The 57,671-nt window shown below is 52.4% G+C and carries 44 protein-coding genes (2 of these 44 running past the window's edge); 24 read left to right on the forward strand and 20 right to left on the reverse strand.

What is annotated here, in order from left to right; translation table 11 throughout:
* Positions 1-1,134: the 3' portion of a cyclopropane fatty acyl phospholipid synthase gene (cfa, locus tag CODIS_RS07750; protein ID WP_069123460.1), read on the forward strand. The gene continues 36 nt to the left of window position 1, outside the view; only the last 1,134 of its 1,170 coding nucleotides appear in the window; the start codon falls outside the window, past its left edge; it ends in the stop codon at positions 1,132-1,134.
* A gap of 102 nt (positions 1,135-1,236) precedes the next feature.
* On the opposite strand, the gene CODIS_RS07755 is transcribed toward cfa, so the two are convergent.
* From CODIS_RS07755 to CODIS_RS07835, 17 genes are all read right to left on the reverse strand, one after another.
* Complete coding sequence (locus tag CODIS_RS07755) at positions 1,237-2,523, reverse strand: NAD(P)/FAD-dependent oxidoreductase (RefSeq protein ID WP_069123467.1); 1,287 nt, start codon at positions 2,521-2,523, stop codon at positions 1,237-1,239.
* 11 nt (positions 2,524-2,534) lie between these two features.
* Complete coding sequence (locus CODIS_RS07760; protein ID WP_083220617.1) at positions 2,535-3,203, reverse strand: c-type cytochrome; 669 nt, start codon at positions 3,201-3,203, stop codon at positions 2,535-2,537.
* Positions 3,204-3,229: 26 nt separating this feature from the next.
* Positions 3,230-3,673, reverse strand: coding sequence for a tetratricopeptide repeat protein (locus CODIS_RS07765; RefSeq protein ID WP_069123471.1), 444 nt, complete (start codon positions 3,671-3,673; stop codon positions 3,230-3,232).
* An 81-nt stretch (positions 3,674-3,754) separates the two neighbouring features.
* Positions 3,755-5,248: a multiheme c-type cytochrome gene (locus CODIS_RS07770; RefSeq protein ID WP_069123475.1), complete on the reverse strand. Its 1,494-nt coding sequence runs from the start codon at positions 5,246-5,248 to the stop codon at positions 3,755-3,757.
* Positions 5,249-5,837: 589 nt separating this feature from the next.
* The gene (gene fusA, locus CODIS_RS07775) at positions 5,838-7,874 is read right to left on the reverse strand and encodes an elongation factor G (RefSeq protein ID WP_069123478.1); all 2,037 of its coding nucleotides are present in this window, start codon (positions 7,872-7,874) and stop codon (positions 5,838-5,840) included.
* A 307-nt stretch (positions 7,875-8,181) separates the two neighbouring features.
* The gene (ccmI, locus tag CODIS_RS07780) at positions 8,182-9,468 is read right to left on the reverse strand and encodes a c-type cytochrome biogenesis protein CcmI (RefSeq protein ID WP_069123481.1); all 1,287 of its coding nucleotides are present in this window, start codon (positions 9,466-9,468) and stop codon (positions 8,182-8,184) included.
* Positions 9,465-9,944, reverse strand: coding sequence for a cytochrome c-type biogenesis protein (locus CODIS_RS07785; RefSeq protein ID WP_069123484.1), 480 nt, complete (start codon positions 9,942-9,944; stop codon positions 9,465-9,467). Before CODIS_RS07785 ends, ccmI begins: the two co-directional genes overlap by 4 nt.
* 4 nt (positions 9,945-9,948) lie before the next feature.
* Complete coding sequence (locus CODIS_RS07790; protein ID WP_069123487.1) at positions 9,949-10,488, reverse strand: DsbE family thiol:disulfide interchange protein; 540 nt, start codon at positions 10,486-10,488, stop codon at positions 9,949-9,951.
* Between the two features lie 8 nt (positions 10,489-10,496).
* Entirely contained in the window at positions 10,497-12,494 is a 1,998-nt protein-coding gene (locus CODIS_RS07795; RefSeq protein ID WP_069123490.1) for a heme lyase CcmF/NrfE family subunit, read from the reverse strand.
* Positions 12,491-12,952: a cytochrome c maturation protein CcmE gene (ccmE, locus tag CODIS_RS07800; protein WP_069123492.1), complete on the reverse strand. Its 462-nt coding sequence runs from the start codon at positions 12,950-12,952 to the stop codon at positions 12,491-12,493. The genes CODIS_RS07795 and ccmE overlap by 4 nt, the downstream gene beginning before the upstream one ends.
* Entirely contained in the window at positions 12,949-13,116 is a 168-nt protein-coding gene (gene ccmD / locus CODIS_RS07805) for a heme exporter protein CcmD (RefSeq protein WP_069123495.1), read from the reverse strand. Before ccmD ends, ccmE begins: the two co-directional genes overlap by 4 nt.
* On the reverse strand, positions 13,113-13,859 hold the full coding sequence (locus tag CODIS_RS07810; RefSeq protein ID WP_069123498.1) for a heme ABC transporter permease: 747 nt from the start codon (positions 13,857-13,859) through the stop codon (positions 13,113-13,115). Before CODIS_RS07810 ends, ccmD begins: the two co-directional genes overlap by 4 nt.
* Before the next feature lies 1 nt (position 13,860).
* Complete coding sequence (gene ccmB / locus CODIS_RS07815) at positions 13,861-14,544, reverse strand: heme exporter protein CcmB (RefSeq protein WP_069123502.1); 684 nt, start codon at positions 14,542-14,544, stop codon at positions 13,861-13,863.
* Positions 14,541-15,191, reverse strand: a complete 651-nt coding sequence (gene ccmA / locus CODIS_RS07820) for a cytochrome c biogenesis heme-transporting ATPase CcmA (protein WP_083220618.1) — start codon at positions 15,189-15,191, stop codon at positions 14,541-14,543. The genes ccmB and ccmA overlap by 4 nt, the downstream gene beginning before the upstream one ends.
* 650 nt (positions 15,192-15,841) lie before the next feature.
* Positions 15,842-16,153, reverse strand: a complete 312-nt coding sequence (locus tag CODIS_RS07825; protein WP_083220627.1) for a non-heme iron oxygenase ferredoxin subunit — start codon at positions 16,151-16,153, stop codon at positions 15,842-15,844.
* Between the two features lie 8 nt (positions 16,154-16,161).
* A complete protein-coding gene (locus tag CODIS_RS07830; protein ID WP_069123506.1) occupies positions 16,162-17,268 on the reverse strand; it encodes an anthranilate phosphoribosyltransferase in 1,107 nt (368 codons plus the stop codon).
* A 372-nt stretch (positions 17,269-17,640) separates the two neighbouring features.
* Complete coding sequence (locus tag CODIS_RS07835; protein ID WP_069123509.1) at positions 17,641-17,931, reverse strand: hypothetical protein; 291 nt, start codon at positions 17,929-17,931, stop codon at positions 17,641-17,643.
* Positions 17,932-18,207: 276 nt separating this feature from the next.
* On the opposite strand from CODIS_RS07835, the gene CODIS_RS07840 reads away from it, so the two are divergent.
* Positions 18,208-19,455 (forward strand): lipoprotein-releasing ABC transporter permease subunit, encoded by a 1,248-nt coding sequence (locus CODIS_RS07840; protein WP_069123513.1) that lies wholly within the window; start codon positions 18,208-18,210, stop codon positions 19,453-19,455.
* A complete protein-coding gene (lolD, locus tag CODIS_RS07845; RefSeq protein WP_069123516.1) occupies positions 19,448-20,149 on the forward strand; it encodes a lipoprotein-releasing ABC transporter ATP-binding protein LolD in 702 nt (233 codons plus the stop codon). The genes CODIS_RS07840 and lolD overlap by 8 nt, the downstream gene beginning before the upstream one ends.
* 65 nt (positions 20,150-20,214) lie before the next feature.
* Here lolD and CODIS_RS07850 read toward each other — a convergent pair whose 3' ends face one another.
* Positions 20,215-20,754 (reverse strand): DUF2062 domain-containing protein, encoded by a 540-nt coding sequence (locus CODIS_RS07850; protein ID WP_069123519.1) that lies wholly within the window; start codon positions 20,752-20,754, stop codon positions 20,215-20,217.
* A gap of 152 nt (positions 20,755-20,906) precedes the next feature.
* On the opposite strand from CODIS_RS07850, the gene CODIS_RS07855 reads away from it, so the two are divergent.
* The 7 genes from CODIS_RS07855 (at position 20,907) to CODIS_RS07885 (ending at position 27,542) form a co-directional block, all read left to right on the forward strand.
* On the forward strand, positions 20,907-23,189 hold the full coding sequence (locus CODIS_RS07855; RefSeq protein WP_069123522.1) for a DNA internalization-related competence protein ComEC/Rec2: 2,283 nt from the start codon (positions 20,907-20,909) through the stop codon (positions 23,187-23,189).
* 146 nt (positions 23,190-23,335) lie between these two features.
* A complete protein-coding gene (locus CODIS_RS07860) occupies positions 23,336-23,950 on the forward strand; it encodes a MotA/TolQ/ExbB proton channel family protein (RefSeq protein WP_069123525.1) in 615 nt (204 codons plus the stop codon).
* Positions 23,947-24,366 (forward strand): ExbD/TolR family protein, encoded by a 420-nt coding sequence (locus CODIS_RS07865; protein WP_069123528.1) that lies wholly within the window; start codon positions 23,947-23,949, stop codon positions 24,364-24,366. The genes CODIS_RS07860 and CODIS_RS07865 overlap by 4 nt, the downstream gene beginning before the upstream one ends.
* A 13-nt stretch (positions 24,367-24,379) precedes the next feature.
* Positions 24,380-25,375 (forward strand): tetraacyldisaccharide 4'-kinase, encoded by a 996-nt coding sequence (gene lpxK, locus CODIS_RS07870; RefSeq protein ID WP_235615154.1) that lies wholly within the window; start codon positions 24,380-24,382, stop codon positions 25,373-25,375.
* Positions 25,356-25,553 (forward strand): Trm112 family protein, encoded by a 198-nt coding sequence (locus tag CODIS_RS07875; RefSeq protein WP_069123533.1) that lies wholly within the window; start codon positions 25,356-25,358, stop codon positions 25,551-25,553. The genes lpxK and CODIS_RS07875 overlap by 20 nt, the downstream gene beginning before the upstream one ends.
* Positions 25,553-26,308: a 3-deoxy-manno-octulosonate cytidylyltransferase gene (kdsB, locus tag CODIS_RS07880; RefSeq protein ID WP_069123536.1), complete on the forward strand. Its 756-nt coding sequence runs from the start codon at positions 25,553-25,555 to the stop codon at positions 26,306-26,308. The genes CODIS_RS07875 and kdsB overlap by 1 nt, the downstream gene beginning before the upstream one ends.
* A gap of 502 nt (positions 26,309-26,810) precedes the next feature.
* Positions 26,811-27,542 carry a sensor histidine kinase gene (locus CODIS_RS07885; RefSeq protein ID WP_162420170.1) on the forward strand — a complete coding sequence of 244 codons (732 nt, stop codon included), beginning with the start codon at positions 26,811-26,813 and terminating at the stop codon, positions 27,540-27,542.
* Here CODIS_RS07885 and CODIS_RS07890 read toward each other — a convergent pair.
* A complete protein-coding gene (locus tag CODIS_RS07890) occupies positions 27,532-28,194 on the reverse strand; it encodes a response regulator (RefSeq protein WP_069123542.1) in 663 nt (220 codons plus the stop codon). The two genes, CODIS_RS07885 and CODIS_RS07890, sit on opposite strands and share 11 nt — an antisense overlap.
* Before the next feature lie 601 nt (positions 28,195-28,795).
* Here CODIS_RS07890 and CODIS_RS07895 point away from each other — a divergent pair.
* From CODIS_RS07895 to CODIS_RS07940, 10 genes are all read left to right on the forward strand, one after another.
* Positions 28,796-29,797 (forward strand): hypothetical protein, encoded by a 1,002-nt coding sequence (locus CODIS_RS07895; RefSeq protein WP_069123545.1) that lies wholly within the window; start codon positions 28,796-28,798, stop codon positions 29,795-29,797.
* Between the two features lie 7 nt (positions 29,798-29,804).
* Positions 29,805-34,769 carry a right-handed parallel beta-helix repeat-containing protein gene (locus CODIS_RS07900; protein WP_154723056.1) on the forward strand — a complete coding sequence of 1,655 codons (4,965 nt, stop codon included), beginning with the start codon at positions 29,805-29,807 and terminating at the stop codon, positions 34,767-34,769.
* 139 nt (positions 34,770-34,908) lie between these two features.
* Positions 34,909-36,264, forward strand: a complete 1,356-nt coding sequence (locus tag CODIS_RS07905; RefSeq protein WP_069123551.1) for a multicopper oxidase domain-containing protein — start codon at positions 34,909-34,911, stop codon at positions 36,262-36,264.
* A 27-nt stretch (positions 36,265-36,291) separates the two neighbouring features.
* Entirely contained in the window at positions 36,292-37,761 is a 1,470-nt protein-coding gene (locus tag CODIS_RS07910; protein ID WP_069123555.1) for a multicopper oxidase domain-containing protein, read from the forward strand.
* Between the two features lie 18 nt (positions 37,762-37,779).
* On the forward strand, positions 37,780-41,100 hold the full coding sequence (locus CODIS_RS07915; RefSeq protein WP_069123557.1) for an Ig-like domain-containing protein: 3,321 nt from the start codon (positions 37,780-37,782) through the stop codon (positions 41,098-41,100).
* A gap of 74 nt (positions 41,101-41,174) precedes the next feature.
* A complete protein-coding gene (locus CODIS_RS07920; RefSeq protein WP_069123560.1) occupies positions 41,175-41,771 on the forward strand; it encodes a hypothetical protein in 597 nt (198 codons plus the stop codon).
* Between the two features lie 20 nt (positions 41,772-41,791).
* Positions 41,792-44,971 carry a Calx-beta domain-containing protein gene (locus CODIS_RS07925; protein ID WP_069123564.1) on the forward strand — a complete coding sequence of 1,060 codons (3,180 nt, stop codon included), beginning with the start codon at positions 41,792-41,794 and terminating at the stop codon, positions 44,969-44,971.
* A gap of 37 nt (positions 44,972-45,008) precedes the next feature.
* Positions 45,009-45,800: an SCO family protein gene (locus CODIS_RS07930; RefSeq protein ID WP_069123567.1), complete on the forward strand. Its 792-nt coding sequence runs from the start codon at positions 45,009-45,011 to the stop codon at positions 45,798-45,800.
* Positions 45,800-47,434 carry an ABC transporter substrate-binding protein gene (locus CODIS_RS07935; protein ID WP_069123570.1) on the forward strand — a complete coding sequence of 545 codons (1,635 nt, stop codon included), beginning with the start codon at positions 45,800-45,802 and terminating at the stop codon, positions 47,432-47,434. Before CODIS_RS07930 ends, CODIS_RS07935 begins: the two co-directional genes overlap by 1 nt.
* Positions 47,435-47,473: 39 nt before the next feature.
* On the forward strand, positions 47,474-48,874 hold the full coding sequence (locus CODIS_RS07940) for a sensor histidine kinase (protein WP_069123572.1): 1,401 nt from the start codon (positions 47,474-47,476) through the stop codon (positions 48,872-48,874).
* A gap of 21 nt (positions 48,875-48,895) precedes the next feature.
* On the opposite strand, the gene CODIS_RS07945 is transcribed toward CODIS_RS07940, so the two are convergent.
* A complete protein-coding gene (locus CODIS_RS07945; protein WP_069123573.1) occupies positions 48,896-51,829 on the reverse strand; it encodes a Calx-beta domain-containing protein in 2,934 nt (977 codons plus the stop codon).
* Positions 51,830-52,335: 506 nt separating this feature from the next.
* On the opposite strand from CODIS_RS07945, the gene gspD reads away from it, so the two are divergent.
* From gspD to CODIS_RS07965, 4 genes are all read left to right on the forward strand, one after another.
* Positions 52,336-54,561, forward strand: coding sequence for a type II secretion system secretin GspD (gene gspD, locus CODIS_RS07950; protein ID WP_162420172.1), 2,226 nt, complete (start codon positions 52,336-52,338; stop codon positions 54,559-54,561).
* Positions 54,562-54,665: 104 nt separating this feature from the next.
* On the forward strand, positions 54,666-56,411 hold the full coding sequence (gene gspE / locus CODIS_RS07955) for a type II secretion system ATPase GspE (protein WP_069123574.1): 1,746 nt from the start codon (positions 54,666-54,668) through the stop codon (positions 56,409-56,411).
* 2 nt (positions 56,412-56,413) lie between these two features.
* On the forward strand, positions 56,414-57,634 hold the full coding sequence (locus CODIS_RS07960) for a type II secretion system F family protein (RefSeq protein ID WP_069123577.1): 1,221 nt from the start codon (positions 56,414-56,416) through the stop codon (positions 57,632-57,634).
* A 7-nt stretch (positions 57,635-57,641) separates the two neighbouring features.
* Positions 57,642-57,671: the start of a prepilin-type N-terminal cleavage/methylation domain-containing protein gene (locus CODIS_RS07965; RefSeq protein ID WP_069123581.1), read on the forward strand. Its footprint extends 477 nt past the window's final position; the window shows 30 of its 507 coding nt (coding positions 1-30); the start codon lies at positions 57,642-57,644; its stop codon lies off the right edge, out of view.

The raw sequence follows: 57,671 nt of genomic DNA on the forward strand, positions 1-57,671 counted from the left end.
GAACCTCACGGTGAGCTTAAGCCTCCCCAGGTATTGGTCGATCTTCTGGAGCAGGCTGATGTTCAGTTTAACGGCAATCGACCGTGGGACATACAAGTACATGACAAAGAACTGTATCGACGTGTTCTGACCCGGGGTTCACTCGGTTTTGGTGAATCTTTTATGGATGGTCACTGGATGTGTGATGCAATGGATGTACTGTTTTCTCGCTTGATGACAGTTGGTATTGATCACCAGATTGCTGGTTGGTTCAAGTTTCGCATGCTCGTCGAGTTGATTCGCAACTATCTGTTCAACTTTCAGTCTATTACTCGAGCCTTTCAAGTGGGTGAACGGCATTATGATGTGGGTAATGACATATTCGAAGCTATGCTCGACTCGACCATGAGCTACTCTTGCGGTTATTGGAAGTCCGCGGAAAATTTGGAACAGGCACAACACGACAAACTGGATATCATCTGTCGCAAACTGCAATTGCAACCCGGTGAGAGACTGCTTGATATAGGTTGTGGCTGGGGTGCCTTGATGCAGTACGCTGCCGAACATTACGATGTTAGTGTGACTGGAATTACCGTGTCAAAAGCACAGCAAATATTAGCCCGGGAACGCTGTAAGGATCTTCCTGTCACGGTTGAACTCAAGGACTACAGAGAAATTACAGGCAGCTATGACAAAGTAGTATCCGTAGGCATGTTCGAGCATGTTGGTCACAAGAACTATCCCACCTATTTCCATACCGTAAACAGACTGCTCAAGGATAACGGTCTGTTCCTGCTGCACACGATCGGCCTTTACAAAACAGCGAAGACATTAGATCCCTGGATAGATAAATATATTTTCCCCAATGGTAAACTGCCTTCTGCACAGGAGATAACGCAATCCGTGGAATCTGTATTTCTGATACAGGATTGGCACAATTTCGGACCGGACTATGACCGAACATTAATGGCCTGGTGGCATAATTTTGACCATGCCTGGCCTGAGCTGCGTAAGCACTATGACGAACGTTTTTATCGCATGTGGAAATACTATCTGCACTCATGTGCCGGTTTTTTTCGCAGTCGCCAGGGACAGCTTTGGCAACTAGTACTGAATAAACGCCAGTGTGAGGGTGTTTACCGCTCGGTGCGTTGACAATAATTGGATAGATATGGGTGAGCAGCAGATAAAAAAAGCGCCACAATGTGGCGCTTGAATAGCCTGTTTTTAGCTTTTCTACAAAGTGGTTTTTTGTTATCAGGTGAACATGTCTGAGGTGATATTCTTGAACCAGCTGCGCGCGTACTGCGCCTCGATGGCTCTTGTCTCAGCGGATGCATCCATTGGCGAAAGACCTCCGGCACCTTTGACACCGACGATCTTTCCGTTAACCAATTGGTAGACTGCAGCTACCGAGATGCCCCAATCAGGTGTGATGATGCTGTAACAGGTGTTCACATAGGAGGGTTCGCCCGGTGGCTCACCGTTAAGCGCAGCGACAATGACGGCGGCGCATACTTTACCCTGGGAGTTGGCGGCATAGCCTGACTTGGGCATCTTGCCGGCAATGCTGGCGTCACCGATGACGTGCACATCCTTATGGATCTTTGATTCGAATGTGCCCTGATTGACCGGACACCAGCCGGAGTCATCGGTCAGTCCGGCGACTTGTGCGATCTTACCCGCTTTCTGTGCCGGGATAACGTTGAGGACATCACCCTTGTACTCGTCTACCTGTCCGACCAGCGTCATGTTGTCTGGATCGACCGCTTCGATGATCCCGCCGTCGGCGCCACTGACCCATTCGATGGTATCGCCATAGAACTTCTTATAGCCCTGCATGAAAAGGCCCTGTTTGGAGAACTTATCCTTGGCGTCCAGGATAATGACCTTCGACTTGGGTTTGTGATGCTTGAAGTAGTGGGCGATCTGTGCGGCACGCTCATAGGGGCCCGGTGGACAGCGGAAGGGATTGGGTGGCGCCGCGATATAGCAGACACCGCCATCCTTCATAGCCATGAGCTGTTTATGCAGGGTAGTGGTTTGCGGACCCGCCTTCCAGGCGTGGGGAATCTTCTCCGCCACCGCCGCACTGTGGCCCTCGATCTTCTCAAAACGGAAGTCGATGCCTGGGGAGACCACCAGTTTGTCGTACTGGTACTGGTTACCGCCGGCACCCTTGACGGTATGGTTGGCCGCATCGATCTCCACCACTTCGTCGTGCACCACTTTGACATTGTGGTTCTGATTCATGGCCTTGTAGTTGAAAGTGATGCTGCCGATATCCCGTTCACCACCCAGCACCTCGTTGCTGAGGGGACAGGAGACATATTGGGTATTCTTCTCGATCAGCATGACATCGATCGAGGGATCGGCCTTTTTAATATATTTAGCGGCGATAGCGCCACCGTAGCCGCCACCGATCACGATCACCCGCCCTTTGGCACCTTTACCGAATGATACCGGGCTGAATGAGGCGACGGTACCCAGTGCGGCACAAGCACCGGTAGCTTTGATAAATTTTCTTCGTGTTAGTCTGGCCATTGCTCTCCCCCTCATTTCTCGCTCAGATAGTATTGAGCCATGGCTTGCAACTCTTTCTGAGAGAGTTCGGCGACTCGTTTACCCATTTTTCTCGGCAGGCAGCGCCGGCCTTTCTTGTGGCAATCCTTCAGGTAGATCATGGTGTAATCCGGCCACTGCCCAGCCAGCCGGGGAGCATCGTCCTCCTGAACTCTACCGCCATCTTCATGGCATGTTTTGCACCGCTTTTCATGTATCTTCTTGCCTATAGCCGCCAGCTTTTTGTCGGCTTTGGTGGGACTGGAGACCCAGGGCTGGCTGGCGATATAGGAAGCGATCGCCTTCAACTCATTGTCAGAGTAACCTTTGGCAATCCGGCCCATGATGGTCGAGTCCCGCTCGCCACTCTTGAACTCGGCCAGTACCAGCTGCATATACTCCTTCTCCATACCGCCGATGATCGGCATAGCATCGCCGGCGCTGGCACCGTCGGTTCCATGACAGCCGGCACATGTATTGGCAAGCATGCTGGGGGAACGGATACCTGGTGGCTCGGCGGGGGCCATCTCAGCCGCAGCTTTGGCTGCAGTTTTGGCACTCTCTTTTTTCATTGCGCTGTCGGTGGTGCTGCAGCTCGATGCCAGCCAGCCAAACATCACGCCAGCGATGAGTGCTGTTGACAGTTTTCTGTTTATTTTCATGAATATCTCCTCAGGTGGACTGTGGCTCAGTGTCCGGATTGTCCGGATCTTTGATCGAGCCAGGCCAGTACTTTATCGATATCTTGCTGTTTCGACGGACCCAGCTGCTCCGCTTCTTTCAATGCCTCTCTGGCCAGCGTGTAGCGGCCCAGATGCAGGTAGGCGACAGCCAGGCCGACGAAGGCATCCGCATTGTTGCGATCTAGCATGATCGCTTGTTGAAAACGCTTGATGCCGGACTTGTAGTCGCGTTGCAGCAGTTCCACGCCACCGAGCCGTGTATGGGCATGTGAAGATTGAGGATCTGTCTCAACCGCTTTCACCAGTATAGCGTGCGCATCCTCAAGACTACCCGATTCGGACAATGCCTGTGCATCCGCAATCAACTGTTCGACACTCTCTTGTGCGATGGCGGTCGAGAAGCCCATGCTGAACAAGAGCGTCAGTAGATAGATGAATTGTCTCCCCATGAATGACCTCAAATACAGGAGGATGAAAAAAAGACCCCCTCAGGCTGTGGAGCCTGAAGGGGTATGCAGCGTTTAAGGAATCTACTTGAGTGCACCTTTACCGTAGCGCTCTTCGAACCCTTTACGGACCTTGTCGATGGCCTCCTTGCTCATGCCTTCGAAGTACCAGGTATGACCGTCGATCGGCCTGAAGTACTTGTCCAGCATCTTGTTGGCGAAGTCTTCGTTACCGTCCTTCTTCATCGCCACTTCCTTGAGTTCAGGAATCCACTTGAAGTAGGTGTGCTTGGCCACGTCGTAGATACCGTGCCACCAGGTGTAGTCCGGACCGTTCATGGAGGCGCCATGACGGGCACGCCGGCCTTCGTGATGCCAGATCTCCCACCAGGTCCATTCGATCTTATCGTCAAAAGGCGACTTGGTGATGTAGCCGTTCTTCTTCAACTCGCCCATGACGGCTGCGATCGGTTTGGCGAACTTCTCGTTATAGAGTTCCACCACATTGTCGAACTGGTTGTAGTGACCGGTGATGACGCTGTCGCTGTGGCACGCCTTACAGACCTCCTGCATTTTCTTACGACGCTCTTTCCAGGTCACGACCTCGACCACGGTGGAGCCCTTGGCCTTGTCGCCCACGCTGGGAATTTCCTTGCCCTCTTTAACGTCAAACTCCTGACCGTTCTGCAGGCGAACCAGATTGATCTTCTGAGAGATCGGCGGACGTAGAGTCCAGGAGATACGATCGCCCACGTTGTGGGTCTTACCTTCCTTGCCGCCGGCACTCATATGGCAGGAGGCACAGGTTGGGGCGGCCGAGTAGTCCACACCGGCGACCCACTTGTCGGACTCAAGGTTCATCTCATCGACTTTGGCACGGTAGATGATGCCGTGCTTGGATTCGTTGTAGACCTCGATTTGCGGATGGTCGGGACCGACATGGCATTTACCGCAGGTATCAGGGGTACGTGCCTGGGCCTTGGAGAAGCGGTGACGGCCATGGCAAGCGGTACAGGAACCGGCGGATCCATCCGGATTGATCCTGCCAATGCCGGTATTCGGCCAGGTGGTCGGTACTGGTTTGCCGTCATCACCGATCTCAATCACTGAACCGTGACATTGGCGGCAGCCTGCATTTACCGCTGCGGGACCACCCACCACTTCGCCGAGCAGATTGTCCAGGGAGGCGAGTATCTGGCCACCCTTGGAGTGGTGAGAACCATCCATCTCTTCGAATTCAGTGGAGTGGCATTTGGAGCAATCCTTCGGTGTTACTATGATGGAGATACGGGATCCCTCATGTTCGAAACCATCCTTGTCTTCAGGTTTGGCCTCGTGGCAGTCGAGACAGTTGACGCCGCTCTGTCCATGCTGACTGTTGTTCCACTCCATAGTGAGTCCGGGATCTTCCATCCAGTGACACTCGACACATTCGTGGCCTTTCGGGTTTCCCCAATCTTTACCAATTTCACCAGACGGTCTAGCGGCATCCGCTGTAGAGATTTGCAGCAGCAGCGTGATTCCCGCTGCAATACTCCCCAATATTGCGGTGAATCGACCATTACCGAAGCGTTTCATAGCTCCCTCCTTAATGGGTTGACAGTAAGGAAGAGTTGCATAGGCAACGCCCGGCGACTCAACATCTGCAGCAGTACAGATGAAGTACGAGCGAAGCGAATGAGTTCTCCCAATTGGTGCGGCAAGCCAATATACAAGAAAGGATGGTTACGACTTTTCCCCCAACCCCAAATTATTATTGATATGGGGACTGCATGATTTCACTTTTATTCTTATCAGTAAAATCTTGTACTTATTATGCTTACACAGACCTATCAAAACGATTCGGGGATATAACCGCATTGATCTAAATCAAGCATGTACAGTGTATAATTATTTTGCAATATACAATGTTTGATAAGAAGACCGGAAAACGATGAATTCTTTCTATTCCCAGGTAAGTTTTACGTTTATTCTCTACTGTCATTGTTTGTTTATTTTAATTTTGTACTTTCATCATCGCGTGAATTTTTGACGACCAAACACTCAAAAAAACCGCTCTGATTTTTATAAAAAACCAGAGCGGACCATATTTACCCATTTATTTTTTACAAAGCTACCTATAAATAGGCATTTGCGTGTCTATGACCATATCATCATGCCAAGTGAGTTATCCTTGTTTTGCTGACTTGAGCTGTTGCTGGACGTTGGGAGGTACCGCCTCGTAGTGGCTGAACTCGATCGTATAGTTGCCTTCGCCACCGGTAATCGCTTTAAGCTGTGTGGCGTATCCCTCGAGTTCAGACAGAGGTGCTTGACCTTTAATGACCAACATATTGTTGTGTCCCGTCTCAGTGCCGCTGATCTGACCACGGCGCCCCGCTAGGTCACCGGTCAGGTCACCCATAAATGTGTCTGGTGTGGTAATCGAGATATTGACGATCGGTTCCAATATGACCGGTCCTGCCTTCTCGACCGCCTCCAGAAAGGCCTTCTTTCCTGCAGTGACAAAGGCAATCTCTTTGGAGTCCACTGAATGGTACTTTCCATCAAAGATAATCACGCGAATATCCTGCATGGCAAAACCGCCCAGCGCACCTTCCTCCATGGCCTGTTTCACCCCTTTTTCAACAGCGGGGATGAATTGACCCGGGATCGCTCCACCAACGATTTGGTTGACAAACTCAAAGCCCTCACCCCGTCCAAGGGGCTCTATGCGAAGATGCACCTCACCGAATTGACCAGCACCACCGGTCTGTTTTTTGTGCCGGTAATCTGCCTCTGCCTTACGGGTAATGGTCTCGTGATAGGCGATGCTGGGCGGGTGGGTCTCCACCTCGACACCATATTTTTTCTTGATTTGTTGCAGCAGCACTTCAAGATGCAACTCACCGAGGCCTCGCATCACTGTTTCATTCATACTGACGTTGTGCTCGACGTGGAAACAGGGGTCCTCATCCTCCAGTTTGTGTAGTGCATCGCTCAGCTTCTGTTCATCACCCCGTTTGGCGGTATTGATGGCAAGGCCGAACAGAGGCAGGGGGCATTCGATGGATCGCAAGTGGTGGTGGTCCTCATCGTGGGAATCATGCAGAACCGCATCGAAGTGAATGTCTTCAATCCTAGCCACCGCACAGATATCCCCCGGAACGGCCTGACTCATCTCGTCCTGCTCTTTTCCATGGAGTCTGAGCAGATGATTGACCTTGAAGGGCTTGCGTGCATCGCCAATAAAGAGTTGAGCATTGGTTTCCAGGGTTCCCTGGTGTATGCGAAAGATCCCCAGTTTTCCCCGATAAGGGTCATTGAGGACCTTGAAAACGTGCCCGATGACGTGTTTGTCCGGATCGGGTGAGACCTCTACAGGCAGCATATCCGTCCCTTCGCCCTTCATGAAGGGGGGTGGGTTTCCTTCTGTCGGATCAGGCATCAGGCGCGCGAACAGTGTCAGCAGCTCATCAAGCCCGGCACTGTTCTCGACGGAGGTAAAGCAGACAGGGATCAGATGACCTTCTCGCAGGGCCTTTTCAAAGGGGTCATGCAGCTGATCGGGTTGCAGTGCTTCGCCTTGTTCCAGATAGACTTCCATCAACTCCTCGTCCACTTCGACCACCTGGTCGATCATATTGTCGTGGGCACGAGAGACTGAGGAGAAAATCGTTTCATCACCACCGGGCTGAAAAAAACAATCAATGACCCGCTGCCCGTTGTCCGCGGGTAGATTGATAGGAAGACACTCTTTGCCGAAGCTCTCCCGCAGGCTATTCATCAGTGCTTCGTAATCTATACCCTCAGAATCGATTTTATTCACAATGATAAATCGGCACAGATTTCTGCGCTTGGCGGCTTCCATCATGCGGATGGTGACGGGTTCGATACCGGTGGCGGCATTAACCACGATAGCGGCTGTCTCTACAGCTGGAAGGATGCTGATGCCCCGTCCCAGGAAATCGGCGTATCCGGGTGTATCGATGATATTTACCTGTTTACCTTCATGGCTGAGATGGGTGATCGCGATATCGAGAGAGTGTTGTAATTCTTTCTCCATATCGTCGTAATCGCAGACGGTGTCACCTCTCACGATACTGCCAGCACTATGAATCATGCCGCTTTTTTGCAGTAACGATTCGATCAGACTGGTCTTGCCAGCTCCTGCATGCCCAACGAGGGCGATATTACGAATGTCGTGGGTCGAATAACTGGCCATATTGACTCCTATCAGCGGAAACGCGGCTCTATCCAAGAGGATTGATGGAAGATAACAGCAAAAGGATATTAGTTTTCTTCTGGTTAGGCCAGTATATCAATCCGGACGCTGGAGTAATTGAGCCTGAACAGGAAAATGTCAGAAATCAGTTGGCATATTCAACTACCCACTTGATTGGATTGACATCTACGCATGTCTGGTGGAGTGCGGTAATTAACGAATCAGCGCGAACAGTCCCAGCCCATGATGCGTTCGCACAAGGCAGACAGGCAGCTGCGGCCATTTCACTGGTCGTTATATTTGATTGTTATGGGTGGACAGAATTTATTACAACTTTCACGATTCCCGGCTGACCGGGACTGACTGCGGTTATTTCGCCCTCGAGATCACCGCTTTGAGCGGTGGGGCTGCCCGACAGGGATATACGCGCACCCACAGCCACTTCCGGAAATTGGGAGAGTTTCATCTGCGGCATCATTGCCATGCTGTCATCCAGGTTGATAGACAGAGGCAGGTCACTGACCCGTTTTCGTACCGCTGCCAGCGGCATGGGGGGGCCGCTCATCGCCTTGGCATAGATAAACAGCAGATCATCCGGATTTGCCTTGTCCCGCATGTCCGGGGATAGGGAGATCTCGACTTGAATCGATTTATCTCCAGCGGCAGCAGGCTCTGCCGGAACCTGCTTCTTGGCCTGAACGATGCTGGGCAGTTCAGGTTCTTCAGCAGGCAGTCCCAATTTGGAGCGGGCATCATCCAGGGCCTCATTGACGGATTCGAGTTCCGCGCTCTGCGGTTTCAACAGCCCCCTCAGTTTGGACCAGCGGTCAACGGCATCCTGGTAATCGGTCCGCTGGTAGGCGACTATACCGGCGATCCAGAGCACATTGGGATTGTCGGGCTCCAGTTGAAATGCCTTTTCGACCATCGGTGCCGCCCGTCCGGTGAAGTCATTACCAGCGTTCGAGGCTATGGCCTCGGCATATGCGAGCAGCAGACCCACGTTTTTATCACTGATCTCCATGGCGCGATCGAAGGCATTGATGGCAGCTGACGGATCGTTCATCGCCATATAGCTGCGCCCCAGCATAATCCAGCCCTCCTGGTTATCCGGCTGTTCCTGCATTTTGGCGGCGAGTCGTTTGACAAGTTCCTCCATCGGCGGCAGGTTCTGGGTTGAGCGGCCTTGGGATTGCGCTGAAGCCGTGTGCGTGGCTGCAGGTTGATTGGCCAAACGCGATATAATCTCCGGGGAGCCTATAAACTGGTATAACAGCAGCGCTGCCAGTGGTATCACCAGGGCTGACAATGCCATTTTATGTCCGGTTCCTCCGGATTCCGCCGGTCGAGATTGATCGGATACATCAGACAGCAGTTCTTTTTCCAGATCCCTGCGCGCTGCGTCATAACGTGTCTGGTCCAGCGCACCTGATTTCAGGTCGCTGTCCAATTCAGCAAGCTGCTGTTTAAAGACAGCCAGGTTGAGTTCATCGGAAGTGATGCCACTGGTAACCTGCTTACGCATCAATGGCAATGCGACAAATCCCATGGCCAGGAGTGAGAACCCGGCGATAATAATCCAGAATAGGGTCATTGATCAGCGTCTCTGTGGTCGTTCGACTGGTTTAACAAGCGATTGAGTCGTTGTTCCTCTTCTGCAGAAAGCTCTGTCTCCCGGGCAACGCTTTTACGCTTTAGAATACGGAATAGAACCACCCCGCCGACAAGAAAAACGATAAGGGGGCCAAACCATATCGGATAGGTCGTGGGTTTGAGGGGTGGACTGTAGAGCACGAAATCCCCGTAGCGGGCAACCATGAAATTGATGATATCCTCTTTCTCCTGGCCACTCTTCATCATCTCATAGATCTCGTTACGCAGATCGATAGCGAGTTCGGCGTTGGATCCGGCCAGGGATTCGTTCTGACATACCAGGCATCGCATCTCTTCGATAATATCGCGGAAGTCCTCTGCCTTTCCCGGCTCATCGAAGCTGTAGTCAGCCAGTGTCGCGGCCTGTACGGCGGGCGGGGCGAACAACAGGGTGAAAATCAATACAAACAGGCGCACGTCGCTATCCTTTAGGCTTTAAATCTTCAATCAGGGGCAGTAATGTCTCATTGAACAGTTGCATGGTCATCGGCCCTGCATGTTTGTAGTGGATAATGCCTTTACTGTCCACCAAAAACGTCTCCGGAGCGCCATACACCCCAAGATCGATCGCGGTGCGTCCCTTCTTGTCGAATATGTTGATGCTGTAGGGATCACCGAGCTGGCGCAGCCATACCTGTGCCTTATCCCGTTCGTCTTTCCAGTTTAAGCCGACGATATCCACTTTGCCGGAGCGGGAGAGTTGCACCAGGGTCTCATGCTCGGCACGGCATGAGACACACCAGGTGGCCCATACATTGAGCAGATAGACCTTACCCTGCAGATCACTCGTTTTTACGATCGTGTCGGGACTTTCCACGGTAGGGAGAGCAAACTCAGGTACCGATTTGCCAATCAAAGGGGATGGAATCTCGCGTGGATTCATACCCAAACCTTTGAACAGGAAGGCAGCGATCACTGCAAAAACGATGAGGGGTATGGAATAGCGTAGATATCGATTCATGGTTGATTTTAACTCCCTGACGATGCCGGTGCGGCATCGGCAGTGTTGACCTGCTGAGAGGATCTTACTTTGGCGGTACGATAACGCCGGTCAGTGACGGCAAGAATGCCCCCCAGCCCCATCAACAGTCCGCCCAACCATATCCAACGCACGTAGGGTTTGTAGTAGAGGCGGAGGCTCCAGTCACCAGCGCCAAGGGGCTCACCCAGCGATACATAGAGGTCTCGGGTCAGTCCCCAATCGATTGCAGCCTCGGTCATCGGCTTGGTCTGGACGAAGTAGGTACGCTTTTCCGGTTCCAGGGTGGTCATGTGTTCACCGTCTTTTGAGACCTGGAAGCTGCCGCGATGGGCATTGTAGTTCGGGCCTGGTGTGCGTTTCACGCCTTCGAACTTGAAGCTGTAACCGGCAATGTCACTCACATCGCCAGGACTCATGCGAACATCAGACTCGATGCCGTAGTTGCTGACCATGGTCACGCCGACGATGAACATCGCCACCCCCAGGTGGGCGAGGATCATACCGTAATAACTGCGTCCACCGGTTTTCAGATCGAGCCAAAAGCCGGAAAAACCCTGCTTGTGCTTCAGCCGGTCCCTGAGATTGACCACATGGGAGGTCGCAATCCACATTGCCAATCCCATGCCGAGTCCAACCAGCCAGTTCCCTCCTGAAAACATGGGCAGGAGGCTGAGCAGACCGAACGCCAGGCTGACAATGAAGGCGGCTCTCAGCTGCTTGACCAGCTGAGACGGTTCGGCATGTTTCCAGCGTGCCAGTGTTCCCATTCCCATGAGCAGTGCGAGAAATGGGGTTGTCAGCAGGAACATCTTGTTAAACCAGGGAAAGCCCACCGAGATCTTGCCCATGTCGAGGGCGTCATAGATCAGGGGTGCCAGCGTGCCAATCAGAACCAAAGCGGCGAATACCGAGAACAAAAGGTTATTGCCCAAGAGGAATGTCTCCCGGGATACCAGATCGAACCGACCACCCCCCGATATATAGGGTGCGCGCCAGGTATAGAGCAGCAGTGATCCGCCAATGACAATCAGCAGAAAAATCAGGATGAAGACGCCGCGTGCCGGATCCGAGGCGAAGGAGTGTACCGAGGTCAGTACGCCGGAGCGTACTAAAAAGGTGCCCAACAGACTCAGGGAGAAGGCTGAAATGGCGAGCAATACAGTCCAGCTTTTGAATGCACCGCGCTTTTCGGTAACCGCCAGGGAGTGGATCAATGCAGTCCCTACCAGCCACGGCATGAAGGAAGCGTTTTCCACCGGATCCCAGAACCACCAGCCGCCCCAACCCAGTTCATAGTAGGCCCACCAGCTTCCCAGGGCGATGCCCAGCGTGAGAAAGACCCAGGCGATGGTTGTCCAGGGACGGGACCAGCGTGCCCAGGAGGCATCGAGCCGTCCACCGAGAAGGGCGGCGATAGCGAAAGCGAAGGCAACGGAAAACCCCACGTACCCCATATAGAGCATGGGAGGATGGATCGCCAGGCCGGGATCCTGAAGCATGGGATTCAGCTCTCCGCCCTCCATGGGGGCTGGGAAGGTTCTGGCAAACGGATTTGACGTCAATAGCATAAAGAGCAGAAAGCCGATGCTGATCATACCCATTACGGAGAGTACCCGGGAAACCATCTCGAGGTGCAGGTTGCGGCTGAAAACGGCAATTGCAACACTCCAACTTGCGAGGAAAAAGGCCCAAAGCAGCAGAGAACCCTCATGGCCCCCCCAAACCGCTGATATTTTATAGATGTCGGGCAGCTTGGTATTGCCATGCTGGGCAACGTAGATCACAGAGAAATCGTTACTCAAGAATGCATTGGTAAGAATGATCAGGGAAATACCCAAAAAAACGAACTGACCCCAGGCGAGAGAGCGTGATGCAGCCATCCACGAGGACGTGCGGGTATAGGATCCGACCAGGGGCACCACCGCCTGAGTGATGGCCAGACAGAGCGCGAGGATGAGTGCGAAATGGCCGAGTTCAGGAATCATTGGACTTTCGACTGCATGTTGCTGACCCCCTCGTCATGAGCGGTCTTCAGTGAAGCCGCGACTTCGGGCGGCATATAGTTCTCGTCATGCTTGGCGAGCACCTCGCTGGCGATGAAGATGCCCGATTCGTTCAGCTGTCCCATGGCAACGATACCCTGTCCCTCGCGGAACAGATCGGGCAGGATGCCTGTGTACTCCACGGTGACGGCCTCGGCATTATCGGTGACCGAGAATGCGGTAGTCAGCCCATCGGGTTTACGCTTTACACTATTGGCTTCGACCAGACCGCCGATGCGAAACGGATGGGCGGTCGGTGCTTTACCCTCGGCCACTTCCGAAGGGGAAAAGAAGAACATCAGGTTTTCGTCAAAGGCGTTGAGGGCCAACCAAGTGGCCACGCCAATTCCGGCAACCATCAGGCCTATCAGGGTCAGTCGTTTCTTGCGTATCGGATTCATCTCTGTTCTTTCCTGGCCCGACGGAGTTTTCGGGCAATATCTTTCAAAACTCGTTTGCGTTGTTGCATCGGTGCAACCACGTTGGCGACAAGGACAATCAGCGCCAGCAAAAAGGAGGGCCAAACGTAGACGGCATACCCGCCCATGGCGAAGAACTCTCTCATACCGCCTCCTGCTCGACCATTTCCTGCACCCAGCGTGAATTGCGCTCACGCTCGACAATTTCCGCGCGCGCGCGCATTAAGACCACAGCGCCATAGTAAAGTTTAAATGAGATGGCCATGGTGAGCAGCGGAATCAACATACTCATATCCATTGATGGTTTGTCGAATTTTGTCACCGATGCTGGCTGATGCAGCGTGTTCCACCATTCAACCGAATAGTGAATGATGGGGATGTTGACCACGCCAACCAGGGCCAGAATCGAAACTGCGCGGGCAGCCACGCGTTTGTCCTCGATAGCACTGTGCAGGGCGATAATGCCGAGGTAGAGAAACAGCAACAGAAGCTCAGACGTCAGTCGCGCATCCCAAACCCACCAGGTCCCCCACATCGGTTTGCCCCACAGAGAGCCGGTGGCAAGGGCTAAGAACGTAAACGAGGCCCCCACAGCGGCACTGCTGATGACGATGATTTCCGTCATTTTGATACGCCATACCAGACTGATCAGGCCGGAGACAGCCATCACCACATAGATAAACATCGACATCCATGCGGCGGGTACGTGGATATACATGATGCGATAGCTTTCTCCCTGCTGGTAATCAGTGGGGGCGATGAAAAGGCCATTGTAGAGACCCCATACCAGGGTGATCAGAAAGCTGACCATGAACCAGGGGATTAATTTTCCGGCCACATTATAGAAGTAGCGTGGCGAACCCATTTGATGAAAGAAGCGAATGATCATATCAACTCAGACTGATTCTCAATGATGCGGCAGTAGCCATTGGGGCCAGTACCAGTGAACCCACCAGCATGGCGGACAAAATGGACAGTTGCGCTGTCGTCGGTATGCCGACAATAGCAGTTTTGACAGCATCCGTGGCAAAGATCAATACCGGCACGTACAGAGGCAGCACCAGGAGTGAAAGTATCATACCCCCCCGGCGAAGGCCTACCGTCAGGGCCACACCCACGGACCCGATCAGGCTCAGCACCGGGGTCCCCAGTAGCAGGGTCAGCATCAGGGTGGGAACGGCGGAACTCGGGATGTGCAGCAATACTGCCAGCAAGGGTGCGATGATGAAAAGCGGGAGTCCGGTTACCAGCCAGTGAGCCAATATCTTCGCCAGGACGAGGATCGATACCGGATGGGCACTCAACATGAACTGTTCCAATGAACCGTCATCGTAATCGGAGCGGAACATGCTGTCCAGAGAGAGCAGGGCGGCGAGCAGGGCAGCTACCCAGATCACCCCGGGACCGACCGCTTCTATGAGTTTGGGATCGTTGCCGATCCCCAATGGAAACATGGCTGTGACCAGAATGAAGAAGAGCATCGGATTGGCCAGTTCCGCCCGACGGCGATAGGCCAGCACCAGGTCCCTTTTAAGGAGCAGGCTGAAAGCGCTTGAGAGGGAGAGGGTACTCATCGATCAGACAGATTTACACGTATCAGCTGGATTTCATCCTTGAAGCCAATCCGGTGATGGGTGGTCATGGCTGCCATGCCTCCTCGGTGTAGGTGTGCCTCGAACAGGCGCTCCATATGCTCGATACCTTTGCGATCGAGGGAGGTGAAGGGTTCATCCAGTATCCAGAGTTTCGCATCGGTGACCAAAAGTCTTGCTATCGCCAGACGACGCTGTTGGCCTGCCGAGAGGTTACGTGTCGGTATATCCTCGAAGCCGTATAAACCGACCTGATCCAACGCATCATCCAGATCAATTCCCGCTTGTGCCTTGCCGAGTCCACGGGCGATGCGGAGATTTTCCAAAGGTGTCAGATCGAGCTTGGAACCATCCTTGTGACCCAAATAGGCGATATGCTCATGGAATTCGGGCCCTAGTCGAAAAATATCTTTCCCCTCCCACAACAGAGCGCCCGATTCCGGCAGGCGTATGCCGCAGAGAATGCGAAGCAGTGAGGTCTTTCCACTACCGTTGCGACCTTCCAGTACCAGCGCCTGACCTGGGTTGATACTGAAGCTCAGGTCTTCGAACAGTACCCTGTCGTCTCGTATGCAGAGCAGCGAGCGTGCTTCGTAGGTGATGGGGGAGGATGTGCTTGATGCTGTCACAAGTTCACTGTCGTTTTATCGTTATCACGCTGTTCATGGCGTGGAGAACAAAGCCCTGGCAAAGTTGGCAAAGTGGACAACCTTACCCGATCTCACTCCATAGCCTCAACAAAAATCGAACGCTATCGAATATGGGAACGATCTCCTTATAAAATAATGGGAATTATTTCCCGTCAATAGCCATTAGACACTATTATTGATGCCCATTCAGCAAACTGATTCCCATTTGTAATCAGCACGCTGTCACGAAATCGTCTGGTTGAGATAGCACTCTGCGGATTCTTAAGATTTGCTTAAGAATGCAATTGGAAAGTGTCCGACTTAGATGAGTCTAAAGGGTATGTCTTTAGCTGTCAGGTGGCCTGCGGTTTTTTTATAATAACCTGTTCCTGCTCAAAACTTTGCAGATTGGGGGTACGTTCAGCAATATTGGATGTTTGCCATGCCAGGGTCAAACAGAAAGCGATAACCAATACGAAAATATATTTCACCGGACATGTCCCCCGGAAATTAACTTGGTGGTGAAATTGTGGCGCCCTTGTGAGCAGTTATTTTTTTAAAGGGTGGAATATATAGGAATTACCCTAGGTTCGCTAGTCCAGGAATGAGTGTATTTTTGATCTAGATCACCTAAACACCTCCTGCCAGGGCTATTCTACATGCAGATAGATAAGATCAGAACTGATTTTAGTCGGATAGGTTTTAATAGGTTCTGTTGCAGGTTCGTCCAATGGCTCACCGCTTTTCAGGCTGAAACGACTGCCGTGCAGTGAGCATTTTATGCTATCCCCTTCGATACAGCCCAGATAGAGAGAGACCTCTTCGTGACTGCAGAGGTCATCGACGGCATAGATCCGGCCGTCGGCGTTCACTATCAGATAGCGCCGGCCGTCAATATCGACGCGCTTCATCCTGCCTGGCTGCAGCTCATCACAACGTGCTACTTGTACCCAATCATTCACCGTCGCCACTACCTGATTCGTTGATGGGCACGGCCCGAGTCGAGAACCTGACGAACCTGGTCGGCAGCGGATACGATTGTGCTGCAAACCCCGGCATGCCAGAGAATCAGGGCGCAGCTATAGACCAGTGAATCGTAGGCCGGGCCTTGCTCGCCATGGAGAGCTCGCATGCCTGTTTCGGCGGCGGCTGAAGCTGCACCGCCGATATCCTTAATGCGGGCGACTTCATCCCCACCGATTCTGATGGCATCGTCCTCAGGAAGTGGAACGGCTCGGAGGGTCTGGTTGATTCCGAGGCTCTCCGGTGTGATCTCGACAGGTTGCTCATCACCCAGGTCATCATAACGGTAGACCATTCCCTGTTGTCTCAGGGAGGGGATAACGCCTCCTTCGATACCACGCACCAGCAAACAACCCTCAAAACCGGCGAAACGGGCCAGTGAAGCATATTTTGCGGGATAAGGCTTATGCACATATCCGGTTACCAGGTGGGTCTTGCTTCGGGCGACAAGAGGCTTAGCCAGTACCTCGACTGTGGTCAGGACCTGTCGCTTGATTATCTTTTGTCTCAAATCGGTCAAATTGTGCAGGCCCGGGCAAAAAGTACGCTGATCCACATAGGCCCATCCCAACTCCGGATCCTCCAACCGAGAAGCGGCGCTATCGAGGTCAAGATCCACACCGATACCGGCAGCCTGCAGTACATGGCGGTGAGTGACACCGAATTTCGGACCCACGGTATCGAGGCCATGACTTACGCAGGGCAGGCCGCAGGCAGCCAATACAGCGGGTATAAAAGGTGATACGGGAAGATTTCGGTTGACACCGTCATAGGGGTCAGCCAGGGAGATCAACTGGTCAATCTCGACCTGACGACTTTGTGAGATGTTAAGGATTGCCTCCAGTGCGCCTTTGTTTTCGTCATCAGTCTCTCGTTTCATACGAAGCGCAATAAGGAAAATTGCCGCCTGTACCTCGTCGATTTCGCCTCTCAGAATGGCCGCCATACCTTTGCTGGCCTCCTCAAGGGAGATGTCCTTGCTCAGTTCCGGTCCGGTGGCTATGCGCTGAATGATCGAATGCATCAACGCTTGAGAGGTCATAGTGTCAGTCATGAAATACTACCTGATTGAGTGACTTGATGGAGCGCAGTATAAATAACATAGTAAAAATGTCAAGAATTACCCGGTAAGTGCGAAGTTTAATATACAAATTCAATTTTTGATGGCCAGTAATCTGACACGATGCAGCAGATTAGCCTGGTAAGGCTGGACCCCATCCTACGTAATGTGTGTGCTGCCAAGGGTGGTCTAAGGGGGGTAAGGCGGTATTAACTATGGAACAACAATATATGACGCTGCAGCGGATATGGTGTGATAGGCAGCATCTCCAGCTATGCACCCCGGTCGCTTACCGAGGCACATTTGCCCTTCAGTTTTAGTGAAGTTTGACCAGTCCGGATAGAAGGCGCTTGTGTCGCCTGGCCCTCAGCGATGCAAGACGGATGTCAGAACTAAATCGTGTTCAAAGAACACAGAATAGCTGCTGTAGTCCCATCGGGTGATCGGTGGCTCGCCGACACTGGGATGAGCGGCCAATGGCTGGCCGTATCGCTGGCTGACCTGATCCATAGACATGCTGCGCGTCGGACGGGGGATACCCTCCTCACTGTTGATGGGTGCCGAATGGATTGATTCGATCAATAGCACATCGGCGGAGACCGGCAGTGAGAGCATGCAGATTAGTGTGGCGGATAGGGTGGTGATACGAAAAGTCATCTGGGTAACTCCGAATTTATCTCTTCAGGAATGAATATAGCACTCTTATCTAAGTATAGAAATTAAAAAGTTTTTCTTTAATCCTGTCAGTTGCTTTTCACGGCTCTGATGTATAGTGGCGGTGGATGGTTGGATGATCTTTCCGGAATTGGAAAAATATGGCCGCTATTCCCGCCTATTTTTGTTAGGCTATCCGATTCGAGGAGCAACCCCCAGCGACGCTAAAAAATTCCGCAGGTTTGGGTGCTAACAAAACAGGATTTATTCGCCAGAAAAATGTTCAAACCGATCGAATTTTATATCGGCCTGCGCTATACACGCGCCAAGCGGCGTAATCACTTTATCTCCTTCATATCGCTGATCTCGATGTTGGGAATCATGTTGGGTGTGGTGGCGTTAATCGTCGTCTTATCAGTTATGAACGGGTTTCACAAAGAAGTCCGTGAACGAATTCTCGGTATGACATCACATGCCACGATTTCCGGTGTCAATGGAGAACTGGAGAATTGGCCTGAGGTACAGGCCGAGGCCGCAACGTTTCCGCACGTGATAGGAGAGGCGCCCTATGTGGAGGGGCAGGGGATGTTGATCAGCGGGCAGAAGGTCAGCGGTGTATTGTTGCGGGGCATATTGCCGGACCAGGAAGGCAAGGTATCCGAAGTGATTTCAGCCATCACGAATGGCTCCATCGAGGCCCTCCAGCCGGGTGAATACGGTCTGATTCTCGGACGAGAACTGGCCTTGGTATTAGGGGTCGGGGTTGGTGATCGTGTCACCCTGGTGACACCCCAGGTCAATGTTACGCCCGCCGGTATCATGCCGCGCCTGAAACGCTTTACCGTGGCAGCGATATTCCAGGTGGGAATGGGGGAGTACGACAGAGGGGTTGCCATCATGCATATGGAGGATGCGGCCAAATTGATGCGCCTCGAGTCGGGGGCGAGCGGGATCCGCCTGAAGCTGGACGACCTCTATTTGGCCCCACAGATATCGAGAGAGCTGGCGCTGAAGATGGGTGGTTACTATCGCATCAGTGATTGGACCATGCAGCATCGCAATTTTTTTGCCGCGTTGCAGACGGAAAAACGCATGATGAGCATCATTCTTTCTCTGATCGTGGCCGTAGCGGCCTTCAATATCGTTTCCACCATGGTGATGGTGGTGACCGATAAACAGTCGGATATCGCTATTCTTCGCACCCTGGGGGCATCACCAAGCTCCATAATGGGCATCTTCATGGTGCAGGGCGCCACCATCGGTATCGTCGGCAACATACTCGGCATGATCGGCGGGGTGTTGCTGGCGATCAACGTGGAGGAGATTGTCAGTTGGATCGAGTCGGTTTTCGAGATCGATTTCTTGGATCCCAGTATCTACTACATCACCAAGTTGCCTTCCGAACCGCATCTCTCCGATGTATTGCTGATAGGGTTTACCGCTTTCATCATCACCCTTGCTGCAACCCTCTATCCCGCCTGGAAGGCATCACGTACCCAGCCCGCCGAGGCATTGCGCTATGAGTGATACCGGGATTGTCCTGCAGGCGAACAACCTGGTGAGATCTTTCACCCAGGGCGATCTTCATGTGGAAGTGTTGCAAGGGGTCGATCTATCCATAAAAAAAGGCGAACGAGTGGCGATCATCGGTGCATCGGGCTCAGGTAAAAGCACACTGCTGCACTGTCTGGGTGGATTGGACCAGCCAGATTCGGGGGAGGTGATGCTGCATGGCAATGACCTGCTGATCATGAATGAACGGGATAAGGGTCTGCTCAGAAATCGGCATATGGGTTTTGTCTACCAGTTTCACCATCTGTTGCCTGAATTCACGGCACTGGAAAATGTTGCGATGCCGCTGTTGATCGGTGGTGAATCGGCAACCGACGCAAGGGCGGCGGCCAAGGCGATGTTACAGCAGGTTGGTTTGGAAGCGCGGGTCGAGCACAAGCCGAATGAACTCTCGGGCGGAGAAAGGCAAAGGGCTGCACTGGCGAGGGCAATGGTCCACCAGCCGGATTGTGTATTGGCGGATGAGCCGACAGGAAACCTCGACAGAAGAAGTGCTGAACAGGTCTATGAATTGATGCTGCAATTCAACCGGGAGAGCAACACCAGCTTTGTGGTGGTTACCCATGACCATGAACTGGCGGCAAGAATGGATCATACATGGCAGTTGGTGGATGGAAAGCTGTCAAGGCCTGAGCCGCTGACGGGATAGCTGCTTATTTCAGATTGATTTCAGGGGATGAATAGTCAGACTGATGTGGATGTTGATAATCAGGTCTAGGGTGTGGTGGGTGAACGGCGGGTTTTCTTTCGCAGGCGACGGGCCTTCCATTTCTCCACCGCATGCCAGCGCCATATCCATAAAATCAGGCTGTAACCCAGTATGGATGAGACCGTGGCACAGAACAAGCTGCCGATGAGCAATGGGACCCAGATCTCGACCCCAACATTCTGTACCCATTCCCAACTGAAATGGAAAGGCCCCAATGTGGCTGTTTCGCCGGTGATCAATGTTCCCACCCAATAAGCGAATAAAAACATGGGAGGAATGGTGATCGGATTGGTGATCCAGACCAGGACTACCGACAGAGGGAGATTAACACGAAAAAAGATGGCTGCCGCTGCAGCGAGCACCATTTGAAACGGGATCGGAATGAAGGCCATAAAAAGGCCTACCGCAAATGCACCTGAGACGGAGTGCCTGTTGAGATGCCACAGATTTGCGTCATGCATCAGCGTGCCGAAAATCCTCAAATGCTTATGGTTACGTACCGTGTCGTGGTGGGGTAACAGGCTTTTAATAAATCTCTTGGGCATGAGTCATTGAAATTATCTGCACAAGCCGCTGATGACGTTCATATTGAGGGTATACCTGAATCGACACCAATACTGAAGCATGTTAAAGCATAGTACAACTTAGATTAATGGAAGAGACAATTACACAATAGAGATAAGAGACAGGGAATGTCGTGAATTTAGTTCTGATCGCATTTGTGGTCGGTGCAACACTATTTCATCAGCTTCAGATCCTGCCTGAAATATGGTGGATGGCTGCACTCGCACCACTGGCCTTTTTCTGGCGTGTCCGTAGTCTGCGGCCATGGATTGCATTTCTGCTCGGGGGAGGGTGGACGCTGCTTTTCGCTCTCAATCACCTGCAGCACAGGCTTCCAGCCGAATTGGAAGGCCGGGATATGGTGGTGGAGGCTGTTATTGCATCCCTGCCAAAGCGTCAGGGCCGATTGACACGATTTCAAGCAGATGTGAACCAGCTGTTTGACAGTCATGGCAATGTGGTGCCACTGACCCGTCTGCAACTCAGTTGGTATGGCCTACGCGATACACTTCGTGTCGGTGAAACCTGGCGCTTGAAGGTCAGGTTGAAACGACCAAGAGGCATGCAAAACCCGGCAGGGGCGGACCTCGAACGGTGGATGTTCAGCCGGGGAGTGCAGGCCAAGGGATATGTCAGAAAGTGGCACGGCAACCGGATCCTGGAAAGCGGGACGCACCATGCGTGGATAGACAGGTTGCGCCAGACCATAGCGCTGCAGCTGGATCAACGGGTTCGACAGCCTGACGCGGTGTCCCTTTTAAAGGCCTTGGCGATAGGGGACAAGCGGGGTATCGGAACCGAACAATGGCGTGTATTCAGTACCACCGGCACCAACCACCTAGTGGCCATATCAGGACTCCACATAGGCATAGTTGCCGGATGGTTGCTGTTCGTCAGCCAGTGGCTGTGGCGCCGTAGCGAGCGCCTGACTCTCAGAATCCCCGCCATCAAGGCAGGATCGGTCGTCGCATTGGCCGGGGCATTCATCTATGCCGCACTGGCTGGGTTTTCACTCCCCACTCAACGTGCCCTGCTGATGCTGTTCACGACCCTTGGCAGCGTCATACTCGGACAGAGGGTTCAGCCGGGCAGAAGTCTTGTACTGGCCATGTTCATGGTGGTGTTACTGGATCCCATGGCGACCCTGTCGGCTGGATTTTGGCTCTCCTTCGGCGCAGTCGCTGTGATTATCATGAGTGTTGGCGGACGCATCGATTGCTGGACAGGGTGGCGGCAGATGATACGGGTGCAGTGGTTCGTTACCTTGGGATTGGTGCCTGTTCTATTGCTGTTTTTCGACCAGGCGTCATTGATATCGCTGATCGTGAATTTGGTTATGGTGCCCTGGTTTACCCTGATCCTGGTACCCATGGTATTGTTCGGTCTGCCACTGCTGACGGTACCGTTTATGGCCGGTTGGTGGTTTGACCTGCTTGGATGGCTGGCTGCCCATACCTATCAGTTACTGGTCTGGTTCTCCACGCTCCCCTATGCAATGTTCACCCTGCCTGATGCTGCTGTTTGGTGCTGGATCGTGGCAATTATCGGTTTTCTGCTGCTCCTGATCCCCGCAGGAATACCGGCACGCGGATTGGCGATCTGGTTGATCGCCCCCTTGATTCTCGTTAAGCCGGTTCGCCCTGCCCATGGAGAGCTTTGGTTTACACTGTTGGATGTTGGACAGGGTCTGGCCTGTGTCATTGAAACAGAGCGTCATGTTATGGTCTACGATACGGGGCCCGCGTACGCAACAGGATTCAATACAGCGGAATCGGTGCTTATTCCGTATTTAAGATCACGAGGATACGCTAGGGTCGACCGGCTGGTGCTGAGTAATGGTGATCGTGACCATGCCGGAGGCTATAGCGCACTGAAACAGGCAGTGGAGGTTGCTGACAGCCTGGCGGGAGAACCCGAACGTATAGCGCAGGTACGGGAGTGCCAGGCAGGTGAGAAGTGGCATTGGGATGGTGTGTCATTCACTGTGCTGCATCCGGACCGGAGTGAAAGATTCAATCTTGCAAACGATCGCTCCTGTGTGGTGCAGGTAGCTGTAGGTGATTGGCGTATATTGCTGCCGGGTGATATCGAGGAGCGGGGCGAAGGGGCATTGTTGAGACACCATGCCGGGGATCTGGCGTCAGATATTGTGGTTGCGCCTCATCATGGCTCGGCGACATCCTCAACACTGCCGTTTGTGAATGCTGTGGCGCCTGACTGGGTGCTTGTCTCAAGTGGTTATAGAAACAGCTATGGTTTCCCGAAAAATGAGGTGGTTCAGCGTTGGCGGCAACAGGGTGCAGTTATACTGAATACAGCTGAAACGGGGGCGATACAGTTTCGTATCAGCAGGGAACAGCAGGAGATCGAGCCACGCCTCTATCGCAAACATAACAGCCGCTATTGGAGTGAATGAATTGCTTTAGACGGTGTTCCACATTCGCTGCGGTATGAAAAGGGTATCAGTTTGCGACCCTTTGTTTCAGATTGCACGACGCATCAAGTATGATAAGCAACAGGGATTTATATTACTTCATATCAAGAATATAGGACGCAGAAAAGGTGCTAGAACTGGTAAAGTCCGGCGGATGGCTCATGCTGCCCATCATCGCGTGCTCCATTGTTGCGCTGGGGATCGTTTTGGAGAGGTTGTGGTCGCTACAGCGAAAGCGGGTCATGCCCGAATACCTGATGCGGCAGATCCTGCAACTGCATAAGGATGACAAGCTCAATCTGGCGGATCTCGATAAACTGAAAGACAGCTCTCCCCTGGGGAAGATCCTGGCTGCCGGATTGATCAACCGGGATCACAGCAAAGAGGTGATGAAGGAAGCCATCGAAGAGGTCGGGCGGCAGGTGGTGCATGAACTCGAACGCTATCTCAACACCCTTGGTACCATAGCTTCGATCTCACCATTGCTCGGTCTGTTGGGTACCGTAATCGGGATGATCAAAGTGTTCAGCGTCATCGTGACTGCGGGGGTCGGCGATCCCGGGGTCTTGGCGGGTGGTATATCCGAGGCACTGATCACCACTGCCGCCGGCCTCTCAGTGGCTATACCGAGTTTGATGTTTCATCGATATTTCAGTGGCCTGATCGACCGGTTTGTGATCGGCATGGAAGAGCAGGCGCTAAAACTGGTCGAGGTGATCCATGGGGAGCGGGAGCTGAGATGAATCTCCGGCCGTCGCCGCGTAAATCACCCGGTGTGGATATTACGCCGCTTATCGATGTGGTCTTTCTGCTGCTGATATTTTTCATGGTCTCCACGACTTTCGAGCGTGAAAGTCAGATCATGATCGAGCTCCCCGAAGCGACAGGAGAGGAAGTCGAACACAAAAAAGACGAACTGGACATCACCATCAATATATCCGGTACCTTTTTCGTCAATCAGCGTGAAGTCGTCAATACGGAAATAGAAACCCTCAAACAAGCCATCAGAAATGCGATTGGTGATCAACACGATCTTCCGGTTATCATCAATGCCGACGCCAGAACGCCGCACCAATCGGTGATGACGGCAATGGATGCGGCAAGCCAGTTGGGGCTGACGAAGATGACCTTTTCCGCCCATCGTCCGGTCAGCGAGTGAGGAAGGCCGGCGCTTGAACGCAATAGAGGCATCCTGGCGTGGCTGGAGCGGCCTGACCCTGTTGTTGCTCCCACTGTCCGGGATCTTCTGTCTCGTCAGCGCTATCCGTCGCCTGTTTTTTCGTGTCGGGCTATTGAGTAGCGTTTCTCTCGAGGTGCCGGTCATTGTGGTCGGTAACATCACCGTGGGAGGGACAGGAAAGACACCGCTGGTGATCTGGTTGGCCAAAAAATTACAGCAGTGGGGATACAAACCGGGCATCGTCACCAGGGGATATGGTGGTGGTTCGGACCGATGGCCCTGTGAAGTCAACCAGAACACTTCCGCCAAACAGGTGGGCGACGAGGCTGTTTTACTCAAACGGCGGAGCGGTTGTCCGGTTTACGCCGGGCCGGATCGACCGGCAGCAGCACGGCAGTTGTTGACCGATCACCAGTGCGATCTGATTATCTCCGATGACGGTCTGCAGCACTATGCTTTGGCAAGAGATCTGGAGATTGTGGTCATCGATGGGGAGCGCTGGTTCGGTAATGGTCTCTGTCTTCCGGCAGGGCCTCTGCGCGAAAGAAGAGGACGGCTTGCCGAAGCCGGTCTGGTGATCGTCAATGGTGCCTCGAAGGGGTGTGAATACCGTATGCATCTGAAGGCTACCGATGCGGTCGCACTGGATCACCGTGGTGAATCGAAGGCGTTGATCCAATTCAAAAATGATCGCATGCATGCGATCGCCGGAATCGGCTATCCTGACAGATTTTTCAATATGCTGGAAGGACTCGGACTGAAACTCGAGCGCCACCCTTTCCCTGATCACCACGCCTTCACCCCCGACGATTTAAAGCCTTTTTCAAGTCAGACTGTTCTCATGACAGAGAAAGATGCGGTAAAGTGCGAGCTATTCGCACAACCAAGCCACTGGTACGTGCCGGTCGTGGCTGATGTGGATAATGGTTTTGAGGAAGCACTGATGACACTGACGAAAAGGCTGAAAGATGGACAGAAAACTGCTTGATATTCTGGTTTGCCCGCTGTGCAAGGGAAAACTTACTTATCAAAAAAAAGCCGCCGAGCTGATCTGTCCTGTAGACCGGCTGGCGTTTCCGATTCGGGATGATATACCGGTTATGCTGGAAGATGAGGCCAGAAAACTGCCCGAGGACGAGGAGATTACCGCAGAAGGCCGCAGCTGATGCAGTTCAAAGTCGTCATTCCGGCACGCTATGCCTCTGTCCGGCTTCCCGGTAAACCCTTATTGGAGCTGGCGGGCAAGCCAATGATTCAGCATGTTTTCCAGCGCGGGGTCGAGAGTGGCGCCAGTGAAGTGGTAATCGCCACAGACGATCAACGAATTGCCGATGTATGCCGCAGTTTTTCCGCCGATGTCTGCATGACTTCAGACGACCATCGCAGTGGTTCGGATCGGATCGCAGAGGTGGTATCGATACGGGGCTGGGCAGACGATGAAATCATCGTCAATCTGCAGGGTGACGAACCCTGTATGCCGGCCGAGTTACTGCATCAGGTTGCACAGGATATGGACAGCCATGATGCGGCCGCAGTGACAACGCTTTCCACAGGCATCACCGATCGCAATAAACTGTTCGATCCTCATGTGGTCAAGGTCGTCACTGACGCTCAAGGCTATGCACTCTATTTCAGTCGGGCGCCAATTCCCTGGCACCGGGATGAGTTTATCAACAGCGACACGCCCTTACCCGCCAATATCGGGTTTGCCCGACATATAGGTCTATATGCCTATCGATCCGGTTACCTCACCCGTTTTGTCACCCTGGATCATGCCCCGATAGAGCGGGCGGAGTCACTGGAACAGTTAAGGGTCCTGTGGCACGGTGACCGGATTCATGTAAGTGAGGCAATGATTGAACCTGGCCACGGTGTCGATACTCACGATGATCTGAGGCGGGTTTCCGAGCTTCTGGTATAGTTGCCGTTCTCCTCAGATCGGCGTCACCGGTCAGCTTTGAAATGTCATACGTATACGATATAAATTCCTACTATTGTCAAGTTCATCTGTCACTCTCAATTGTTTAAATTTGTAAACTTTTTCGACAGTAGTATGGAAAATGGGGTATTTCACCCATGTCATGGTAGGAGTTTACCTCCTATTTGTCGGATAATTTTACAATTGCAAATGTAAAATAATTATAAACCACATTAAAAATATTATTTAATAAATTGTTTTAAAAGTATTATTTTATACCTGGCACAAACAGTGCTTTACTGATAAGAAAATATTGTGATTGAAATCACACTTTACCAATCACTGCGGGCTAAGGATTGGGGACTCAATTTTATGAAGGGCATTGCAGATGACTTTGGTAAAAGATAAGAATCTACAATCAGTGGGGCAATCTCTCCTGACACTAACTGCCTCTTCAATTACGCCGGGAACCCCATCTTCCAATACTTCCTCATCGAAAAGTGACATGTCTTCAATCGACCAACGTCACATTGCAGGTGTTTCGGAGCTGCTCGATTTCGCTCAATTTCAGAAAAATCGAATGAGTGTCGAGGAGGAGGAGAAAAAAAGGATTTCGAGGGAGCTGCATGACGGTTTAGGGCAACTACTGACCAGCATGAATCTGCACATCCAACGATGCCTGGATGGATGTAATGATCAGAATGTTGAAGACATGCTGTATGACAAACACATCGAGTCCCTCAACGCGCTTTCGTCGATGGTCAAACTGGCGATAGATGAAATCAGGACAATTTGCAGCACGATTCGCCCCGCCATTCTGGATGACCTGGGTGTGAATGCAGCCATCACTTGGCAGTGTCGACAGATATCGCAAATCAGTACTGATTTCGATGTGGTGGCCGAACTGAGTATCGACGAATCGGAGATACCCGAAGAGCTAAAGACAGTCATCTATCGTATTGTTCAGGAGTCACTGAACAATGCGTTGAAGTACTCGCGGGCAAAACAGGTCAAGGTCAGTCTGTGGCATACTCGCAACGCCATACAGCTGACTGTTGAAGATGACGGTGTCGGTTTTGATCCTGTCGGGATCAAAGACAGGCTGGGCATGGGCCTGATGAGCATGCGCGAGCGGGCGGAGTCGGCAAGCGGCACACTGCAGGTGAATGCGGAAGTGGGTCAAGGGGTAAAAATATGTGGTTCGTTTCCTGCGAAAAAGATCACTCTCAACGGCTGATGATACCCTTATCGAGGGCATAAGTCGTTAATGCCGAAACGCTGTGTAAATCGAGCTTCTTCATCAGATTTGCCCGGTGTTTCTCCACTGTCTTCACGCTGATACAGAGATACTCCGCCATGCTTTTATTGGTGTGGCCCTCGGCAATGAGCTTTAATATCTGCCGCTCTCTTTGGGTGACGGTGTCCCAGCGCGTAACCGGCTCCTGACTGATATTGTTTGTATTGAGATAGCTGTTGACCACCTTTTCAGTGATTTCCGCACTCAAGTAGGTTTTGCCGTTTAATACCCGTTCTGCCGCCGTCATCAATTCGTTTTGTGTGGCATCCTTCAACACATAACCGTTGGCGCCGGCCTTCAGGCTGGCCAATACATATTCCTCTTCGTTGTGCACTGTCAGAACCAGTGTTTTTATATCCGGCATGCGCTCTTTTATTTCACGTATAGCATCCATACCATTGAGACCCGGCATATTCAGGTCCATGATCACAAGATCGGGTTTGAGCTCGATGACACGGCGTATTGCGTCACGGCCGTTATCGGCCTCTCCAACCACGTCAAACTGGGGGTTGGAGGTCAGCAGTGCTTTCAGACCGGCGCGTAAAATATTGTGGTCTTCGGCTATGACGATTGTTTTATTGTCCGTATTCATTGTTATCTGAAATCTATCTTCAACCCTTAAATGGTATAGTTTCAATAGCGTATTGTAATCTGATTTTCAATTTCAACTAAGTTTAGGCCTGATTGATAGCGATGCAAATTTCATTGGATTTTATTACGCAAATGGCATCGCGGTTCCGACAAATCCACCATTACATAAAATAGACTTTGAATAAACCCTGTTAGCGAGTATGGAGGATGGCAGGCAGCAATTCATTTTTATTTTTCCGCTGAAGAGTTGCACGCTTTTCTTTTTGTAATGCAATCTTTTCTCTGAAAAAAACAGGTTGCTTGCATCGCATAAAAACGACTCTAAATCCTATTAACTGCACCCTACCTTTCGGGGTAGGGTTTCTGCTCCTGACAAAATACTCAATCGTCACCTGTGCGGGTAGGTGATTGAGTAGAAAAAAAGCGTAGTTTCACGCAAAGACCCTATATATATGGCGATGTAAGCTTTGCCACTAAGTACTGGTGAAGGGGCTGGTGTGTCCGGTAAGCGGAAATCATCCCCGGGAAAGATGAATGACCATTAGGGGTCTGGAGAAAAAACCATGATAAACGAGCATCAGGGTTATACAAGCAGAAGCGTAATGTCTTTATTTGCATTGTCATTGCTGTTTCTGTCTACAAATGTTAACGCGGGTGATGTCACGCTTAATGTAGTGGGACCTGATGGCGCAGCTGTGCCGGGTTTTCGCTATATCTTTCAGGAAGACACAACCTATGCTGTCGACCCCAATAATCCTGCGACGACCGCTGATGGCCTCTTGTCATTGGGTTTTCATGCGAGTAACCATCCACCAGCCACTCGAGATGTGGCTGGTCAGGCTGAGAACCTGAGTGGCAATGAGGATACCAGTTCAACCACAATCACTGGTCTGCCGGACACGCGCTACTATGTTTCAGTACTCCCTTATAGCGGTCACAGCATCAGTGGCGCCCCGATAGAAGTTGTACCAGGTGCAAATGAACTGACTGTGACAGTACAGCCCCATCCGATCCCCACAGCTCAGATCTCGATCTACCTGTTTGAGGACAACCATCCCATCAACGGTGTGCCCGATCTCCCTCAAGAGGCCAATGACGGCAGTGTTGACTGGACACAGTTCTCACTGTTTCTGGAAGAGCCGGGCGGTCGTTACGGCATCGCGGGCGGCCAGGTGATTCAGGATGCCTTCGGGAATCCGCTTGGCACCGTCTATGATCAGCACTGCCTTGCCGATGGATCGCCTGCGTACCTGCGTGATGGTGCCGGCAATATCGTGATCATTGGTGGTGAGCCAGTACTTTTAATCGATCACTTCTGCTTCGATGCCGAAGGTAATCCTATCGTGCTCGAGATGGGTGACGGCACCATGCACCCAAACCCAGACGGCACTTTGACGGTAAAAAATATCGCCCCGGGTAAATACGGTGTTGTGATCATCCCACCCACCAATCCCGACGATAATATCGGTTGGCAGCAGACCAGCACCATCGAAGGCAGCAAGGTCATCGATGCCTGGGTCAAGGCCAATGAACCGCCGGTCTTTGTCGAGTTCGGACTGCCGGGACCCCATGTGTGTCGTCGGTTTTGTAAAAGCTACAGCTGATGGCGGTATGCCAGGTGCGCCAGGTCCGCAACCGGGTGAGCAGATAGCTACCGTGAGCGGCACTGTCACAGATATGCATATGTCGCGCGTCACACGCCAACCGACATTCGAGTTCTTTTCCGGCCGCCCGTTCCCGGGTTGCTGGGTTGGTATCAACCAAGTGGATGCGGCCGGTGCCCTGGGTCAGGGTATCGAAGCAGCCCCCTGTGATGGGGATAGCGGTTTCTCGTTTGATCTGCCTCCCGGCAGCTATCAGCTGGCGATCTGGGATGCAAACCTGGATGTGGTCTTCGCCGCAAACCCGTTCAGCGTGGATGCCACAGGTGGTACTTGTAATGGCGGCAATAGCTGTGCCTTCGGTGAAGTAGCCGTTTTCAATTGGTTTACCCGTCTGAACGCCGGCGTTTTCCTGGACGAAGACTTGGACGGTTTCTGGGATCAGGGCGAACCAGGGCTTGGCAACGGTGAACGGGGTATCGGCCCCGAGAGCCAGGATGTGAGCCTGCGCTGGCGCGACGGTAGCGTCTATCAGAACTTTCCAACCGACCACGAGGGTCTTGCGCCATTCGACGAGGTCTTCCCCTTCTTCCACTGGCTGGTGGCTGAGGTCAGCTTTGCCAACAAGAAGGCGACCGGCGCCACTTTTGTGGTCGATGCGGGCGGTCCAGTGGATACCGCCAATGGTGATTTCCCCGGTTTTGGTGAATTGAATCCCCAACCTCAGTTCTGTACACCGGCGATTGCCGCAAATGCGGAAGATCCTAACTTTGGATGTACTCCAGGCGATGCGCTGATCAATCCGAACACCACTGACAACCTGTCGCGTACGGAAACCGGTGCGGTGCTGACCCAGGGCTTCCAGGGCTTCCTCGGCCAGACCAGCGTGATGCAGTTCGGTAAGGTGGATTACATCTCTATTACACCGCCCTACAATGATGGAACATTCCATCCGCCTGAGTTTGTTGGCGAGAATGGCGGTATCTCCGGCATGGTCTTCTATGCCACCACCCGTGCGGAAAACGAACCGCAATTCGCCGCCGCCGAGGAGTGGGAGCCGGGTGTACCCCGGGTTCAGTTGGCCCTCTATGCCGACGGTGACATCGACTGTCCCGCCCTCGCCGGCCAGGTGAATTGTGACATCGACTGGAATAACGATGGCACATTGGATCCCGATGATGGTGTGGTAGAAGATATTAATGGTGTGCCCGGTATTCAGTATGCCGATGTGGACAACTATCCGCTCGGTTTTGCCGAGGGTGCAGCACCCGGTCCGGAGGATATCGACAGAAACGGCAATGGCGCATTCGATCTGGGCGACGCCCTGCAAGTGACCTGGACCGACAGCTGGGACGATAGCCTGCCCGAAGGCTGTCAGGGCCTGAACAATATCCCACCTAGCCCCGCTTTCCCGGCAGGCATCCCCGTTGAGCCGCCCATCACTGATGAGCGCTGCTTCGACGGTCTGCGCAACTTCAATCAGGTCAGGCCTGGCGTCTTCGATGGCGGATTCGCCTTTGAAGAGTATGACATGGACTACCTGGGAAGCCTGGGTAACCAGAGTGGTAACGTCACCATCCTGAACAACTTCTATGCGGATCGAATTGCAGCCGTAAGCACGGTTGCCGCAGCAACCGGAAAGGCGCTTGAACTGCCCGAACAATGGATTCTCCCCGGTGATTATATTGTCGAGATGGCGACACCTCCGGGTTATGAAAGCCTCAAGGAGGAGCATAAGAACGTCGATTTCGGTGACGAATATACGCCATCACTGCAGGCACTGCCCGTGGCCTGTGTGGGTGACGACCGTACGGTGCCTCAGTACCTGACCATGGTGACCAGGGACGGCAGCGGTACCGATCCGGGTGACGGCAGCAATCTTGTGGATGCCGCACTGCTGGATGACGAGGGTGTGTTTGCACCGTTCGCCAATGAGACGCGTCGTAGCTGTGATCGCAAGCTGGTGCCGCTTTCATCCGGTCAGAATGCAGCCGCTGAGTTCTTCCTCATGACCCATGTGCCGCTTGCCGGCAATGTGTCAGGTGTCGTCCTCAACGACCTGGCCAACGAGTTCAATCCGAACTCCCCGGCCTTCGGCGAAAAGTTCGCGCCGCGTAACATACCGATCGCCTTCTACGACTGGAACGGCAACGAAGTCAATCGTATCTATGCGGATCAGTACGGCCGCTACAACCTGATGGTGCCCTCGACCTCCACGGCGAATCTGGGGATTCCATCGGGCATGTCGCCCAACATGCTGGTCTCCTGTATGAACGATGCGGGCCCGATCGATAATCCCGCTTATTTGGTCGATGCCGATAATGACGGACTCGACGACAACACGGGTGCGCCCGCCAAGATCGTCGATCCGAATTTCAAGACCCAGTACAGCCAGTTCTGCTACACCTTCCAGTACATGCCCGGCGTGATCACCTATCTGGATACGCCTGTGGTACCGGTTGCCGCACATGCGGATAGGGAGACCTTCCCGCTGGATTGTGAGCAGACCGACAAAACGCCCATGATATCGTCCATCACCCGGACGGGCGGCCTGCCCGGTCCCTTCGGTCTGGCCGGCGATACCATTCGCATCAATTCAATGGGACTGGTGGATGTGCCCAATCCCTATTGGGATGGTGTGATACCTGCTGAGAAGCTGATAACACGTGACTACAGATTCAATCCAGGTGTTCCAGGTATGGAATCGCGGGCATTCCTCATCGATCTGGATGATCCAACAGTGCCGATCGAGCTCTCTTCCTACAGCGCTCGAAATGAAAATTTTCTTGAAGGCACTATCCCCGCAGTCGGTCCAGGCGAGTATCAGGTCATGGTCTCCAATGGTGATGTCAGTTCACCGGTAGGTGTCACTCTGACTGTGGGTGTTGATGTGGCCGGTCTGGGCGAGAGTGCCCCCAGGGCCAATTACAGTGCAGCAAACCAGGCAGCCACCACGTCAGCGGTTTGGCGCGTACCAGGTGATTTCGCCACCATTCAGGAGGCGATTGGCGATCCGGTCAACAATCCAGCCGGACCTTCCGCCGCCGCGGGTGACCTGATTCTCGTTGCGCCGGGTGACTATGAAGAGATGGTGATCATGTGGAAACCGGTCAAGCTGCAAGGTTGGGGTGCCGGTGCGGTTACCCTGAATGCCAGACAGGTACCCACCGAAAAGGTTGCCAACTGGCGTAATCTGGCTACCACGCTGGAGTCAAATGGCTCGATCTCACTCCTGCCGGGTCAGGCCCTGGCGCCTTTCGGATTCCCCGGCCTGGGTGCGCAACTCTTCCCGACGGAAGAGGGTGCAGGTATCTTCGTGGCCGGTACCAATAGCGGTGGCAACCGTTTCGGCCATCCCAGGAATCGTGGTGCCCGTATCGATGGTTTCACCATCATCGGTGCCAGCACCGGCGGTGGCATCGTCGCCAACGGCTATAACCAGTGGTTGAATATCTCCAACAATAAGATTACCGCCAACTCCGGTTTCTACGGTGGCGGTATCCGTGTCGGTCATCCTCAGTTGACCCATGAGATCGAGACTGAAGACGATCCGGATTTCATTGAGGAGAATGACAACTATGCGGTAGGCACGCTGGTCTATACCGACAGCCGAAACGACCGCGTCAATATCCATCACAACCTGGTACAGAAGAATGGTGTACTGAGCGGTGCAGGTGCCGGTATTTCGCTGAATACAGGCACTGATGCCTACCGGGTGAGAAACAACTGGGTATGCGGTAACTTCGCTCAAGGAAGCGGCGCCGGTATCGCTCACCTGGGTCTCAACAGGGGCGGCATCATTGAGGACAATATGGTTATCTTCAATGAGTCCTTCCAGCAGACACCGGGAACCTCGCCGGATGGCGGCGGTATCTATATCGCCGGACAGCCCGCGCTGGTGCCTGAGGCAGAGACAGGGCTGATGTTGTCACCCGGTACCGGTAACGTGACCGTCGACGCCAACATCATCCGCGGCAACCTGGCGGGTGCCGGTGATGGCGGCGGTATCAGCATCACCAGCGTCAATGGACAGGATATCCCACAAAGTCGCTTTGCTGCAGATGGCGAAGAGAGCGATGAATGGATCAGAGGCCGCTGGTACGGCGTCAACCTGTTCAACAACATGGTCAATAACAACGTGGCCGGCGTAGCAGGTGGTGGTTTATCGATACTCGACTCCCCGAAGGTTGTTATTCGCAACAACACGGTGGCGAGAAACGATTCGACCTCGACCGGTTCCCAGGCGTTTGCCGATCCTGCCAATCCGAACGAGTCGCAACCGTTGCCGGCGGGTATCGTATCGCGGACCCATAGTAATGATATGGCGCAGGCCATGGCGCTCGCGATCGACTCCTATGATGAGGATGACAATCCGGCGCCGGGTGCAATGACGCAGAACGCAACTTACAGCAACCCAACGTTGCGTGACACCATCGTCTACCACAACCGCTCGTTCTACTGGTCCAACAACGGCGATCCGACACAGCTCACAGGCGGTCTGCTGCCGGATTGTGCCGGTTGTGCGCTGACGGACTACGAAGCCTATACCAATGATATGGGTGTGGTAACGGGTGTCACCGAGAGCGCGACGGATCTGCTGAGACCTCGTTACTGCCTGCTGCAGGATGGTACCGAGTACGACACAGTCAGCGGTACAAACGAGCTGATTACCGGTGATGTGGGATTTGTCAATCCGGTCTACAACGAAGCGACCGACAGTCTGCTGTTCCCAGAGTTCAAGGTGATACAGGCGGCCGGGGCCTTCGACGAGGGTGGCAACTTCCTGCAGGTCAGTTTCGGTCCTGTCACGCTGGTTGATTCCCTCGGTGCGCTTTATGACTATCACCTGGCGGCAGGTAATCAGGCTGACAACGAGGGTGGTCCCACCGGTGGCAGCCGTACACAGGTCGATTTCGACAATGATCCAAGACCCGCCACGGGTTCTGATATCGGCGCCGATGAACTGGCGCCTTAGTAAAGGGTAGTGTGGCAATGAAACAGACAAAGAATCATACAAGCATCACGACCCATGCTTCCGACGTCAGATTGATTGTAGTGATGGGTCACCGAGTAATCACAAACGGCGGTTACAAGATCACGAGGAGTAACGCCCAATGAAAACTTATCGTAAAAACATACTTGCAGGGGCAATTGCCCTCACGTTGTTGGGGTTCGTTGGTACCGCCAGTGCCGTGGTCAATGTTCAGTGTCCAGGCGATTTAGACGGGGACGCAACTGTCGATGTTGGACCTGGCCATCCCGATTACAATGAGAATGCCAAATGTATGCATCTGATCGCCGGTGACAGCTTTGCAATCATGTCAGACGGCAATCCCTTGTATACCTTCGGCTTTGGTGACAAGACAGGGAACGGCAACACGCCCGACACGGTGATCGGCAATGGTATCTTGGCGGCCGAGTGGCCCGGACCCACCATCGAACTGGATCAAGGGCAGGAGTTCTTTCTCAATCTGACCAACGTGGGTACAGTGATCCGACCCGATCTGTTCGATCCGCATACGGTTCATTTCCATGGCTTCCCCAATGCCTCAGCGGCTTTCGACGGTGTACCCGAGGTTTCGATCTCCATCAATATGGGGTCGACACTGACCTATTACTACAACATCGTCGAGCCCGGTACCTATATCTATCACTGCCACGTGGAAGCCACTGAGCACATGGAGATGGGTATGTTGGCCAATCTCTACGTGCATCCGATTCAGGACGAGATCGGCTGTTTCGATATGGTCGATAATCCGGGTACCGCGGAATATGACCCGGAACCTGTACCGAACGGTGGTTGTGAGCCGGGAACACGGAAAGATCCAGGCAGCACCGGCCCGACAGGTTATGTCTACAACGATAACGACGGCTCCACGGCTTGGGATGTGGAAGTGGCGCTGCAGTTCTCAAGCTTCGATGGCAACTTCCATGATGCCAGTCTTTTCGTTCAGCCGCTGCCGTTTGCGGATCTTGAGGGTAATTATCCTCAGATCAACGGTCGAGGCTATCCGGATACGGTAAGCCCAGGCGATTTACCGGCACCTACCGATAACCTAACGCCGGTGGCAGGTCATCCTGCAGGTAAAGTGACCGGCAATCCCGGTGAAATCCTGAACAATGGCGATCCCACTCAGACGATGGATTCCGTCATTGAGGTCAATCAGGGCGAGCGTCTCTTGCTGCGTCTGTCGAATGTGGGCCTTGACCGCTTCTGGACCATCACCGCCATGGGTCTGAAGATGAAGATCGTTGGTACCGGTGCACGTCAGATGCGCGGAAGTGATGGCAAAAATCTCTACCGTGAAACGGCATCACTCAACTTCGGTGGCGGTGAGACCACCGATGTCATCATCGATACAGCCGATGTGGCACCTGGCACCTATTTCCTCCATGCCACCGAAGTGCATCAGATGAGTAATGCGACACAGCTGGATGGCGGCATGATAACCGAGATTGTTGTCAACTGAGGCTGGCCGAACTAGGAGATGAGACTAATGAAGAGCATATTCAAAAAACCTGGGCGGTTCATCAGCTTCCTTATGCTGGGCCTTGCAGGTGTCTTCAGTGCGCCGTTAACCCATGCGGCCCACGACATTCGCGGTATAACGGGTCCCACTTTCAACCTGTATGCCTATCCCTTCAATATGAACCTGCCTGAAGGCACCAGTTTATACATGTGGGGCTTTGGTGATATGGATGGCGGTGCAAACGCCACTCATGCGGCGGGTGATGGTTATGCACTACCGCAATACCCCGCACCCACCCTGATTGTTACGGAAGGGGATAGCGTAACCATCAATATCGCCAATTATGGGGTTCCGGAGCCGGTCGGTATCGTTGTAACAGGTCATAACGCGAGTGCGGCCTGTGCACCCTTTCCCGGCGGTGGTCCAAGCACCTGCACAACAGGACTCGTGACCTCGTCCGCTAATATCAATGAGGCGGTGACATACACCTTTACCGCAGGAACCCCAGGCACCTATATCTATCACAGCCTGGATGGCGACAATCCCGGACTGCATGCGGAAATGGGGCTGTTGGGGGTGATGATTGTGCGTCCGGCCGATTTTGGTGCAGGCCCCAATCGCACGGCCTACGGGGTAGATACCGGTACACAGTACGATCAGGAGAATCTCTATCTCATGACCGAGGTTGATCCTGAAATCCACCTGCAGATGGAGCGTGGGCACAGAAGTCATTTCACCCACTCCGACCGGCATGCCAAGATCTGGTTTATCAATGGCAGGGTCTTTCCGGATCTGTTCCAGGGGGATTACAACCCGCTCTTTCCACATCAACCTTATGAGTCGCTCGCAATCGCTCATCCGGGTGACATCGTATTGGTGCGTAATATCAATGCGGGACACGATTCCCACCCCATGCACTACCATGGCGAGAACCTCACCTTTATCGGTCGCGATGGGAAGATGTTGAGTTCAGACGGCATCGTTTCCGATCTGGGACGTTCCGACAATACCATCAACTCAGCGCCGAAACAGACTGTTGATGCACTCTGGACCTGGACCGGCAAGGGACTGAATTGGGATGTCTATGGCCCGATTAGTAACAGCTGCACTGATGCAAATAACGACATGGCAGATGATGCCACGGGTGCACTGTGCAATGATCCCACTTGTAATGATGTTGTAAATAATCGTACCGGTGATGCAGGTTCTGACGGATTTGATGATGACAATTATCAATACTGTCCTGACCATGGCAAACCACTACCTGTGACACTGCCAGGCGTGGGCGATCTTTCACTCGGTGGCTGGTGGAGTGGTAGCCCATTCCTCGGCGATACAGGTGACCTTCCACCCGGTGAGGGCGGTCTGAATCCCTTTGGCGGCTACTTCCTGGTCTGGCACTCCCATGCGGAAAAAGAGCTGACCACATTCGACATCTTCCCCGGCGGCAGCTTGGGCTCAGTGGTGATTGTGCCTCCCGGCACACCCATCGAATAAGCGTGGGAGGGCACGAACATGAAAAGGTCAACAATCATGAAGCTTAGAATCAAACCCATCGTCGCCGCCTGTGCATTAGCCATGGCAGCCGGACAAGCAGGTGCTATCGACTACACCCTGGCCACAAAGGCGTACTCCAAGACTATGCCGGATGGAAGCGTTGTTCCCATGTGGGGTTATGTCATCGATCCGGATAACGATAGTTCCGGCAGAGGTGATTGTTATGAAACAACACCAGCGCCTGCGCGACGCACCTGTGTCGACAGTCTGCCTGATCCTGTGGCGCCCGGCCCGAGGCTGGATATACCGCCGACCGATACGGCATTGCGGATTTATTTGACTAATACATTGCCTGAGCCGACATCCATTGTGATCCCAGGGCAGGAGTTGCCTTACTCAGCGGCCGATAACGGTCCCACTTGGGACGGTCCGTTCGGTGGCAATGCCATTACCGGGGGACGCCCAGCCGGCGATACAACCTTGAAGATGCGCTCTTATGGCCGTGAAGCGAATCGCAATGGCGGTAGACGGGCGTATGTCTGGAACAATAACCGGAACAATCCTATAACGAATTCGGGCAGTTTCATTTACCACACCGGCACACATCCCCAAAAGCAACTCTACATGGGGCTCTTTGGCATGGTCACGCGTGACTCCGTTGCAGGCGAGGTCTATCCCGGCGTCACTTACAACAGCGATACCACACTTTTCTACAGCGATATCGATCCTGAGTTCAACAAATCCGTGGTCGCACCCTATGATCCGGCTTACGCGGCATACCCGCCGTTGGAGACAGCGATCGAGCGTCATCCCACCTGGTTTTTGATCAATGGCGAGCCTTATGATCCGACCGGGACGATTAACGCCGTGGGTGCCAATACCATTACCGGTATAGACGTCAATCAAAGCAATTTGATGCGTTTCGCCAGTGCGGCAACCGAAAATCATGTCCCGGTCTTCCAGGGGCTCTACGGCACAATCCATGGTGAGGACGGCATGCAGTATATGTGGCAGGCCGGTGTGAGCGGCGCCGCAGCTACTGAAACGGCTGCACCCATTGAGCAGTACTCGATCGGCTTGCCGCCGCTGAAGACAAAGGATGTGATTGTCACTCCGGCTGTGCAGGGGGTCTATTCCATCTATGACGGCAACGGTTATATGACCAACCCCACCGCCAACGAAGCCACGGGCGCTGAGGATACCGTCGGCGGTATGTTCAGGAAACTGGGTGTTGCACCCGGCACCAACCAGGCGCCGGTGGCCGTGGCTGATCAGTTTACCGTTGAATACCCTGAACTCCTGAGCAGTGATACTGAAGCGACACCTGTTGCATTTCTCTTGGATGTCATCGCCAATGACAGTGACATCAATAACGATCCGCTGACCCTTGCGTCTACTCTAACGCCTAACCAGCAATACGGCGACGTTGCGATAACCATCGATGCGTTCTGTAATGCTGGCGATACATCTTGTTCGGTAGAGTACGGCTATACAGGACCTGCGGGCGGTACCGAGACCTTTCATGCAACACCAGCAACCATTGCTTCTACCAACTTTGATTACGATGTGACTGACGGGAGTCTGACAAGCGGTTTGGCAACCGTCACCCTGGATTATCTGCGCAATGAGGCACCCACAGCGGCTGACCATGCGTTAGTGACGGATGCTGCGACAGAGTTGCTTTTCAACGCTTTGGATGGCGCAGTCAATAATGAGCCGGGTGATGTACTGAACTTCTCGTATTCACCCCCATTTGATCCTGTAACCGATTTGGATCCTGCGACAGAGGGAGCGCTTGTATGCGCAGCGAACGGTGAATGTACCTTTACGCCACCTACGGACGGTGTGCCGGGACCTGACTCAGTCGTGGTTACTTTTGACTATGTAGCCCTCGACGATATAAATACAGTCGGCAACCAGACGGGTGTTACAGCGTATGACGACAAGATCACAGGAACCGTTACCATTACCGTTGATCCGGTAAGTACCGAAGCACCTGAAGTCATCGACGACAACTATATGGCCATTGTGGATACTGACTTGGTGGTGGCTGTCGATCAGGGTGTCCTGTCGAACGATACCGAACCGCAGGGGCAGCCGATGACTGCGGCCTTTGACGGTCCCACACCGCCCGGTACGACTACGGAAGGCGGCACCGTGGTGTTGAATGCAGACGGCTCTTTCACTTATACACCGCCTGCAGGATTCTCCGGCGCGGATACCTTCACTTACATCGCCAGCGATGACAGTGCGCCTACCCCCAACGAGAGCCTACCGGCCACGGTGACCATCACGGTTGGCAATGAGGCATCCGTGGCTGTTGCCGACAGTTACAGCATGACCGAAAGCAGCATTCTCAATGAAGCCGCTCCCGGTGTGTTGGTTAACGACACGGATGTGGATGGCCAGGCCCTTACAGCGAGTCTGGTGGCCGGTAGTGGTCCCAGCTGCGGTACCCTGACGCTGAATTCGGACGGCTCCTTTACTTACGAGCCCCAGATTGGCTGGAACAGCACACTGACGGGTGTTTGTGATCCGGGTACCGTGGACGGTTCGGATACCTTCAGCTATGTCGCCAATGATGGTCTGGTGGACAGTGCTGCGGTTAGCGTCAACATCACGGTCAATCCGCAAACCACGGCCACGGCAGTCAACGATACCTTTATCCTTGATGCGCCGTCGGTGACAGAACTCACCGCAGAAAACGGTGAATTGGTCAGTACCACTTACGTCACGGCCAGCGCACTGGATAACGATCTGGGAACCGGAACCAATCCGACTGCTACCGAAGTGAATGATCCTGATAATCTCTCTCCTGAGATTGCGGCATCGGGTGAAGTCACTCTGGTAATCGAGGATATGGCAATGGGCACCATCGGTACACTGGAGTATCAGTTCACCAATGACGGTGGCAACACCAGTAATGTCGCCCAGGTCAGCCTGGTACGCTATCTCGGCGTGAAGAAGTCGGAGTTCAATTTGCGGGAAGATGGCGGTCTCGCCGGAAATCCGGACAACGACGACTGGCGTATCACCGGTAATGTCGATCCCACGGTGATTCCGCCGGGTAGTTCGATCTTCGCCTTTATCATCAGGCAGGGTGTCACCGATCCTATTCCGATCAATACCCCGGCCGACATCAACCCGAATAATGATATGGGCACGGTCTTCAATGTGGACAACTGGAGAATCCACATCGATAACGTCGGCAGCACCGGACCACGCGGTGATATCGATCAGGCCAACGACAGGTTGCGCATAGAGGCCCACGTCGACGATGGAGTTGGTGGTACTATTATCTACACCTATGACAATGTACCGATTCATGTACAACCATAACTGAGTAAAAACCGCCACACCCCAATTTTGGGGTGTGGCGGTTTTCTTGTTTTTGAACTTAGAAACAATAGCCTATGAAAGTTGACGAGAGAAAAAGCAGCGCCCAAACACGGGATGAAGAGTTTTTACCCCAGGGCAACCCGATTATTTTGATTTTCGTGTTGTTACTGTGCCTCACTATTCTGTTTATGCTGACTTCTGCGATAGCCAACGGTGCTGAAAAAATGTTGCCGAATAAGGCAGCCGGACAAACAGCTGTCGCAAAATGGAAACCACCCGTGGCGCATAAGATCATTCAGCCTGAAATGGTTTCCTCTGATCTGGCGAATGAGATCGCCGACAAGTGGGGTATCAGATTGATCAGCTTGAGATTGACTGCCGCAGGCTACATGATCGATTTTCGATTTCGTGTTTTGAATGTGGAGAAATCAAAGAACTTTTTCGATCAAAGGGTCAAACCACACCTGGTGGTTGAGCGTTCCAATGCTAAACTACCAATACCCATGGCGGCCAAGGTGGGCGCGTTCAGAACGACCAATCGGGGCCAGAACATCAAACCTAACAGAACATACTATATGGTATTCGGGAATCCGGATGCCCATGTGAAGTCAGGTGAGAAAGTGACCATGGTTATCGGCGACTTCAAGGCCGAACATTTGATCGTTCACTAATTCCACCATGAGATGTCGTTATGCGTAATATTAAATCTCTCCTTCGCCTTCTAATCCTGCTTATGGCAGGCGTGTCGCTGCAGAGCAATGCGGCGGTCACTGTCTACTGCTGCGACGCAAACGCAGAGGCGCAGTACATTCAGGACCTGGCTGCCCTGCAGTCTGTCACGGTGGATTTAACCGGTGAAAGCTTTGAAGGTGATGCCTGGACGAGCTCACGTAATACAACAGTGTTCAGTGTGACCAACCAGAACCTGACATGGGGGGGCAGTTCAACCGGTGTTGCAGGCATCCAAACCAGTATGGGCGGTGGTGATGTGCATGAGGGTGAATATCTGATGTTCGCCGTTGACGATACGAGCACCCATCTGACTCCCGATAAGATCACCCTGACGGCCAATGGCATTACTCTGTATGGTGTCGGCGGATGGTTCAGAAGTTCCAATGGTGCAAAACTCGCATTCACCACGAATGGCGATGTGGTCGATTTTACAGGTGCGCAAGCCACAGTCTTCGATTGGAAGTTTCTCGGTTTTATCGACGATGGAGGATTCAGCACACTGTTGGTGGAAACAGCCGATGAAGTAGGCAATGAAGTCAAGACCTTCTTTTCGGATGACTTTACCATTGCAGCCCAAGCCGGCGCTTTTCCCGGTCAGGACCTGCAATTCAGCAGTGCCAACTATTCGGTCAATGAGAATGCGGGGTCAGTTGCCGTCACGGTGAGCCGCAGCGGCGGAACAACAGGTGCGCTGTCCATAGATTATGCAACCACGGCTGACGGCACTGCGACAGCCGGTCAGGACTTTACAGCAGTTTCAGGTACACTTGACTTCGCCGATGGGGAGACGAGTAAACAGATCACCATAAATATACTGGACGATGCCGTCTTCGAGGGCGATGAGACAGTAGGGCTGTTGCTCACCGGAACCGATGTCGGTGTCCTGAATAATGCCACCCTGACTATTATCGAGAATGACGTGCGCCCTGCAGGAAGCGTCGAGTTCAGTGGCAGCAGTTATCGCGTGAACGAAGATGCCGGTACGCTGTCGGTCACGATACAGCGTAGTGGAGGCAGCGAAGGAAGCGGTACAATCGATTATGCGATCAGTGACGGCACGGCGATCGGCGGCAGCGACTACAACGCTACTTCCGGTACTTTGGCATTCATTGACGGCCAGGTTAGCGGCACTTTTGATATCGCCATTACAGACGACGCCCTGCAAGAGGGTACGGAGTCGATTGTTCTCAATTTAAGCAATCCGGTCTCAGTGATGCTGGGTGATCGCGATATTGCCGAAGTCTCCATTATTGACAACGAAGCGTCACCGGCCATGGGGAGTATCCAGTTCAGCGGATCTACCTATAGTGTCGCCGAGAACGGCTCGGAGATAGCGTTACCGGTCGTTCGAATTAGCGGCAGCATGGGGGCTGTAAGTGTTGTCTGTACAACCTCCGATTCCAGTGCCACCGCCGGCAATGACTATACGGCAACACAGAATACGGTAAGTTTTGCCAATGGTGAAGTTATTCAAAACTGCCGCATACCCATCGTAGACGACAGTAGCTATGAAAATGATGAAACCTTACTGGTGACTCTCAGCTCTCCCACAAATGGTGCGGTACTGGGAACCACTTCATCCACGACAGTCACAATCGAAGACAATGATCCGGTCCCTGCGGCCGGGAGCCTTCAGTTCGACCAGACAAGTTACCAGCTGACAGAGGGTGGTTCGACAGCCAGCATTACGGTTTCCCGGAGTGGCGGCAGTAGCGGATCGGTCAACGTTGATTACGCCACTGTGGATGGGACTGCCACAGCCGGTAGCGACTACACATCGGCCAGTGGCACTATCAATTTCGCCGCTGGCGTCACCAGTGTCAGTTTCCAGGTTACGCTCTTGGACGATGCGATTTACGAAGGTGATGAAACTGTTTCGCTTGTTTTAAGCAATCCTACCGGGGGTGCTGTGACCGGTTCGGCAGACACAGCACAACTGACCATCCTCGATAATGAATCGGCTCCCGCTACGGGTGCCCTGGTCTTCACCGCGAGTGAATATTTTGCAGATGAGTTGGATGGCAGTATTACCGTGAGCGTTGAGCGTCAAGGCGGCAGTACGGGTGCTGCACAAGTCAACTATATCACCAGCGATGGTACAGCGATTGCAGGTGCGGACTATGCTGTGGCTAGTGGCACTCTGGCATTCGCTGACGGTGAGGTTTCACAAAGTTTCGAGATTTTCATCAATGATGATGCCTTTTTTGAAGGAACCGAAAACCTGAGTCTTCAGCTCTCAGACCCATTTGGAGTAACTCTCGGTGACCCAGCATCATCTGTTATCACAATTGCCGATGACGACGATCCACCCGCAGCGGGTGCACTCGACTTTTCGACGAATAGTTATAGCGTTGATGAAACCGGCACCAGTATTAGCGTTACAGTAACCCGGAGTGGTGGTACGAGCGGTGCAATCTCTGTTGATTATGCAACACTGGATGACAGCGCCACGGCATCGTCCGATTATGTTTTTGCTACGGGTACCGTAAACTTTGCCAATGGTGAGTCGGGTAGCAAAACATTCGAGGTCACAATTGTCGATGACAGTCTGTTAGAGCAGGACGAGCGTATCCGTTTGGTGCTCGCCAATGTGCAGGGTGGAGCAGTGCTGGGTGCCTTGAGTGAGTCCTTTATTACTATATCGGACGACGAGGCACAGTCCGCCTCTGCGATACTGGGCTTTTCGACAGGTTCCCTGTCCGCCAATGAAACTGCCGGTAGTGTGAATATCACCATCACACGCAGTGTCACGGTAAGCGGTGAAATTTCGGTTGATTTGTCAGCAAGCTCAAGTGATGCAGTTGCGGGTACAGACTACAACGTAACCACCGGAACCGTGCGGTTTGCCAATGGTGAGACGGAGAAGACCATCACTGTTGAAATTCTGGACAATACTGTCACAGATGGGAACAGAACGATTACTTTTGCACTGGCCAATGCCATTGGTACGGCTGTCATTGATAGTAACAGCGGTACTTTGACCCTGACAATTATTGATGATGAATCAGATTCAGGCGGTGGCGGCGGTGGTGGCAGCATGGGATCATTTCTGATGTTGTTGATGCTGTGTGCAATATACTACCTTCGGTTACGGGGATTCCGTGTTTGCACGGCATGTTCATCAGGCAGGAATAAGTAATACCGGCGGTTAATTACCGATTTGTGGAGCAGTAACAATGTTTAACGATGTACGGGATACAGCAACACTACAGTGGTACAAACGAATCATGCCAGCGGTATTATTGCTCCCGATGATATCGTTGATCTCGTTCAACACTCATGCTGATGAACTGCCAAGTATTGCAAAACGGGCCGAAACGGGAGAGGGCTTTACCCCCCCCTTCAAACTGGATTGCATCACGCGGCCGGGAAAAAGCAAAACCCTGGGTGAACGCTTTGAAATGCTGGCCAGTTCGGGTGATCAAGGACACGATGAGCATGCCCACCATAGAAGGATGATGATGAGCAATGATTATCAGCTGCATACAGCTGACTATACGATTCCCGATGTACAGCTGATTTCCCATCGTGGTGAAAAAGGACGTCTCCCGGAATTGCTTGATACGGATAAGCCGGTGATGTTGAATTTCATCTTCACGACCTGCACCACGATCTGTCCTGTGTTATCCGCAAGTTTTCATCAAGTTCAAGAGATCATGGGTGATGAGAGTGATTCCATTTCGATGATCTCGATTACCATCGATCCAGACTATGATACGCCAGAGCAACTGATGAAATATGCACGGAAGTTCAAAGCGGGTAACCAGTGGCAGTTCTACACCGGTACGTATAACGACGTCGTGAAGGTTGAAAAAGCGTTCGATATCTTTCGTGGCTCCAAAATGAACCACGAACCCATTACTCTCATACGTAAACAAAACGAACAATCCTGGGTCAGAATAAGCGGGCTTGCAAGCGCAGAAGATATCGTAAAGGAATACCGTAAAACAATTACAGCAGGAAAGTAATGAAAATAAACTTTAAGCGGCTTGCTTATCTCAGTTTCTTTATCACAGCCAGTCTCTATTCCACACTGTCCATGAATGACGCGGATATCGACTCGCGTGCCTATACATTAGGAAAACAGTTCTACACCGAAGGACTTCAGCCAAATGGCAAGCTGGTGAAAGCCACAATCCAGGGAGACATTACGGTAGAAGGTGATCAGTTGATATGTGAAACCTGCCACAGGAAGAGCGGCATGGGATCAACGGAAGGCCAGCAGGTTGTACCGGCTGTTGCGGGGAATGTGCTGTTCAAACCGCTAAAAATACCGGTTAGCAAGCCCCCGGAGCCTCCTGTATTCCGTGAAGGTTATACGAGGGAAACTCTGATGACGGCAATCAGGGACGGTATAGATGCCAATGGTAAGCCGTTGGATCCGTTTATGCCAAGGTACGATATTGATGACGAGACGCTGGATGGCTTGATGGTGTATCTCGATACGCTGTCACAAACAGCGTCACCAGGTGTTACCGAAGATACAATACATTTCGCAACAATCGTATTATCGTCAAACAGCATGGAGAAGAATAAGGCGCTGCAGGACGTTATGGAGCAGTATGTTTTACAAAAGAATATCGAAACAAGATATGAAAGCAAAAGGGCGAAGAATGCTCCATGGCACAAGGAGTGGTTGTTCAAGCCCTATCGAAAATGGCAAATTCATACGTGGGAGTTGAGGGGTGAAAAAGAGAGTTGGCCCGGCCAGTTGGCTGATTACTATCAAAAACAACCAGTATTTGCTTTGATCAATGGAATTGTTCCATCAGGGTGGGAACTTGTTCATGAGTTTTGTGAACGCGAGACTATTCCATGTCTCTTCCCCACCACATCTTTACCTGTAATCGATGAAACTGATTTCTACACCATATATCTGACTAAAGGTGCAGTCCATGAGGCTGAAGCGGTTGCATCCTATATTACTAAAACCCTTTCCGTGAAAAGCGTTATCCAGTTTATCGACAAATCATCTCAATTAAGCCTGGCGAGTGCTGATTCACTTCGTAAGGAACTGGAAAAAAACGGTCTTGTGGTAAATGATGTTGTAGTCAGGGACCCGAGCGATTCTTCGCAGTTGCTACCTGAATTGGATAGTGAGCGTGCCGTTGTTTTATGGCTCGACCGGGGAAAGTCCGACCAGCTTATTAATGGAGCGAGCCAACAGAAAAATAGGCCACCGATAATACTCTCGACCTTACATTACGGCCATGACAGTAGCCGCATACCGAATGATTTAGCGAATTCTCTTGTGTTTGTTCATACGTCAGAAATGCCTGATAAGACAAACAGGCTGCTGATGCACTCAACAGGCTGGTTTAGAGCTAAGAGAATATACGACCCTAATGCAAAAGAGATTCAAGCGAATGCCTATTTTGCATTAAAGGTGGTTGGAGATGCCGTGAAACATATCCGTGGTTATTTCTATCGAGACTACTTTATTGAAAAAATCGAGCACATGATTGACGATCTGCCCTATACTTCGATATATCCAAGAGTAAGTATGGCGCCAGATCAGCGGTTTGTATCCCGGGGTTACTATATCGCAAAACTTGACGGAAAAGGAGGAATACGGAATATTACCGAATGGATTGCGCCGTAATGGATTGTTAGACATGCAATATAGTCTTGTCGGAGAATAATGGTGTCGGAATTAGACAAAAACACTCCAACAAATACCAATGTATATAGCTACGATTATCAGCTAGCCAAACGTTACGGTATCACAAGTTTCATTGCCATCATCCTGATAGCCGCAATTATTCTTCTCCTGTTTCGCTACGAATCATCACGCATCATTCAAGACACTGCAAAACAGAGCAACGAGTCGCTGACTATTGCCACTGAGTATGCGCTTAATGATCACTTTGTGATGTATCTGAATCTTATCAAGCTAAATAAAAAGAAACCGGGTGAGATGCCATTCGACCCATTGCTTGCGCGTGCGATACGTAAAATGATAAAGGATACCAATGTTGACAGGATAAAGCTGTACGATGTAAACGGGCGTGTAGCTTACTCATCAAAGCCTTCAGCCTACGCTGAAGAAGATGAGGATAACGATGGTTTTAAGACAGCGATGTCGGGTTATCCGAGGACTGTCTTAAACTATCGTGATAGTTTCACTATCTTCAGTGACAATGACAGGGACGTTAACCTGGTACAGACATATGTGCCAATACGGGTAGATGAAAATTCACCAGTATTGGGAGTTATGGAGATCTATTACGACATCAGCGGTTATGTCAGTCATGCAATGAGGACAATCATTGTTCTGATGTTGACGACGTTGCTGCTGATGCTGTTTCTCTACACTTTCTTGCTGATGCACATTAAACGATCTGAGCGCATCATTGAAGATCAGAATCGAATCACAAGAGAAAAGAAGGTACTGCTCGAATTTCTCACTGCCAAGATGATCAATGCCCAGGAGGATGAGAAAAAGCGCATAGCCTTTGATCTCCATGAAGATGTGGTGCAGACCCTGTCCGGTGTCAAGATGCAGCTGGAAAAATACATACTGAGTCTTAGTCAGCAGGAAAAGGAGGGCGAAGTCGATCAACTCTCCACGGAAATCGTGCCGATGCTGCAGAATGCAGCTCAAAAAATCAGGGCGGTTGCTATGGACCTGCGCCCACCGAGTCTCGACGATTTTGGTCTTAAGGCTGCCCTCAACTCAGTGGTTTCAGAGTGTCATACCGAGACAACAGGTCTGGAGGTTGAAATTGAATTTGGACTTGAGGAAGATGATATTTCTTCGGAACGTAAGTCAATTCTGTATCGTCTGGTTAAAGACATATTACATGCCATCTGTTTTGAGCAAAAACTGACTGCCAAGGTGCAGATTCGGTTCGATCGGGTGTTAGGCGGCCTCTGTATGAAGGTAGTGCTTACCAGTGAAAAGATTGACATTCTTTACAGAGAAGAGTTGCCTGACTATCTGACCATGATGGAGGAGCGAACGATCCTCTCTGGTGGAGAGTTCTCGAGAATGCCCAAGTACGACGACACGATTGAGGTGAAATCAATATGGACTTTCTGAGTGACTGGTAAGGATACGAAGTCACTGTGGTGGAGACGATTCAGAGCTGTTCCCTAAGGGGGCGTCACTCGTTGCTTGAGGAGCAGCATCGCCGGTTGTACTATCCGCATCCACTTCTGGGAATTCTGCCACCGTTTGGACATCCTTGGAGTCTGCTGGAGCAGCAGTTTCTTTCTCATTGTCGGAGCCGCAGGCCCCCGGATCGGCAGAGATGGCAGTGCTACCGCACTCTGATTTCTTGTTATCTTCCGCATGCTTTTCAGCGTCGCCGTCCCTTGGTTGAGTTGTCACAGACGCCTCTGGCGCTTGCAGGCCTAGTCTGTCCAACAAGGCGCTACTGTCATAACCACGCAGTGAAAGATCGAAGATCTTGAGGGATGAACTGCGGTCACTACGACTGCGAGTCTGATTTTGTATGGGGTCCTGTTCCAACGCTTCTCTGTTGCTGGAAAAACGGGAAGGGAGTCCGCCGCTGCTATGGCCTGGGGATGAGTGAATTGAGACGAAGGGCAGGGCGTCATCATCTATGATTCTGACAATCGCAGCAGATGGCGTGGTGATGGTGGCATTGCCGCTTGCATCGGAGAGTACCAGTGTAAAACTGCTCTCCTCCTCGTATAGACCATCGTTAATTATCTCAATCGCTATTGTTCGACGTGTCACTCCGGCCGGAAAAGTCAGGGTGCCGCTGGTGTCAACGTAGTCACTATCCTTTATGGCTGAACCGTCGATGGTCTTATATTTAACAGATGCACTGGTCTCAAGATCACCCGATCGAATCACTGTCAAGAAGACTTGATTACTCGACTCATTGACATCATAACTGACCGCATCCAGATAGATCGTAACAGTCTCAATATCCGGATCATTATCGAGAATTGTGACCGTGGTGGAGGCGGGTTCCGCTATCGATGCGTCCTCGCTGACTGCTGTAAGGATAATCTGAAAAGTCTCATTGTCTTCATGCAGAGTATCATCGACCAATTCGACATGTATCTCCTTTTGCGTCTCTCCCGGTTGGAAGCGTATCGTCCCGTTATCGGCAACAAAATCGATATCGGCAGCAGCGCTTTTCGCCAGTAGCTGATACTCCACATCAACAATGCCTGTGCTGCCTCCCGTGCGAATCAGATCGATGATTGCCTGCTGTTTCGATTCGTTGACGGCATATGCGACAGCGCCAAATGAAATGGCCCCTGTGCCGTCATTGTCCAGAATAATGACCTCTGCCTCCAAATCCTCTCCAAGCGTGGCATTGCCATCCACATTGGATAGTGCGACGTAGAAGGATTCATTCTCTTCATCCAGGTCATCATCATGGATGAATACCTCGAAACTGCGTAGCGTTTCTCCGTCATTGAATTGCAGTGTGCCCTTGCTGATGGCGTAGTCACGGCCCTGTTTTGCCTCGTCTTCAATCGTTGTGTAGTCGACGCTGGCCTCTCCTTTGCTCCCGCCTGAACGCCTCACAGTGACTATCAGTTTCTGTGTATTTTCATCCACGGAAAAGAGTGATTCATTGAACTCGATGCGGCTGTTTTCATTGGATCCGAAGTTACTCTCGAGGAGTGCATGTGCCGCAGCTACGTCCAGCAGGCCGTAACCGAAGCTATCGTCTGTACCTGCCTCGCCTAAATCGAGAGCAGAGTCATAGAGTGTGGTTTCGATCTGGGAAAGTGTGGCATCGGGAAACGCACTTTTAAGCAGTGCCATGGCTCCGGTTACATGGGGTGCGGCGAATGAAGTGCCGGAGACGATGTTATAGGCGTTGGGCAGCAGGTCTGCGGTAAAGATCAGGCTGCCGGGTGCGGCCAGCTTGGGGAAAACGCCGCCGTCACAGGCGCCTGGCCCACGGCTGCTGAGCAGTTCTATCTCGTTGGACTGATCCACCGATCCAACGGAGAGCGCACCTGGATCGTTGGCTGGACTGATACTGGATTCAGTGGATGGACCGAAGTTGCCGGCGGAAAATACGACACCAATGTCGGCCTCCCGCAGCAGCTTGATGTCTTCACTGAATTCCTGGAAACACTCATTGATGGTTGTGGAAAAGCCCCAAGAATTGTTGACCAGGTCGGGCGCGTCATCGGTCAGTGGATCACCGTCCGGATCGAGTAGCCACTGAAACGACTCATGAATCGCGCTCAGTGTTGACTCATTGGCGTTGTCGAAGATCTTTGCCGCTATCCACTTGGCCTCAGGTGCCATGCCGATTTGATAACCGCTCTCATCACCGCCCAGTATGATGCCGAGCGCCTGTGTACCGTGGCCCACCATATCGGCAGGTAGTTCATTCTGTTGATAGGGGTCGAACCAACTGTTAGTCCCCCCGCGCCATTTTTCGATAAGATCCGGGTGATTGAGCTCAACGCCGGAGTCCATGATGGCGACTGTGACGCCATCGCCATCGATTCCCTGCTGCCAGAGCTGCTCGGTGTTGATGGTGATGAGATTCCACAGCGGATCTGTCGTCAGGCCTTCGACCCTGTCATCACTCATGGTCAACTGCATATCGACTGTGATCCGTTCCACCTCTGGCATGGCGGCGATCTCATCCACCAGATTGGCTGGCAGGTCCAAGGCGACAGCGTTGATGACCCAAAGTGATTTCAGGCGAGTTTTTACACCGTGATCACGCAATATTTTGGCGAGTTTTGCCTTTGGCTTGATGAGCTGGTCCTGCAGGCCGGTCAACAGCCTTCTGCGTAATTGCTTTTTTTGTCTCGACTGTGACTTAATGATTGCCGGTTCATATTGATGTTTTTTGCTAATAGATCTACGCAAGCCATGGATATTAATGCTTTTTTTGAATTTTACAATGACCGGGACACGGGATGTGAGATCAACCTGTGCCACAAGTTTATCAACATCGGCGGTTAATCCTGCGGCACCATTCAGCACGGGCTGATAGAACAGTCCCGCCAAGATTACGGCAGTGAATAATCGCTTAAGCATGTTTGCCAGTCGCCTGATGGCGCGTTTATTTCCCCAGTATGGGAATCGATGGGTAAAATATGAATAAAATCATCTGATTATCAACTATATTCCTTAATACCTCATACTTTAATGCGTGTTACTACTACCTGTTGATTAGGTATGTTACTACCATGACTGAACAGTTGAGGCAGTAGAATCCTAAATTTTTTTTGTGTCGGAAACATAGACCAAACACACTTAAAACGCTTCTTGGAAAGCTGATTTGGCTACTATAGGATTGATTATCCTATTCATTTAACAGGTAGTTCATACACTTTGAGCACGATCTGGAGGCTGGGTGATAGAGACAGTAGAACCCATGGTAGGGTTTTTATCCATTAAAGGTATGAAATCACCCCATGCAGAAATACATCCTCCCATCAATCTCATTAATCTTGTAAATCTGCTGTTATTGTATGAAGCCATATTCAGTCCTATGTGCCTCGATTAGGATATGGAAGTTTTGTGGAACTACTGGAAATCAGATGAGCAAGAGTGAACCCAATCTGCTGACTCGGTTATTGCCAATGGTATTGTCCATATTGTTGGTATCATGCGCCCAGCAACCCGAAATCAACCAAACAGATGCTGGCAGACTGATTGCTCCCTATCCAGCAGAGAGACCGTCAATCACGACCTCCGGCGGCGATGATGAACAGGAGCTGGTACTCTCGCAACAGGCAGTGAAGGAACCGGAGTACTTTGTTCGTGAGGGTAGCGGTAGATTCATTAAATCTGGAAAGTCAGGTAAAAAACAGACTCAACCGGCCCGTGGCGACATAACACTCAACTTTGAGGCAGTGGATCTGCGCGAAGTGGTCAAGGTGGTCTTTGAGGAGATACTGCGGGAAAACTATCTAATCGATGACAAGGTACAGGGTCAGGTAACCATCCATACGACCTACCCGGTCAGCACCGATGCGGTATTACCGATTCTCGAGACCATTCTGCAGATGAACGGTGCCGTGATGGTGCGTAACGGCGCACTCTATAAGATTCTGCCCGCGGCTGATCTGAAGAGTATGGCCCTGAAACCCTCGGTTGGTCAGGGTAACGCGAAGATGAAAGCGGGTCAGGGTGTACAGATCGTACCATTGAGGTACATCACAGCCGTTGAAATGAAGAAGGTTTTGGAAAGCTTTGCCTCCCCGGCAGAGCAGATTCGGGTGGACAAAGGCAGGAATCTGTTAATCCTTACAGGCTCCTATCAACAGATCAACAATCTGTTGCAGACCATCGAAATGTTTGATGTGGACTGGCTCAGTGGTATGTCATTTGCGCTGATACCGCTCAAGGCCACTGACGCCAAAACCATTACCGAAGAACTCAAGCATCTGGTTGGAGATGGCGATGGGTCGCCATTGGCTGGAATGATCAAGCTGATTCCCATCGATCGCCTGAATGCGGTCATGGTGATCAGTCAGCAACCCAGATATATCAAGGATGTGCGCAGATTGATCAGCCAGTTTGACCAGGGCAGTGACAAATCTCCCGACCGCCGGCTTTACGTCTATCACCTGAAAAACGGAAAAGCGGAGAATATTGCCGCGATTCTGCAGAATATATTCGGTAATGAGGTTTCAGCACCTTCCCCAAGTGTGGGATTAAGCAGCAGTGACCCGCTACTACGCTCGAATGTGCGCGCTCCCACAGCGACCGGAATCGATTTGAAGAACAGTAATGCCGACAGTGAGGCAGTTCTCACCAAGGATCAGCCTGCAGCAGCTACGGCAGCGGTAGCAAGCACCAGTATCTCTAGACAGGTGGCGCAAAAAGGATCGGATGCCACGGCGACCATCATTGCCGACCCGGATAACAATGCCATCCTGGTGATGGCGAGCCCGAAGGACTATCAGAAGATCAAGGCGACGATCAGTCGTCTGGATGTTTCGCCCAAGCAGGTGCTCATCGAAGCGACCATTGCCGAGGTGCAATTGAGCGATAACCTGAGCTATGGCGTACGTTGGTTCTTCAATGGTTCCACAGGGAGCGGGCGCCCCTATAAAGGCGCATTGGGGAGTCTGCCCGGGGATGTCTCCGGTGGCGACGGTTTTTCACTGGGATTGTTCAATAGTGCCAACGATCTAAAGGTCTTCTTCGATATTCTGGAGAATGAATCCTCGGTGAAGTTTCTCTCCGCACCCCAGATCATGGTGATAGACAACCAGACAGCAAGCTTCCGGGTGGGTGACCAGATACCCATTGTGACTCGTTCGTCACAGAGTACTATCGATCCGGATGCCCCCATTGTTTCCGAGGTGCAGTTCCGCGATACGGGTACCCTGCTGCAGGTCACGCCGCGCATCAACGAAGGGGGTATGGTGACTTTGGAGGTCAGCCAGGAGGTCAGTACCCCCGGTACCGCCCCGGCCATTGGCGGCGGTGGCAATGTCTCAATCTCCCAGCGTACCATCGAGAGCACCGTCATCGTTCACGATGGGCAGACTGTTGTGCTGGGTGGTTTGATTCGTGAAAGCAGCTCAGGCGGCAGAACTGGGATCCCCGGTTTGATGCATCTCCCCGTCGTCGGCAACCTCTTCGGCAGCACCACCAAGGACATAAGCCGCACCGAGTTGATCGTGACATTGACACCAAAGGTGGTACGGAATCCGCAAGAGGCCTACGATATATCTCAGGAACTGCGAGAAAAGATACGCGACGCCACCCTGTTTCATGATGACTTTCAACGGCGTCGGGCATCCAGCAAGTAATCGACAAAGAACTGGTGACTCATGCTTTTTCCACCTGGGAGTGCTGAACGGCATTGACCGACAGGCATATTGAGTCCAACCAGCCACCTGAGAGGTCATGCGTTGTGAGACAGGAGATTAGCCCGATAGCCAAGGAGAATCTCTCCCCTGAGGATGATATCGGTGCACTCAGCTATATGGAGTACCCGCTATGCATCGCCCTGGTGGAGGGCGGACGACTCAATACCGCCGATGCCGAGCGTGCGGTTCGTCTGAGAGATAACCAGCAGAGTGACCAGTCGATCGGCACCATCCTGTTACAGCTGGGACTGATCTCGGACCGGGATCTTGCCATCACTCTGTCGACGCTGTGTGAAGTCCCCCTCATCGAGGCAAAGGCCTATCCCGATCTTTCCCATATCAGCGACAATATCTCTTCCAATTTCCTCAAGGAACATCGCCTGATTGTCTATGAGGAGCAGGAGGATCATCTGGTGGCGATCATGGTCGATCCCACCGACCGGTATGTCATCGATGCGCTGGAACTGATCAGCGGCAAACAGATCAGGTTGGCCATCGGTATCGCCTCCGAAATCGACGAGGTGATCCAGACCCTGTTCAGTGAAAAGCTCAGGGAAGAGGGTGGGGAAAACGATGCGGGCATGGAACACCAACTGCTGCTCGACGATGTCGAGCAGCTCAAGGAGCTTGCCAGTGAAGCGCCTGTCATCAAGATGGTTAACCAGATCATCCAGCGGGCGGTCACTACGAAGGCATCCGATATCCATATCGAACCTTTCGAAAACAGTCTGAAGATTCGTTACCGGGTTGACGGACTGCTGCGGGAAACCGAAACGCCCTCCGTCAACCTGGCTCCGGCATTGATCTCGCGCATAAAAATCATGGCCAATCTCAATATTGCGGAACGCCGTCTGCCGCAGGATGGGCGCTTCAAGGTCAGGGTCCACGGTTCCACCCTCGATATGCGTGTCTCCACGGTGCCGACGCTGCATGGTGAGAGTATGGTACTCAGGCTGTTACAGCGGGATCATGTCAATCTTGACTTTGCCAGCCTTGGTTTCGATAGCACGATTGAGAAGCGGCTCTTGGAGATACTGGATCGTCCCCATGGCGTCGTGGTGGTGACCGGCCCCACCGGCAGCGGCAAGACCACCTCCCTCTACGCCGCACTCAACTATCTCAATCGGCCGCAAAGAAAGATCCTGACTGTCGAGGATCCGGTGGAATACAACATCGAAGGGGTCAACCAGATCCAGGTCAAACCGAATATTGGCCTGGATTTCAGTTCGGCGCTACGCTCGATCGTGCGCCAGGACCCGGATATCATTATGATTGGCGAGATTCGTGACCAGGAGACAGCCCAGATTGCAGTGCAATCGGCCCTCACCGGCCACCTGGTTCTCTCCTCGCTGCATACCAATGATGCCGCGGGCAGTATCACCCGGTTCATTGACATGGGGATCGAGCCATTCCTGCTGACCTCAACGGTAAATCCCCTTGTAGCTCAGCGTCTGGTGCGAAATCTCTGTCCCGATTGCAAAGCACCCTACGATCCGCCGCCGGAAGTGGCGGCGCGTTTCGAAACATTCCCCGGCCGCGCCACCCTTTACCGGGCTGTCGGTTGTGAACACTGCAGCGGCAGCGGTTATCGAGGTCGTAGCGCAATCATTGAAATGATCGAGCTATCGGAAGGATTGCGCTCACTGATTCTCCAGGGTGGGGATAAGAATGTGTTGGCTGAGTGCGCGAGACGCGAGGGTGCCCGTACCATGTATGAGGACGGCGTTCAAAAAGTGATGCGGGGCATCACCACCCTTGAAGAGGTGCTACGAGTCACTCAGGAGAGCTGAGCATGGCCGCGTTCCTATATAAGGCTGTCGATGCAGACGGCAAGGTCGTGGAGGGAGAGCTGCAGGCGGTCAGCCGCGATCATGCCGTTAACCAGATCCACCTCAATGGACAGGTGCCGATTCGTATCGAGGAGAGTCGGCAAAAGAACCGAGGCGCGCCACGCAGAAGCTTTCAGCGCAAATCGGTCTCTGCTGAACAGATCGCATCATTTACCCGGGAATTGGCGACACTGCTGAAATCGGGGCAACCCCTGGATGGTGCACTGGCGATACTTATCTCCATCGCCGGTGAGGAATCACTGTTCAGCCAGCATCTGACCAGCATTCGGGACAGTCTGAAAAGCGGTAATTCGTTTGCCGATGCATTGGCGAAAGAGGGGACGCTGTTCAATAATTTCTATGTGCAGATGGTAAGGGCGGGGGAATCCGGTGGAGCGCTGGAGGGTGTCCTGGCCCGATTGGCACTGCATTTGGAGCGTGCCAAAGAGGTGCGCAGTTCACTGATATCCGCGTTGATCTACCCTGCGATCCTGCTGTTTGTCGCGATCACTTCGATTCTGATTCTGCTGACTTATGTGATACCCCAATTCAGCGAACTGTTCAGTGATATGGGGCAGGCCCTTCCCATGTCGACACGCATCACCATGGGTATCGCCGGATTTCTTCAGGACTACGGCTGGGTATTGGCCCTGGCGGTGATACTCCTGATCTTCTTTTTCAAGTGGCAGATGAGCCGCAGGGTTAGCGCCAAGCGATGGCATGCCAGACTGCTTGTGCTGCCCGTCGTCGGTCCCATCATCAAGCAGGTTGAAGCAGCCCGTTTCTGCCGAACCCTTGGTACCTTGCTTGAGAATGGCGTGCCATTGCTGAGATCCGTGGCAATCGTGAAAGATACCATCAGTAATCATGTGATTGCCGATGGCATGGATCAGGTCGTAAACCAGCTGAAATCAGGCCGAAGATTGGCCGATCCGCTCACAGAGCATGCCCAGTTCCCCCTGTTCGCCTTGCAGATGATCCGGGTAGGCGAGGAGTCCGGACAGCTGGAACCGATGTTGATGCAGACCGCCGAGATCCTCGACCAGGAGACACAGACCCTGATCAAGCGTGCGTTGAGTCTGGTGGAACCGGTAATGATCCTGGTATTGGGCCTGATCATCGCGGGTGTGGTGATGTCGATTCTGGTTGCCATCCTGGGTGTGAATTCACTGGTTGCGTTGTGAGGCAGGAATGAACGCGAAATTCAGTGACACGCAGACA

It is taken from the genome of Candidatus Thiodiazotropha endolucinida, assembly GCF_001715975.1.
Classification (GTDB): Bacteria; Pseudomonadota; Gammaproteobacteria; order Chromatiales; family Chromatiaceae; genus Thiodiazotropha; species Thiodiazotropha endolucinida.

Excerpts from the sequence above, each read along its gene's own strand:
- CODIS_RS07930 (WP_069123567.1), top strand. The coding sequence starts at position 45,009 with ATGTTTAACGATGTACGGGATACAGCAACACTACAGTGGTACAAACGA.
- gspD (WP_162420172.1), top strand. The coding sequence starts at position 52,336 with ATGAGCAAGAGTGAACCCAATCTGCTGACTCGGTTATTGCCAATGGTA.
- CODIS_RS07915 (WP_069123557.1), top strand. The coding sequence starts at position 37,780 with ATGAAAAGGTCAACAATCATGAAGCTTAGAATCAAACCCATCGTCGCC.
- CODIS_RS07945 (WP_069123573.1), bottom strand. The coding sequence starts at position 51,829 with ATGCTTAAGCGATTATTCACTGCCGTAATCTTGGCGGGACTGTTCTAT.
- CODIS_RS07760 (WP_083220617.1), bottom strand. The coding sequence starts at position 3,203 with ATGAAAATAAACAGAAAACTGTCAACAGCACTCATCGCTGGCGTGATG.
- CODIS_RS07755 (WP_069123467.1), bottom strand. The coding sequence starts at position 2,523 with ATGGCCAGACTAACACGAAGAAAATTTATCAAAGCTACCGGTGCTTGT.
- CODIS_RS07810 (WP_069123498.1), bottom strand. The coding sequence starts at position 13,859 with ATGATCATTCGCTTCTTTCATCAAATGGGTTCGCCACGCTACTTCTAT.
- CODIS_RS07790 (WP_069123487.1), bottom strand. The coding sequence starts at position 10,488 with ATGAATCGATATCTACGCTATTCCATACCCCTCATCGTTTTTGCAGTG.
- CODIS_RS07875 (WP_069123533.1), top strand. The coding sequence starts at position 25,356 with ATGGACAGAAAACTGCTTGATATTCTGGTTTGCCCGCTGTGCAAGGGA.
- CODIS_RS07835 (WP_069123509.1), bottom strand. The coding sequence starts at position 17,931 with ATGACTTTTCGTATCACCACCCTATCCGCCACACTAATCTGCATGCTC.
- CODIS_RS07770 (WP_069123475.1), bottom strand. The coding sequence starts at position 5,248 with ATGAAACGCTTCGGTAATGGTCGATTCACCGCAATATTGGGGAGTATT.
- CODIS_RS07765 (WP_069123471.1), bottom strand. The coding sequence starts at position 3,673 with ATGGGGAGACAATTCATCTATCTACTGACGCTCTTGTTCAGCATGGGC.
- CODIS_RS07840 (WP_069123513.1), top strand. The coding sequence starts at position 18,208 with ATGTTCAAACCGATCGAATTTTATATCGGCCTGCGCTATACACGCGCC.
- lolD (WP_069123516.1), top strand. The coding sequence starts at position 19,448 with ATGAGTGATACCGGGATTGTCCTGCAGGCGAACAACCTGGTGAGATCT.
- CODIS_RS07935 (WP_069123570.1), top strand. The coding sequence starts at position 45,800 with ATGAAAATAAACTTTAAGCGGCTTGCTTATCTCAGTTTCTTTATCACA.
- CODIS_RS07960 (WP_069123577.1), top strand. The coding sequence starts at position 56,414 with ATGGCCGCGTTCCTATATAAGGCTGTCGATGCAGACGGCAAGGTCGTG.
- CODIS_RS07830 (WP_069123506.1), bottom strand. The coding sequence starts at position 17,268 with ATGACTGACACTATGACCTCTCAAGCGTTGATGCATTCGATCATTCAG.
- CODIS_RS07925 (WP_069123564.1), top strand. The coding sequence starts at position 41,792 with ATGCGTAATATTAAATCTCTCCTTCGCCTTCTAATCCTGCTTATGGCA.
- CODIS_RS07940 (WP_069123572.1), top strand. The coding sequence starts at position 47,474 with ATGGTGTCGGAATTAGACAAAAACACTCCAACAAATACCAATGTATAT.
- CODIS_RS07900 (WP_154723056.1), top strand. The coding sequence starts at position 29,805 with ATGCCAGGTGCGCCAGGTCCGCAACCGGGTGAGCAGATAGCTACCGTG.
- CODIS_RS07865 (WP_069123528.1), top strand. The coding sequence starts at position 23,947 with ATGAATCTCCGGCCGTCGCCGCGTAAATCACCCGGTGTGGATATTACG.
- CODIS_RS07895 (WP_069123545.1), top strand. The coding sequence starts at position 28,796 with ATGTCTTTATTTGCATTGTCATTGCTGTTTCTGTCTACAAATGTTAAC.
- ccmD (WP_069123495.1), bottom strand. The coding sequence starts at position 13,116 with ATGAGAGAGTTCTTCGCCATGGGCGGGTATGCCGTCTACGTTTGGCCC.
- CODIS_RS07795 (WP_069123490.1), bottom strand. The coding sequence starts at position 12,494 with ATGATTCCTGAACTCGGCCATTTCGCACTCATCCTCGCGCTCTGTCTG.
- CODIS_RS07890 (WP_069123542.1), bottom strand. The coding sequence starts at position 28,194 with ATGAATACGGACAATAAAACAATCGTCATAGCCGAAGACCACAATATT.
- ccmI (WP_069123481.1), bottom strand. The coding sequence starts at position 9,468 with ATGACCCTATTCTGGATTATTATCGCCGGGTTCTCACTCCTGGCCATG.
- CODIS_RS07910 (WP_069123555.1), top strand. The coding sequence starts at position 36,292 with ATGAAGAGCATATTCAAAAAACCTGGGCGGTTCATCAGCTTCCTTATG.
- ccmB (WP_069123502.1), bottom strand. The coding sequence starts at position 14,544 with ATGAGTACCCTCTCCCTCTCAAGCGCTTTCAGCCTGCTCCTTAAAAGG.
- CODIS_RS07850 (WP_069123519.1), bottom strand. The coding sequence starts at position 20,754 with ATGCCCAAGAGATTTATTAAAAGCCTGTTACCCCACCACGACACGGTA.
- kdsB (WP_069123536.1), top strand. The coding sequence starts at position 25,553 with ATGCAGTTCAAAGTCGTCATTCCGGCACGCTATGCCTCTGTCCGGCTT.
- CODIS_RS07920 (WP_069123560.1), top strand. The coding sequence starts at position 41,175 with ATGAAAGTTGACGAGAGAAAAAGCAGCGCCCAAACACGGGATGAAGAG.
- fusA (WP_069123478.1), bottom strand. The coding sequence starts at position 7,874 with ATGGCCAGTTATTCGACCCACGACATTCGTAATATCGCCCTCGTTGGG.
- CODIS_RS07885 (WP_162420170.1), top strand. The coding sequence starts at position 26,811 with ATGTCTTCAATCGACCAACGTCACATTGCAGGTGTTTCGGAGCTGCTC.
- CODIS_RS07905 (WP_069123551.1), top strand. The coding sequence starts at position 34,909 with ATGAAAACTTATCGTAAAAACATACTTGCAGGGGCAATTGCCCTCACG.
- ccmE (WP_069123492.1), bottom strand. The coding sequence starts at position 12,952 with ATGAATCCGATACGCAAGAAACGACTGACCCTGATAGGCCTGATGGTT.